The organism is Halodesulfovibrio sp. MK-HDV, from assembly GCF_009914765.1.
Classification (GTDB): domain Bacteria; phylum Desulfobacterota; class Desulfovibrionia; order Desulfovibrionales; family Desulfovibrionaceae; genus Halodesulfovibrio.
Genome location: NZ_WYDS01000005.1, coordinates 173015 through 224285 on the forward strand (window position 1 = coordinate 173015; position 51271 = coordinate 224285).

Annotated in this window: 40 protein-coding genes (1 of these 40 only partly in view); 23 read left to right on the forward strand and 17 right to left on the reverse strand. The window is 46.9% G+C overall.

Annotated elements, in window-relative coordinates:
• Window positions 1-409 carry the 3' end of an aspartate--tRNA ligase gene (gene aspS, locus MKHDV_RS05690; protein ID WP_160713161.1) on the forward strand. 1421 nt of this gene lie to the left of the window's left edge, so the window shows 409 of its 1830 coding nt (coding positions 1422-1830); its start codon lies off the left edge, out of view; its stop codon occupies window positions 407-409.
• Between the two features lie 196 nt (window positions 410-605).
• Here the strand turns inward: aspS and MKHDV_RS05695 are convergent, their stop codons facing one another.
• The 4 genes from MKHDV_RS05695 to MKHDV_RS05710 all read right to left on the reverse strand — a co-directional run bounded on the left by MKHDV_RS05695 (window position 606) and on the right by MKHDV_RS05710 (window position 5137).
• Entirely contained in the window at window positions 606-1097 is a 492-nt protein-coding gene (locus MKHDV_RS05695; protein WP_160713163.1) for a cytochrome P460 family protein, read from the reverse strand.
• Window positions 1098-1228: 131 nt separating this feature from the next.
• Complete coding sequence (locus tag MKHDV_RS05700) at window positions 1229-2419, reverse strand: MBL fold metallo-hydrolase (RefSeq protein WP_160713165.1); 1191 nt, start codon at window positions 2417-2419, stop codon at window positions 1229-1231.
• Window positions 2420-2980: 561 nt separating this feature from the next.
• The gene (gene eno / locus MKHDV_RS05705) at window positions 2981-4270 is read right to left on the reverse strand and encodes a phosphopyruvate hydratase (RefSeq protein ID WP_160713167.1); all 1290 of its coding nucleotides are present in this window, start codon (window positions 4268-4270) and stop codon (window positions 2981-2983) included.
• 78 nt (window positions 4271-4348) lie between these two features.
• Window positions 4349-5137 carry a type III pantothenate kinase gene (locus tag MKHDV_RS05710; protein ID WP_160713169.1) on the reverse strand — a complete coding sequence of 263 codons (789 nt, stop codon included), beginning with the start codon at window positions 5135-5137 and terminating at the stop codon, window positions 4349-4351.
• 438 nt (window positions 5138-5575) lie between these two features.
• Between MKHDV_RS05710 and MKHDV_RS05715 the strand changes: the two genes are divergently transcribed.
• Together MKHDV_RS05715 and MKHDV_RS05720 are read left to right on the forward strand one after the other, a co-directional pair.
• Window positions 5576-6637 carry a hypothetical protein gene (locus MKHDV_RS05715; RefSeq protein ID WP_160713171.1) on the forward strand — a complete coding sequence of 354 codons (1062 nt, stop codon included), beginning with the start codon at window positions 5576-5578 and terminating at the stop codon, window positions 6635-6637.
• 1 nt (window position 6638) lies between these two features.
• On the forward strand, window positions 6639-9272 hold the full coding sequence (locus MKHDV_RS05720; protein WP_160713173.1) for a cytochrome ubiquinol oxidase subunit I: 2634 nt from the start codon (window positions 6639-6641) through the stop codon (window positions 9270-9272).
• A gap of 445 nt (window positions 9273-9717) precedes the next feature.
• On the opposite strand, the gene MKHDV_RS05725 is transcribed toward MKHDV_RS05720, so the two are convergent.
• A complete protein-coding gene (locus MKHDV_RS05725) occupies window positions 9718-12693 on the reverse strand; it encodes a DEAD/DEAH box helicase (RefSeq protein ID WP_254060419.1) in 2976 nt (991 codons plus the stop codon).
• Window positions 12694-12911: 218 nt separating this feature from the next.
• Here MKHDV_RS05725 and MKHDV_RS05730 point away from each other — a divergent pair, with 218 nt between their 5' ends.
• Window positions 12912-14618, forward strand: a complete 1707-nt coding sequence (locus MKHDV_RS05730) for a Na+/H+ antiporter NhaC family protein (protein ID WP_160713175.1) — start codon at window positions 12912-12914, stop codon at window positions 14616-14618.
• A gap of 483 nt (window positions 14619-15101) precedes the next feature.
• Here MKHDV_RS05730 and MKHDV_RS05735 read toward each other — a convergent pair whose 3' ends face one another.
• Window positions 15102-16751 (reverse strand): AMP-binding protein, encoded by a 1650-nt coding sequence (locus tag MKHDV_RS05735; protein WP_160713177.1) that lies wholly within the window; start codon window positions 16749-16751, stop codon window positions 15102-15104.
• Between the two features lie 8 nt (window positions 16752-16759).
• A complete protein-coding gene (locus MKHDV_RS05740) occupies window positions 16760-17329 on the reverse strand; it encodes a cupin domain-containing protein (RefSeq protein ID WP_160713179.1) in 570 nt (189 codons plus the stop codon).
• A gap of 239 nt (window positions 17330-17568) precedes the next feature.
• Here MKHDV_RS05740 and hypF point away from each other — a divergent pair, with 239 nt between their 5' ends.
• The gene (gene hypF / locus MKHDV_RS05745; protein ID WP_160713181.1) at window positions 17569-19905 is read left to right on the forward strand and encodes a carbamoyltransferase HypF; all 2337 of its coding nucleotides are present in this window, start codon (window positions 17569-17571) and stop codon (window positions 19903-19905) included.
• A gap of 432 nt (window positions 19906-20337) precedes the next feature.
• Here hypF and cobT read toward each other — a convergent pair whose 3' ends face one another.
• Window positions 20338-21483 (reverse strand): nicotinate-nucleotide--dimethylbenzimidazole phosphoribosyltransferase, encoded by a 1146-nt coding sequence (gene cobT / locus MKHDV_RS05750; protein ID WP_160713183.1) that lies wholly within the window; start codon window positions 21481-21483, stop codon window positions 20338-20340.
• A 159-nt stretch (window positions 21484-21642) separates the two neighbouring features.
• Between cobT and MKHDV_RS05755 the strand changes: the two genes are divergently transcribed.
• From MKHDV_RS05755 to ilvD, 8 genes are all read left to right on the forward strand, one after another.
• Entirely contained in the window at window positions 21643-22998 is a 1356-nt protein-coding gene (locus tag MKHDV_RS05755; RefSeq protein WP_160713185.1) for a trypsin-like peptidase domain-containing protein, read from the forward strand.
• Between the two features lie 209 nt (window positions 22999-23207).
• A complete protein-coding gene (locus MKHDV_RS05760; protein WP_160713187.1) occupies window positions 23208-23396 on the forward strand; it encodes a ferredoxin in 189 nt (62 codons plus the stop codon).
• 374 nt (window positions 23397-23770) lie between these two features.
• Entirely contained in the window at window positions 23771-24442 is a 672-nt protein-coding gene (locus MKHDV_RS05765) for a YkgJ family cysteine cluster protein (RefSeq protein WP_160713189.1), read from the forward strand.
• Window positions 24442-24831, forward strand: coding sequence for a hypothetical protein (locus tag MKHDV_RS05770; protein WP_160713191.1), 390 nt, complete (start codon window positions 24442-24444; stop codon window positions 24829-24831). The genes MKHDV_RS05765 and MKHDV_RS05770 overlap by 1 nt, the downstream gene beginning before the upstream one ends.
• Window positions 24821-25453, forward strand: coding sequence for a tetratricopeptide repeat protein (locus MKHDV_RS05775; RefSeq protein ID WP_160713193.1), 633 nt, complete (start codon window positions 24821-24823; stop codon window positions 25451-25453). Before MKHDV_RS05770 ends, MKHDV_RS05775 begins: the two co-directional genes overlap by 11 nt.
• A gap of 427 nt (window positions 25454-25880) precedes the next feature.
• Window positions 25881-26588, forward strand: a complete 708-nt coding sequence (gene ftsE, locus MKHDV_RS05780; protein WP_160713195.1) for a cell division ATP-binding protein FtsE — start codon at window positions 25881-25883, stop codon at window positions 26586-26588.
• Window positions 26588-27460, forward strand: a complete 873-nt coding sequence (locus MKHDV_RS05785; protein WP_160713197.1) for an ABC transporter permease — start codon at window positions 26588-26590, stop codon at window positions 27458-27460. The genes ftsE and MKHDV_RS05785 overlap by 1 nt, the downstream gene beginning before the upstream one ends.
• Before the next feature lie 63 nt (window positions 27461-27523).
• On the forward strand, window positions 27524-29191 hold the full coding sequence (gene ilvD, locus MKHDV_RS05790; RefSeq protein WP_160713199.1) for a dihydroxy-acid dehydratase: 1668 nt from the start codon (window positions 27524-27526) through the stop codon (window positions 29189-29191).
• A gap of 781 nt (window positions 29192-29972) precedes the next feature.
• Here the strand turns inward: ilvD and MKHDV_RS05795 are convergent.
• The 3 genes from MKHDV_RS05795 to MKHDV_RS05805 form a co-directional block, all read right to left on the reverse strand.
• Complete coding sequence (locus MKHDV_RS05795) at window positions 29973-31259, reverse strand: TRAP transporter large permease (RefSeq protein ID WP_160713201.1); 1287 nt, start codon at window positions 31257-31259, stop codon at window positions 29973-29975.
• A complete protein-coding gene (locus tag MKHDV_RS05800) occupies window positions 31260-31817 on the reverse strand; it encodes a TRAP transporter small permease (protein WP_160713203.1) in 558 nt (185 codons plus the stop codon).
• A 359-nt stretch (window positions 31818-32176) separates the two neighbouring features.
• Window positions 32177-33154 (reverse strand): DctP family TRAP transporter solute-binding subunit, encoded by a 978-nt coding sequence (locus tag MKHDV_RS05805; protein ID WP_160713205.1) that lies wholly within the window; start codon window positions 33152-33154, stop codon window positions 32177-32179.
• Between the two features lie 419 nt (window positions 33155-33573).
• On the opposite strand from MKHDV_RS05805, the gene MKHDV_RS05810 reads away from it, so the two are divergent.
• Both MKHDV_RS05810 and MKHDV_RS05815 read left to right on the forward strand, forming a co-directional pair.
• Window positions 33574-34569: a MerR family transcriptional regulator gene (locus tag MKHDV_RS05810; RefSeq protein WP_160713207.1), complete on the forward strand. Its 996-nt coding sequence runs from the start codon at window positions 33574-33576 to the stop codon at window positions 34567-34569.
• A gap of 254 nt (window positions 34570-34823) precedes the next feature.
• The gene (locus tag MKHDV_RS05815) at window positions 34824-35252 is read left to right on the forward strand and encodes an MOSC domain-containing protein (protein ID WP_160713209.1); all 429 of its coding nucleotides are present in this window, start codon (window positions 34824-34826) and stop codon (window positions 35250-35252) included.
• A gap of 347 nt (window positions 35253-35599) precedes the next feature.
• On the opposite strand, the gene ahcY is transcribed toward MKHDV_RS05815, so the two are convergent.
• Window positions 35600-37039, reverse strand: a complete 1440-nt coding sequence (gene ahcY / locus MKHDV_RS05820; RefSeq protein ID WP_160713211.1) for an adenosylhomocysteinase — start codon at window positions 37037-37039, stop codon at window positions 35600-35602.
• A gap of 22 nt (window positions 37040-37061) precedes the next feature.
• Window positions 37062-37982: a metalloregulator ArsR/SmtB family transcription factor gene (locus MKHDV_RS05825; RefSeq protein WP_160713213.1), complete on the reverse strand. Its 921-nt coding sequence runs from the start codon at window positions 37980-37982 to the stop codon at window positions 37062-37064.
• Between the two features lie 502 nt (window positions 37983-38484).
• Between MKHDV_RS05825 and MKHDV_RS05830 the strand changes: the two genes are divergently transcribed.
• The 4 genes from MKHDV_RS05830 to MKHDV_RS05845 all read left to right on the forward strand — a co-directional run bounded on the left by MKHDV_RS05830 (window position 38485) and on the right by MKHDV_RS05845 (window position 41931).
• The gene (locus tag MKHDV_RS05830; RefSeq protein WP_160713215.1) at window positions 38485-39534 is read left to right on the forward strand and encodes an FUSC family protein; all 1050 of its coding nucleotides are present in this window, start codon (window positions 38485-38487) and stop codon (window positions 39532-39534) included.
• Window positions 39535-39914: 380 nt separating this feature from the next.
• Window positions 39915-40373: a DUF721 domain-containing protein gene (locus tag MKHDV_RS05835; RefSeq protein WP_160713217.1), complete on the forward strand. Its 459-nt coding sequence runs from the start codon at window positions 39915-39917 to the stop codon at window positions 40371-40373.
• Window positions 40374-40428: 55 nt separating this feature from the next.
• Window positions 40429-41316: a helix-turn-helix domain-containing protein gene (locus MKHDV_RS05840; protein WP_160713219.1), complete on the forward strand. Its 888-nt coding sequence runs from the start codon at window positions 40429-40431 to the stop codon at window positions 41314-41316.
• Between the two features lie 63 nt (window positions 41317-41379).
• A complete protein-coding gene (locus MKHDV_RS05845; protein ID WP_160713221.1) occupies window positions 41380-41931 on the forward strand; it encodes a YbhB/YbcL family Raf kinase inhibitor-like protein in 552 nt (183 codons plus the stop codon).
• A 269-nt stretch (window positions 41932-42200) separates the two neighbouring features.
• On the opposite strand, the gene MKHDV_RS05850 is transcribed toward MKHDV_RS05845, so the two are convergent.
• The 4 genes from MKHDV_RS05850 to dsrA all read right to left on the reverse strand — a co-directional run bounded on the left by MKHDV_RS05850 (window position 42201) and on the right by dsrA (window position 46573).
• A complete protein-coding gene (locus MKHDV_RS05850) occupies window positions 42201-43676 on the reverse strand; it encodes a cobyrinate a,c-diamide synthase (protein WP_160713223.1) in 1476 nt (491 codons plus the stop codon).
• Window positions 43677-43781: 105 nt separating this feature from the next.
• Window positions 43782-44018, reverse strand: a complete 237-nt coding sequence (locus MKHDV_RS05855; protein ID WP_160713225.1) for a dissimilatory sulfite reductase D family protein — start codon at window positions 44016-44018, stop codon at window positions 43782-43784.
• 77 nt (window positions 44019-44095) lie between these two features.
• Window positions 44096-45241, reverse strand: a complete 1146-nt coding sequence (gene dsrB / locus MKHDV_RS05860; RefSeq protein WP_160713227.1) for a dissimilatory-type sulfite reductase subunit beta — start codon at window positions 45239-45241, stop codon at window positions 44096-44098.
• 18 nt (window positions 45242-45259) lie between these two features.
• Window positions 45260-46573 carry a dissimilatory-type sulfite reductase subunit alpha gene (gene dsrA, locus MKHDV_RS05865; RefSeq protein ID WP_160713229.1) on the reverse strand — a complete coding sequence of 438 codons (1314 nt, stop codon included), beginning with the start codon at window positions 46571-46573 and terminating at the stop codon, window positions 45260-45262.
• 521 nt (window positions 46574-47094) lie between these two features.
• Between dsrA and MKHDV_RS05870 the strand changes: the two genes are divergently transcribed.
• The 4 genes from MKHDV_RS05870 to MKHDV_RS05885 all read left to right on the forward strand — a co-directional run bounded on the left by MKHDV_RS05870 (window position 47095) and on the right by MKHDV_RS05885 (window position 51175).
• A complete protein-coding gene (locus tag MKHDV_RS05870; protein WP_160713231.1) occupies window positions 47095-47352 on the forward strand; it encodes a hypothetical protein in 258 nt (85 codons plus the stop codon).
• Between the two features lie 363 nt (window positions 47353-47715).
• Window positions 47716-48540 (forward strand): hypothetical protein, encoded by an 825-nt coding sequence (locus MKHDV_RS05875; protein ID WP_160713233.1) that lies wholly within the window; start codon window positions 47716-47718, stop codon window positions 48538-48540.
• Window positions 48500-50323, forward strand: a complete 1824-nt coding sequence (locus MKHDV_RS05880) for a cache domain-containing protein (RefSeq protein WP_160713235.1) — start codon at window positions 48500-48502, stop codon at window positions 50321-50323. The genes MKHDV_RS05875 and MKHDV_RS05880 overlap by 41 nt, the downstream gene beginning before the upstream one ends.
• 111 nt (window positions 50324-50434) lie before the next feature.
• The gene (locus MKHDV_RS05885) at window positions 50435-51175 is read left to right on the forward strand and encodes a septal ring lytic transglycosylase RlpA family protein (RefSeq protein ID WP_160713237.1); all 741 of its coding nucleotides are present in this window, start codon (window positions 50435-50437) and stop codon (window positions 51173-51175) included.
• Window positions 51176-51271 lie beyond the last annotated feature (96 nt).

A 51271-nucleotide genomic window follows, 5' to 3' on the forward strand; every position in this document is an offset into this window, starting at 1 on the left:
CGAAGAGAACGTAATGGTAACAGACCCTGCTAACGCAAAAGCACGTGCGTACGACCTCGTACTTAACGGCTGTGAAGTAGGCGGCGGTTCTATCCGTATGCATAACCGTCAGCGTCAGGAAGAAATGTTCTCCGCGCTCGGTTTCTCCAAAGAAGAAGCAGAAGAGCAGTTCGGTTTCCTTATGGAAGCATTTGAGTACGGCGCTCCACCACACGGCGGCATCGCTTTTGGTCTTGATCGTCTCGTTATGATTCTGACCAACTCAGCGTCCATCCGCGACGTTATTGCTTTCCCTAAAACTCAGAAAGCTACTTGTGTGCTTACCAACGCACCATCTGCTGTTTCTAATAACCAGCTGCGTGACTTAAGCTTGCGTTTGCGTGAAGTTAAAACAGAAGCTGCTGAATAGCAGGACAGAGTTTGCCCGCGTTTAGCAGGCATACGATAGAAAAATAAAAAGGCAGGAGCGTAGTGATGCATCTACGCTTCTGCCTTTTTGTTTACTGTGTCGATCTACGCCACAGCAAACGAGGAGTTTGCACTGCCCCGATGGGGGGATGGAGCAGTTTCAACGGAATGAAGGAGAGAGGTGTTCGTTTGCGTAATCACCATTGGTGAATGAACGTATAGTCATCAAACGCCATGCTTACGTGACATTCAACACATCGTTTGATTTTACCTTCCTCAATAACGGTTCCGTCCGGCTCATACTCAACCCAAAACCAATTTCCAGCGGAAGGGGCGTAGTTTTTGCGTTTTTGCATGAGGTTTATGGTAAGGAGTGTTTTTCCGTCTTTATCGAAGTTTTCCATTATGACAATGGAACCTTCTTCTGCTTGGTAAACTGATTCTTCTGCAATTCTATTTGGATAAATTTGAACTCGAGGTCCGTGGGGTGGTGCGGCGTCCTTCATGCCGACTACATCGTCAAACTGGTCCCATTTTTTATAGGGATCAGTGATATTGATGTATTGCCAGATTTCCGCAGCACTAGTCATCGGAGGCAATGGACCTTTAGCAGGTTGCAACAATGTTGAACATGCGGTGAACAGGCACAAGAAGCAGATGAAGCAAGCAAAAATAATCCATTGTTTCATGACAAACCTCCGACGTCGTCGAATAATCTAAATGTGATATAGCTCATCCAGTATGCAATGTGTCTTATTACTTGTTGATTTTTGTCTTATATTTATTATATACTGCCCGATCCTTTTATAATGCGATTCGGTTAGAATGTTGCAGAAGCAAAATCGACCCCAAATTGCAGTGCTTTTGCGCGTTCATCAGTATCCATTCTCCAATGTACACGGAATCCTTCGTCCGTAGTCGTGAATCCTGCATCCACAAGCTGTGCAAGCATCTCTTTCGCTGCTTCACCGCTCCAGCCATACGATGTAAATGCACTTGCTTTTTTACCCATAAATTTGAGACCCCGAAATTCTTCCAGCAGCGCAGACAGGCTTGATAGCGGCCCTTTGTTAAATGTCGGCGATCCCATCAAGACAGCTTTAGAGCGAAAAACTTCTGTCAGTATGTCGTTCTTATCCGCTTTGGCAGCATGAAAGAGCTTAACCTGCGTAGCAGGGCTGTGTTGCAATATTCCGCGAGCAATAGTTTCTGCGATTACTTTTGTAGAGTTGTACATCGAGTCGTAGATGATAGTTATCTGATCTTCCTGATATGCATCACACCATTGCAGGTATTGTTCTATGATCTGTTCAGGATTTTTCCGCCACAGGATACCGTGGCTTGTTGCAATCAACTCAACAGGCAATGCCGTAGCAAGAAAGTCCACAATGCGATTTTTTATGATCGGGCTGAACGGGGTGAGGATATTTGCGAAGTATTTAATAGCTTCTTCATACAATGTGCATTGATCCGCCAAATCGTTAAATAACAATTCGTGCGCATAGTGCTGCCCAAACGCATCGTTAGAAAAGAGAATGTTCTTACCGGAAAGGTGCGTCATCATTGAGTCTGGCCAGTGCACCATAGGGATAGGCTGGAAGGTAAGGGTGTTTTTCCCGAGGCTCAGCGTGTCGCCAGCGCTAACAGGGCGGAAATTCCAGTCCTGATGATAGTGTCCCGGAAGCGACATGGTGGCTTGTTTGGTGCAATAAATAGGTGTGTCGGGGATAAGTTTCATTAAGGCCGGTAACGCGCCGCTATGGTCAGGTTCTGCGTGATTACAGATGATGTAATCTATCTTGTCTAAGTCGATCTCCAGCTGGAGGTTAGCGACAAATTCATCAGCATAAGGTTCCCACACTGTGTCCACTAACGCGGTCTTCTCATCTTCAATGAGGTACGCATTGTATGACGTCCCCTTATGCGTGGAATATTCTTTCCCGTGTGCAGTCCGGATTTCCCAGTCAATTTTGCCTACCCATGAAACACCATCAACTACTTTTTTACGCATGATCTCTCCTGCTTATATTCAATTGCAAGTGAGTGTAGCATGGTTGCAAACTGGGTTATTTGATATTTGCTGTTGATTGGGTTGAAGCTTTTTTCTGTCTCCGACAGATCTTCGATGTGCCTCCGGCGGGTCTCCGACGGGCAAGGGCGCTGCCCTGCACCCGCAAGGGGGACGCCCCCTTGACCGCGATTTTGTTGCGATGGTCATTTTACGAATAAAGTTTTCACGCGGCTTAATCCCACTGACTTGAACGATGTACGAGCATAGTTCAATTTACTAGAAAAATACCCCTTAGTGATTCGAGTAAGTGGCAATTAAGCCGCGTGAGAACGTAATAAACGGGCATGCATCGCATAATAAAAGTTTTAGGAAAGGGGTCTGGGGGAGAACCCTTTTCCAAAAGGGTTTCCCCCAGCCGCCGGAGGCAAAAAGTAATTATAAAAAAAGTCCCACTGATAAGCGCCGCCGGAGGCTCATCGAAGATCTGTTAGAAATAAGAATAAAAAAAAAGCCGGAACGCAATGCGTTCCGGCTTTGATGCTGTGCTGTTCGGAGCGAGGGTTAGTCGCCGAGGCCGAAGTGAGCTGCCATGAATGGACCGAAGAAGATGCCATCGTCGTCGAGGTCTTCTTCGATACGGAGGAGCTGGTTGTATTTAGCGAGACGGTCGGAGCGGGAGAGGGAGCCGGTTTTAATCTGACCAGCGTTAACTGCCACAGCGAGGTCTGCGATAAAGCTATCTTCAGTTTCACCGGAGCGGTGAGAAATAACTGTAGAGTAAGCAGCGCCTTTAGCCATTTCGATGGTGTCGAGGGTTTCGGTAAGAGTACCAATCTGGTTAAGTTTAATCAGAATGGAGTTAGCGCAACCTTCTTCGATACCTTCAGCAAGGATTTCAGGGTTGGTTACGAAAATGTCGTCACCAACGATCTGAGTGGAAGGAAGGCGATCTGTAAGAAGCTTCCAGCCTTCCCAATCCTGTTCTGCAAGGCCATCTTCAATGGAGATGAGCGGGTATTTTTCAGTAAATGCTGCGAGCCATTCAACCAATTCTTCAGAAGTAAGGGTTTTGTTCTCGCCAGCAAGAACGTACTTGCCGTCTTTGTAGAATTCAGAAGCAGCAGCGTCGATGGCAAGAGCAATTTCTTTACCAGGAACGTAGCCAGCAGCTTCGATAGCTTTCATGATGTAGTCAAAAGCTTCTGCATGGCTTTCGAGGTTAGGTGCAAAGCCACCTTCGTCACCAACGGAAGTAACGTGACCGTCGTTGGAGAGAAGTTTCTTCAGTGCGTGGAATACTTCTGCGCCCATGCGGAGTGCTTCTGCAAAAGTAGGAGCACCGATCGGCATGATCATGAATTCCTGAATATCAAGGTTGTTTGGTGCATGTTCGCCACCGTTGATGATGTTCATCATTGGTACTGGAAGCACTTTAGCGTTGATACCACCGAGGTACTGGTACAAAGGCTGGCCGAGGAAGCTAGCGGATGCACGTGCAACTGCGAGAGAAACACCGAGCATTGCGTTAGCGCCGAGGCGTTCTTTGTTTTCAGTGCCGTCGAGTTCGAGAAGGATGTTGTCGATGTTAACCTGACGGGTTGCGTCGAGGCCGATAATGCCTTCAGCAATTTCGCCCATTACGTTGTTAACAGCAGTCTCAACACCTTTGCCGAGGTAACGGTTCATGTCACCGTCACGCAGTTCAAGCGCTTCACGGGTACCGGTGGATGCGCCGGATGGAACTGCAGCACGGCCGGAGTGACCGGATTCGAGGGAAACTTCAACTTCGATGGTAGGATTGCCGCGGGAATCCAAAATCTCTCTTGCCCAAACGGAAACAATAGTACTCATTCTATAACTCCTTGTAGTCCGACCGATTTGGCCGTTCTTTTCTGACAAATAGTATAAAAACGATGGTGACTCGGCTCGTTACCGGATGCCACTTTCCAAATATAACAACCGCAGACCTTCCATGAGGAGGTCAGAGCGGACGTGATCAAAACATGATGTGACGCGTGCAATGTCTTTAGCGAAGCCGCCGGTTGCAACAACCTGCAAAGGGGCTTCAAGCGTATGTGACAGACGTTCGCATAGTCCCTCTGTCATTGCCGCAAAACCGAAAATAAAGCCGTGATTAATACTGGTGGATGTGCTGCGACCAAAAACAGGCATGTCGCTGTGCACTTCCAAGCTGATCTGTGGAAGTTTGGCAGTATTGCTGGCCAGCGCAGAGGCGGCAGACTTAACACCGGGACATATCAGACCGCCAAGATAGGCGTTGTCCTGCACGCAGTCAAAGGTAGTTGCAGTACCAAAATCTACAGAAACAATAGAGCGGGCATCAGGATACAGCTTGCGGGCAGCGTACGCACCCACGAGACGATCCGCGCCGACCTGTTCAGGTCGTGTGTACCGATTTTCCAAAGGAATGGGAATATCTTCCGGCGCAAGCAAGAGCCTTTGATTAAGGTAACGCTTGACGGCATTGCGGATAATAGGGTTCATATCCGGTACAACGGAGCTACCAATACATGCCGTAATTTCGTCGGGAGAAATAGACATGTGGGAGAGGACGTCTACGATGCGAAACCCGATAGAATCCGAAGTCTGGTGCGGGTCTGTGGGTAAGACATATGTTGTAGCGAGATCTTCTCTTTGTGTAATACCAATTTTAATATTGGTATTACCAATATCGAATAATAGAACAGTGTTAGTCATATTTCCTCTGGTTGAATCTCAACGCCTGAGCATGCAATCTAGAGCTTTTGAACATCTATTGGGTAAAATATAAAATATTTTTGCCATTTATAACACGCTCGCTACCGGCATTTTGTATTCAGATTCCATCCGAATACAGGCAATACATAGTAGTATACAGTGTGGTATCTACATATTATTAGAAACCGCGCAAAACACACACACGGAATAAAGAGCCGTGCGTTGTTTCGTTGGCAAAAGTGCTGTGTGGTTTTCAGGCCACCGCATTGCTGTTTATACATGGTCTTGCCATGCACTCTACTGCGCCAACGACTTGTGCTGTAGCGGCACGTACCCCCTTTGATAGAATAAAACAAGAGAACAAAAAAGAGAAAAAACAAATAAAGCTGCATGAAACAGTTTACAATGTTCCTGTAGCGCATTTTGTAAGGAGATTTAATGCAAGCTGCTGCTCTCATTCCTGCTCCAGATGCTCTTCCAATTGCTGCTGGTTGGCTGGAAGGACTTCTGATTATTACTTTCGCTTTGCACATTCTTCTAGTGAATACAGTTCTTGGTGGAGCTATTGTCTGCTCAGTACGTAGCGTTGTAAGCAAAAACAGCCTTTCTATCAAAAAAGTCTCCAAAGTATTGCCTTCGCTTTTCGCGCTTGCTGTAAACTTAGGAGTCGCTCCTCTCTTATTTGTTCAGATGTTGTACGGTCAATACATGTACACAAGCTCTATTTTGATGGGTGTGTACTGGCTAAGCGTCGTTTTTCTGGCGATCATCGCGTATTATGCACTCTATGTTTTTGCCGGACGGTACGGCGGACATTCTAAATTTTCCTTATCTATTTTTCTAAGCAGTGCTGCCATGCTGTGTATTGGGCTTGTGATGTCAAATAATATGACGCTCATGCTCCGTCCCGACGTGTGGTCTGCGTACTTCGCATCTCCGGACGGCACGATCCTTAATTTTGATGATCCGACTATGGGGTTGCGTTATCTGCATGTTGTGGTTGCTTCTATTGCCGTGGGCGGACTGGTGTTAGCCTTGGTTGCTCGTTATAAAATGGCACAAGAATCTCCAGAACTTGCTGTTCAAGAAGAACGGTTGGGGCTGAACATTTTCCTTTTTGCTTCTCTGGTACAGATACTCGTCGGTGTAACGTTGTATTTTGCCCTGCCTGCGCATGTACATGCGCTCTTTTCCGGCGGGTCTGAATTTTATACAGGTTCTCTGCTTATAGCGCTGGCATTTGTTGCCATGCTACTGTTTCAGGCTGCTGCCCGAAACTTGTATGGAACCATCACAGCACTCGTATTCACCGTGCTGGTTATGGCAGGCTTGAGGGCTCTTATCCGCAAAGCCATGCTTGATCCATACGGTGGAATAGCGGCTCTTCCTGTTCAGGCTGAGTATTCTCCGTTCCTGATGTTCATCATCTCTCTTACGTTCGGGCTTGTTGCCATTGCGTACATGATCAAACTTGCAATGCGTAGCAACGAGGAAGCATAGTATGGAATATCCAGTCTGGTGGCTCCCATCTTTTTCTGGCGGTTTTATGATCGCCTGCATGGCAGTTTTTCACGTTTTCATTGCGCATTTCGCTGTTGGCGGCGGTTTCTTTCTCGTACTGACAGAGCGCAAAGGGTATGCGGAAAATAACCCGAAGATTGTCGAGTACGTTAAACGCCATACAAAATTTTTCCTTCTGCTCACAATGGTAGCAGGTGGCATGACCGGTGTAGGCATATGGTTCACCATCGGATTGCTTTCGCCTGCCGCAACGTCTGTGCTGGTGCATAGGTTCGGTTTCGGCTGGGCAACGGAGTGGGTCTTTTTCCTTTGTGAAGTCGTTTCGCTGCTTATCTACCATTATCGTTTTGGAAAAATGTCCCGCCGGGATCATCAGATTATTGGTTGGTTTTACGCACTGTTCGCATTTCTGTCTTTGTTCGTAGTCAACGGCATCATCACAATGATGCTCACTCCGGGGAAGTGGCTCGAAACGCAATCGTTCTGGGATGGCTTCTGGAATCCAACGTTCTGGCCTTCTCTTTCATTACGTTTTGCTATCTGCCTTATGCTTGCAGGGCTTTTTGCCTTGGTGACTGCGTATCGTCTTAAAGATGAGGAAATACGCGAGCAGATGATTCGCTACGCCGTCCGGTTTGTAGCATTCCCGTTCGCACTTCTTTGCGCGAGTGCAGTCTGGTACATTATGGCGCTCCCAGAAGCGCAATTTACCATGATTCTGACTAAATCTGCACAGACTCCGCAGTTGGTAAAAGTCTTCTTGCCGCTCTCAGCCGCGCTGCTCGCCGGAGTTCTTACATTTGCCTACATAACACCGCAGTCTGTGCGTCCTGCGCTCCTCGCTGTGCTTCTTGTGGTAGGTCTCGGACAAATTGGTATCTTCGAGTGGATTCGTGAGGCAGGGCGTCGCCCGTACATTATTCACGGGTACATGTGGTCAAACTCTGTGCATGTTGATCTAACGGATGAAATTCGTGAAAACGGTATGCTGGCCTATGCAAAGTGGATTGATACCAAAGAAATAACCGACGAAAATTTACTTAAAGCTGGTGAAGAGCTCTATCGAGTTCAGTGTATGAGTTGTCATAGTCTAAATGGGCCAATGCTTGCGACAGAAACTGGTGCAGCAGGGCTAACACGCGAAGGCTTGATTGCTCAGTTTAACGGGCAAGGTAAGTTGCGTGAATTTATGCCTCCGTTTCTCGGTAACGACGCCGAGCGAAAGGCTGTTTCTGCATACATTGCCTTTATTCTGGGCAAACCTCTTGAAGAAGCAGCGGCCAAACTCCCGCATGAAGAAGACGTTGCCCTACCTGCGTTTAATCCAGAGGACGCAGAGTATGTTCTCGTGGCATGGGCAACAGAGGGTATGAACACCATATCCGATAACTATTCTAAATTTACCATGCAGATCCCCGGTTCAACCATTCGTGCGCAATTGTTCCTGCGCGACGACATTCCGGAAATAGTAACTGAAGACGTGACCCTGACGTACAGAATCGAGAAAGACTTTTCTACGCCATCCGAGCATGTAACATTCTGGAAGTATGCCAAGGAGCTTACAGGAAAGGATTTACCGCCGGACACAGGAACCTGCGAAACCAATCTTATAGGCACCTTTAAGGTCGATGAGGAAAACAGAGCATTCGTCGCCTGTTCTCTGCCAATATTCCCGTACTCAAATGATGGAACCGTGAACCCATACCCATTGTTAACAGTAGAAGCGCGGACTTCAGATGGCAAACTCCTTGCCGTCACCAAGGTCGCCGTGCCTATTTCAACAGAATGGGGTTGTCGTAATTGCCACGATGGAGCGTGGCGCGTAGCTGATACCGCAGGGATTTCCAATAAAACTGCGGACAACATTCTTGCAGCGCATGACAAAATTAATGGAACCAGCCTCGCAGAAAAAAGTGAACGAGGCACTCCGCCTAAGTGTCAATCTTGTCACGAGTCCACCCGCACAGGCGATGCCGGCAAAAAACAGATTCTCGGGTTCTCAGCAGCCATCCACGGTTGGCATGCAAACTATCTTGCAGAGCGTGACGATATTACATGCGAGAGCTGTCATCCAGCCGCACACAATACCGATACGCAGGGAATGCGCGGGTTACACGTTGATCGAGATATTACCTGCACAAACTGCCACGGAACAATCGAAGATCATGCGCTAGGGTTACTCAAAGCAGAAGATCAAAAAGGCAAGCCTCGGGCAAAGCTGCTCATGGCGAATCTTATTCCGCGAGCATCAGCGACTCTCGATGAAGTTCAGCCACGCGAAGCATGGCAAAATCAGCCCGATTGCAGCGCATGTCATACATTCTTTGAGTCACCGGACAGCGATGCATCTGCCGCCAACCAATGGACAGAGGACGCGCAAAGTCTTTTCAAAAACAGAAAAGACGATCTGGAAGCCGTTATGTGTCAAGCATGCCACGGCACAGCGCACGCTCTCTACCCAGCTGACAACGGATACGGCGAGTCGCGAAACAACATCGCGCCAATGCAGTACCAAAAGTTTGCAGCGCCGCTCGGTGCCGAGGACAATTGTGTGTGTCACACAATGGAAATGAGCATGTACGATTCTGCGCATCATCCGATTGTTGAAAAGTAGTAGAGTGGGAGAGTTGTTTTTTTGCCTCCGGCGGCTGGGCTGGAAACTGTTTCACTGTCTTTATCCGTAATCTCTCGTACCTCGAGAACGACTAAAGCTTGCAAGTTTCCCCCCAGACCCCCCTTCAAACTTTTTATTATGCGAAATGCGCACGTAGATTAATTTCTCACGCGGCTTAACTCCACTGACTTAAATAACAAAAGAAGGGCTGTCCTAAATAATTAGGACAGCCCTTTTCTATTTCGTGAAAGGTAGTGAAGCGTAAGCCGCGAGGCTACATAAGCGATAAGCCTACCTCGCAAATAAAAGTTTTTGGAGAGTCCAGAGAAGCCTTTTTTCAATAGCGGTAGCCGTTCTCGAAGAATGAGAGATTACGGATAGCGACAGTGTAACAGGTTCTTTGGCCGCCGGAGGCTCGTCGAAGACCCGCCAGAGGCAATACCTACTACCAAGCAATTGGTATGCGGACTTTTTGTTTCGCCTTGTTGGTAAAGAGCAGATACCCGTGTTCTTTGCCGTAGAGGTAGATGTCGCGAGTTATGCGAACATCGGCTTCGCAGTAGGTTGCGATTTCCTCGATTTTTCCTTCTTTCCACCATTTGAGTGCTTGAAGCCCGTCGGCAGACTTGGGTGCATTGAGCGTCGCTGACCCGAGGTTGTCGAGAGATACACGGTAGTTTAGTCGCTTGCGGATTTCGTCGAGTAAATCAAGCGTTGGCAAGGACTGTAGATTGTAGTCGGCGTAGGCTGAAAGTACTTTGTAATCGAACCGGATGATGTTGAATCCGATGATGCAGTCGTAGTCTTTAAGATGCTCGAGTAGCTCGGGCATGTCTTCTTCCATGTAATGGATAAATTTGTCTTCTTTGGAATCGTAGAGCACTGCGACGGATACTCGCATGAGCTCGGCACGGTTCCATCCGCCGACTTCTTGCGCTGAACGCTGCGTTTCGATGTCGAGTACAGCGTAGCGGGCGGGAGTTGTTATGTCGCGCGGTTCGGTTTGAGTTTTTGAATCCGAAGTTTGTGCTGGTGTTATGGTGTTTCCAGCTTCGGCTGTGAGCACTTTGGGCGCGATACGCGAGGGTGGTGCTAGTGGCTGGGGCAATGGCTCCACTTCAAAGATTTCGTCTGCTGGCGGGGTGAAGAATCCCTTTGCCATTTCTTCGAGGAGAAAAATGCTTCCAACTTTATCGATTGGTCGGTTACCAGAGCCACATTTGGGAGAATGCACACAGCTTGGACAACCGAGTTCACAGCCACAGTCGCGAACAGCAGCGAGAGTGCGTTCAAAAATTTCATGCGCCATGGTGAATGCGTGCCTTGTTAACCCTGCGCCGCCTTCCATTCCGTCGTAAACAAACACTGCTGGCTTGCCTACCTGCGCATGCATGGGGGTTGAAATGCCGCCGAGATCGTTGCGGTCTGTGAGTACGAGAATCGGTAAGATTCCGATCATTGCGTGCTCTAGCGCGTGGATTGATCCCATAAAATGTAGAAATTCGTTTTCAACATTACGTTGAACGCCAAGTGGTACTTCAAACCAGATGCCTTCTGTTTCAAATACCAGCGGTGGAAGCTCTAGCGGGGTAATGCCGAGAAGCTTGCCGCCTTGTACGCTTCGCTTTTCGAACCCGCTGATGATTTCCGTAACGCGCAGCTTGCCGAAGCATAAGCGGGTTCCCCAGACGAGCGTCTGGTCTATGACCTCTAAAATTTCTGTGCTCTTGTTGCAGCGGGTGCGTGTGTAATAGTTCACGCGACCTTTTTTCGCTTTGGCTGTACGGGTAGCAAAATCAAGCTCAGTTATCGACCAAGTTTGGCCTTTATGTAGATAGACTGCGCCGGGGTGTGTTTCTTTGAAGGCTTTTACTCCATCGACGCTGCCGATGATGGTGCCGTCTTCAGACTCAATATGAAAATTGTTTCCAGCGCCGCGGAGATCAACATGTCTATGCGGGCGCTTTTTTGCCGCAAAAATTGTTGTGCCTTCAGCATCCCGCAAAAGAAGACCGCACTGTTCTAATTCGTGCACGGCTGCTACGACTTCCGGTTCCCGCATCCATTCCTCAGAAGTTCGCAGAGTCAGTTCTGCTGCGGCACATTCGAGGTGGCGTCTTAGGATCACGGGGTTGTGCGGGTTCAAAACAGCACATTCCGGTGGACGTGAGAAAAATTCTTTAGGGTGCCGCATGAAGTATTGATCGAGCGCATCCTCGCCAGCCACAAGCATGACCGCAGATTCTTGATTCTTACGTCCAACTCGTCCACCACGCTGCATGGTCGACATAATGGAACCGGGGTAGCCCACTAGAATACACAAATCGAGCGCACCGATGTCGATTCCAAGTTCCAAGGCACTGGTGGAAATTACTGCGAGAAGTTCACCACTGGCCATTTTTTGTTCAACTTCCCGACGTTCTTCAGGCAGGAAACCCGCACGGTAGGCGGAAATTCTGTCTTTGAACGCACCGGACTTTTGTCCGGCCCACATGCTAATGAGTTCGGTCATCTTGCGCGATTGCGTGTACACAATCGTGCGCATATTGCGCATCAATGCGGATTTGAGCAAAGAAATGGCGGCTGAAGAAGGACTTTGATGCGGGTCCATAAACACGAAATGGCGTTTACCTTGCGGCGCACCGCTTTCAGTGATTACGGTAGGTGCAATGCCTGTAAGGTTTTCACATAGCTCCGCAGGGTTTCCCACAGTTGCCGAGCAGAAGATAAAGGTCGGGGTAATTCCGTATTGTTTACATACGCGGAGCAATCTGCGGAAAAGTTGCGCCATGTGAGAGCCCATAACGCCGCGATATGTGTGTACCTCATCCACAACAATAAATTGCAGGGAGGCCAGAAATTCAATCCACTGCTCGTGATGCGGCAGAATAGAAAGGTGCAGCATCTCCGGATTCGTCATGAGTACGGTAGGTGGCTTTGTGCGAATTTTTTTGCGGAAATGTGGCGTGGTGTCGCCATCATAAATAGCAGCTTCCGGTCGAGCCTCTTTAGGCCAATGCGCGGTCAGGGATTTAAATGTTTTTAACTGATCCTGCGCCAATGCCTTTAACGGAAAAAGATACAGCCCGCGCGCATCAGGATCTTGTAAAAATCGCTCAATGACAGGCAGATTGTATACCAGACTTTTGCCACTTGCTGTCGGTGTAGCTACGACAACGTGTCTACCCGCTCGGATATGATCTGTTGCGAGAGTTTGATGCGCGTAAAGATATTTTATGCCCTGCATTGCGAGCATATCTTTAATTGCCTGCGCCCACGGGCGGCGGTTTTCTGCGTATTCGGCATCAACATCAGGCAGCACTTTATGAAACACCACCTGATCACCAAGACGCTCTGATTTGCGCAACGCGTCAACGTATTCCGCGACTATATCCTTATCCTCTTGCATAAGTCCGACCATGCTGTGCACCCTCTGTAAAGTCAATCTGCAAACTGTGAAATGGCAGCAAAAAACAGTCAGACTATCTTTCATGATATTTGAAAGACAAAAAATAGCTGTAACAGTTTGGTTTTCCGCTTATTTTCTCTCTCCTTAAACATATAAGACAATGCTTGCAAAGCGAGGGTATTTCTTTTAGGAACTACGCAAAAGAGAGCAATAATCAGGAGAGAGTGATTATGAGATTAAGACATTTGTTGCTACTGCTTTCTGCAGTAGGAATTCTTTTTGTTACAGCGCCAGCATTTGCTGCTGACTCAAGCAAAGGCGCTGCTAACTCACAACTTTTTGGATTTTGGACATTGGTTCCGCCGCTGGTAGCAATCATCCTTGCATTTATCAGCCGTAACGTAGTGCTGTCCTTATTCCTCGGTGTATTTTCCGGCGCAATGATGCTTGAAACCAACGGCATGGACATTTACCACGGCCTGCTTGGTTCCTTCCAGCGTGTTTCCCTCGAAATTCTTGGCTCATTAGCTGATTCATGGAACGCTGGTATCGTACTCCAGTGTCTTGCAATCGGTGGTCTTATTGCGGTTGTATCCAAAATGGGTGGTACACTCGCAGTAGCAGAGGCGCTTGCTAAAAAAGCAAAAGGCCCTCGTAGTGCCCAGTTCTTCACATGGGTTATGGGTTTGGTTATCTTCTTTGATGACTACGCAAACTCACTGACCGTTGGCCCTATCATGCGTCCGGTTACTGACCGTATGCGCGTATCCCGCGAAAAGCTTGCATTCATCATTGATGCTACAGCAGCTCCAATCGCCGGTATCGCACTTATTTCTACTTGGGTTGCGTACGAAATTGGTCTTATCAAAGACGGTTTCGAACAGATTGGTATTCAGATGAACGCATACGGTGCTTTCGTTGAAACCATCCCATACCGCTTCTACAACATCTTTATTCTGTTCTTCGTACTCGCAGGCATTATGCTGCTCCGCGAATACGGTCCTATGTATAAAGCTGAAGTACGCGCACGTAAGCACGGAAAAGTGCTCGCTGATAACGCAAGCCCAATGGCTTCTGAAGAAACAACTCAGCTCGAACCGGGCTCACACGTTGTCCCTTCCATCTGGAATGCAATCATTCCAATCGGTACTCTTATTGTAGCTGCTTTCCTCGGATTCTACTTCAACGGTCTCAGCGCTCTTGATAACGCTGAACTGCTCGCAAAAATCGACGCTGCTCCATTTAGCTTCTTCGCTATTCGTGAATGCTTTGGTGCTTCCGATGCATCCGTTGTTCTGTTCCAGGCTGCACTGCTTGCCGGTATCGTGGCGATGACCATGGGTATCTGCAAAAAAGTGTTCAGCATTGAAGAAGCAATTACGACTTGGATTCTGGGTATCAAATCCATGACCATTACAGCTGTTATCCTGCTCCTCGCATGGTCCCTTTCAGGTATCATCAAAGAGCTCGGTACTGCTATGTGGCTCGTAAGCGTACTGTCTGACACATTGCCTGCATTCATGCTGCCGTCCATTATCTTCATTCTCGGTTCCATCATCTCCTTTGCGACAGGAACCTCTTACGGCACAATGGGTATTCTCATGCCGCTGGCTATTCCGCTGGCGTGGGCTATTAACCCTGATCAGGCGTACCTGCTCCTCAACATCAGTGCTGTTCTGACTGGTGCTATCTTCGGTGACCATTGTTCGCCTATTTCAGATACCACCATTCTGTCCTCCATGGGCTCCGCATGTGACCATATCGATCACGTTCGTACCCAGCTGACTTACGCAGTGTCCGTAGGTGCAATATCCATCCTCTTCGGCTTCCTGCCAGCAGGTCTCGGCCTCTCCCCGATGATTACTCTGCCAGTCGGCCTCATCGCTGTAGTTGGTATGCTTTTCCTCTTCGGTAAACGCCTGCCAGACGCTAGCTAGTAAGCTTGTTACCAGATATACTCAAAAAGCCCTCAGCTGTTGCTGAGGGCTTTTTTTATGCCTGTTTTTCATTGGTCTTTGGCGGGTCTTCGACGAGCCTCCGGCGGCCAGAGAACCCTTTTGTAAAAGGGCTTCTCTGGACTCTCCTAAAACTTTTATTAACGAGGCTAGCCTATTTTTTATTCAACCTCGCGGCTTATGCATCACTACCTTTCGGAAATGAAAGGGCTGCCTCTTTATGTGACTTAGCCCTTTTATAGGTTCAAGTCAGTGGAGTTAAGCCGCGAGAGAATATTACCAACTGGTCTTTTTCGCATAATAAAAGTTTTAGGAAGGGGGTCTGGGGGAGAACCCTTTTCCAAAAGGGTTTCCCCCAGCCGTCGGAGACAAAAAGAAAAAAGCGTCGCAGACACGCCGTAGGCAAACAGTAGAAACAAAAAAAGGGTGAAGCCAAAGCTTCACCCTTTTATTCGTAACTAGTTGTTATCGAACTTCGCCAAAATACTTTTGGTAATCTTCGCGAAGCTTAAATTTCTGAATCTTGCCTGAAGCGGTCATCGGATATTCGTCGATAGATGTGATGTAGCGTGGAACTTTGTGCCATGCGATTTTTCCGCGGCAGTAGTCGCGTACATCTTCTGGTGCGAGGTCGTAGCCTTCTTTGTTGATAATAAAGGCCGCAACTTCTTCGCCGTATTTGCGGCTTGGGATACCGACAACCTGAATGTCATGTACGCCATCCATGCCGTAAAGGAATTCTTCAATCTCGCGAGGGTAAATGTTTTCACCACCACGGATGATCATGTCCTTGATACGCCCTGTGATGACAACGTAGCCGTCTTCATCCATTACACCGAGATCGCCTGAATGCAGCCAGTTATCGTCATCGATTGCTGCTTCTGTTGCTTCCGGCATTGCGTAGTAGCCTTTCATGACGTTGTAGCCACGGCAGACAACTTCGCCCTGCGTTCCGCTTGGGCATTCTTCACCGGTTTCAGGATCAACAACACGTACTTCGATACCCGGCATTTTTTTACCGACACTCTGGGTACGACGTTCAAAGCTGTCATGCGGCAATGTTTGTGTCATTACCGGAGAACCTTCTGTGAGACCGTAACAGATAGTTACTTCTGTCATGTTCATATCTTCGATAACGCGCTTCATCAGAGGTTCAGGGCAGATTGAACCTGCCATGATGCCTGTGCGGAGCGAAGAGTAGTCGAACTTGGAGAACATTTTGTGCTCAAGCACTGCGAGGAACATTGTCGGCACGCCGTAAAGCGCTGTACAACGCTCCTGATCCACAGAAGCCATAATGTGTACTGGTGAAAAGTTTTCCAGAATTACAAGCGCTGCACCATGGTTTACGGCGGCGAGAACGCCAAGCACGCAACCAAAGCAGTGGAACAGCGGCACAGGCAGACATAGTCTGTCTTCGTGCGTAAATTTCTGGTTTTCACCAATCCAGTAGCCGTTAAGACCGATACCAACGTGTGTAAGCATTACCCCTTTAGGGAACCCTGTAGTACCGGAAGTGTACTGCATGTTCACTACATCGTATGGAGAAAGGGAATCCTGCCGTTCCTGATATTCGTCTTCGGATACCATAGCTTTCATCGCCATGATTTCTGGAATTGAGTACATGCCGCGGTGTTTTTCCACACCGAGGAACATAACGCGTTTCAGAGACGGAAGCTTGTCTATTTTAAGCTTGCCGCGAGACTGATTACGTAATTCCGGAATCATGTCGTAAATAGTCTGAACAAAATCATGATCGCGATAGCCGTCCATAATGAACAAGTTTTCGCATTCAGACTGAGATAGCAGGTATTCTAGTTCGCTTTTACGGTAGTTGGTATTCACGGTTAGTAGGATGGCACCAATTTTTGCTGTCGCAAACTGTAGTGCAACCCAATAGGGAACGTTTGTTGCCCAAACGGCAACTTTTTCGCCCCGCTGGACACCAAGAGCCAAAAGCCCTTGCGCCAGATCATCAACCACCTTGCCAAATTCTTTGTAAGACTGACGATAGTCACGGTCTACGTATACAACAGCATCGTTTTCTGGATACTTTGCAACGGTGTCATCAAGAATCTGACCAAGGGTCTTTTCGCGAAGTTCGAATGCTTGCATGGAATTTCCTAGTCAGGGTAGTAGATTACTGCGTAGATTTCAGCTTCTTCACCATCTGCCGCACCTACGTAATGCGGAACGATGGAGTTGAAATAGGCACTGTCGCCTGCTTCAAGAATGTGTTCTTCTTTGCCATAACGAATAAGCAACTTGCCGGAAGTAACGACGATAAATTCTTCACCCTGATGGGAAGAAATTTTACGGTCTTCTTCAGTTTCCGGAGTAATATGAATGAAGAACGGCTCCATATTACGGTCAGTTTTGCCTTTGCCCAAAGAGTGGAACAGGAAACTTGGGCTCTTGTCGCCAGCTTTTTGCATAGTAAGATCTGTTTCACGACAGGCTTTACGTACAATAAGTGGATCAACAGAAATTTCATCGTCCATGAATGTGCCGAGGCGAACGCCGAGAGCACGAGCAATTTTCTGTAACGGTGCGATGGAAGGGTATAAATCTTCTTCTTCCAATGCTGTTACGAATAATTCAGTCAAATCAGCCTGTTCAGCAAGCTCCGCACGGCTCAAGCCGCGCTCTTCCCTAAACTTGCGAATGCGATTTCCTAATTTTTCAGTCGCCATAGTTTCTCCATACTACAAAATTGTTCAAATAAGAGTTACAGGTATCCGACGTTACAAGAATATTCAAGTGTTCAAAGCCCATGAATACTGTTTATATGCATGTTTCATGCTGCTGGTGTGGTACTATCGTAAATTATTGTAGCGAGTTATTCTTAGCGTGTATTTTAGCAAAATTGTAATCATGATATTTGCTTACCCCCTTCCCTTTTCTCTCCCTTGTATTTGCGGTATGGTTTTGTATGACTCATCGTGTACGCCGCAAGCGCTATATTATTACTGGTCAGGTTCAGGGTGTTGGGTTTCGTCCGTTCGTGTATCGAATTGCCTTGGGTAACAAGGTTACTGGCACTGTAAGTAATACTTCTGATGGAGTGTTTATTGAGGTGCAGGGGGATGAAGAAACACTAGCTGGTTTCGCATTCGACTTGGTAGACAAACTGCCGCCACTGGCGGAGGTTACCTCTAAAACAGAGGATGAACTTCCGGTTGTAGACGGCGAAGCAAATTTTACAATTTTGGCAAGCGAAGGTAAAAAGGGCAACCGTGTCCTTATTAGTGCCGACGTTGCCACCTGCGACGATTGCCTGCGTGACATGTCTGATCCGGACAACCGCAGGTATGAATATCCCTTTACCAACTGTACCAACTGCGGGCCGCGTTACACTATCACAAAATCTATCCCTTATGATAGAGCCAAGACGTCCATGTCTTGTTTCCCATTGTGTCCTGACTGCAAAACGGAATACGAAGATCCGCTGGACAGACGCTTCCATGCGCAGCCTAATGCCTGTGATGTTTGCGGCCCTTATGTGTGGCTGACAAAACCTGATGGTGTTGAACAATGCCGCGGCACAGAGGCTATCAAACAGACTGCTGAAGCCTTGGCAAAAGGCGAAATTGCTGCTGTTAAAGGGCTAGGCGGTTTTCATCTCGTTTGTATGGCAACAGGCAAACAGGGGCAGCAGGGAATTGAAACTTTGCGCTCTCGTAAAAATCGCTGGGGCAAACCGCTTGCTGTTATGGCAAAGGATATTGAAACAGCCCGCGCTATAGCAGACCTCACAGAGGAAGAAGAAAAGCTGTTGCTCACAAAAGAGCGTCCGATTGTTCTCTGCAAACAACGCAGCGATTCCACGCTTGCAGAAGTTCTTAATCCCGGGACGCAGTACGTAGGCATCATGCTTCCGTACACGCCACTTCACCATATTCTTTTCAAATACTTTGCTCAGCAGACAACAGAGTTGCCTGTTCTCGTCATGACATCCGGTAACATGAGCAGCGAGCCAATCGCACTCGGCAACCGTGAAGCGCTCAAGCGTCTGCATGCTCTTGCGGACGTATTCTTACTGCATAATCGAGATATTCTCGTACGTGTTGATGACTCCGTTGTTCGTGTTCAAAAGGATACAGACAAACCACAATTTTTCCGACGAGCCAGAGGTTTTGCCCCGCGCCCAGTATTTATGGCAGATAAAGCGCCGTCCGTTCTTGGCGTAGGCCCTGAACTGAAAAATACGCTCTGTTACACTCGCGGTAATGAAGCATTCGTGTCGCAGCACATTGGCGACATGCAGAATCTAGAAGTTTATTCGTTCTACGAAGAGATAGCCGAATTTCTGCCGCAAACCCTTGAGGTCACCGTCGAGGCAGTCATTCACGACCTGCATCCCGATTACATGACAACTCGCTTTGCCCGCGAGTACGGCAAGTCACATAACATCCCCGTGCTCGGGCTTCAGCACCACGCAGCGCACATCTATAGTGTACTGGCAGAAAATAAATTTATCGGAACCGCCCTAGGGCTTGCGTTAGACGGTACCGGCTATGGTGAAGACGGAACCATATGGGGCGGCGAGCTTCTAAGCGTTAACAACCAGTCATTAGAGCATAACAGGCTCGGCAGATTGTCGCATATTCCGCTTCCCGGTGGTGAAACAGCCATCCACGAACCTTGGCGTATTGCACAAGGAATTCTCTGGAACGCCGGAATTACAGCCATTGACAAAGAATGGACATGGCAAAAGCAGTTCGGCCAACAGTCCCAATTCTTACCGCAGCTACTAGAGCGCAACATTAATACGCCGCTCACGTCCTCCTGTGGACGTTTATTCGATGCAGTTTCCGCCATGCTCGGCATCTGTCATGTCGTAACCTACGAAGGCGAAGCAGCGATTCTTCTAGAGGACGCGCAAGACCTCACAGTGAAAGAAGCCTACGAGTGTCCGCTCATAACGCATGATGACCTCATTGAATTAGACAGCATATCTTTGTTCCTTCAATGTTACCAAGACTGGCAGCAGGGCATAGAAACAGGCATCATGGCCAGAAAATTTCATCTTGGACTCGTTCAAGGTTGTGCACAGCTTGTAGCACACACAGCAAGCGCCACCGGAATCGACACCATAGCTCTTTCGGGCGGAGTCATGCAAAGTTTTACCATAGGCACTGAGTTGCCTAAAGCGCTTGTCGCGCTAGGGCTTACCGTTATTCAGCATACTCAGTTGCCGCCAAACGACGGGTGCATATCACTCGGACAAGCCGCCTACGGCAGGCAATGGCTACTTAACCAGCGTTAGTGCGTTAACGATTTGTGATAGTTGTCTCCGACGGCTCGTTTCACTATCTTTATCCGTAATCTCTCATTCTTCGAGAACGGCTAAAGTTCCGAGGGGCAAGGGCGCTGCCCTGCACCCGCAAGGGGGACGCCCCCTTGACCGCGATTTTATTGCGAGCAACTTTTACAAACTGCGCTTTCACGCGGCTTAAACCCACTGACTTGAACAAAAAAAGGGCTGTCCTACATAAATAGGACAGCTCTTCTCATTTTCGAAAGGTAGTGATGCATAAGCCGCGAGGTTACGTAAAAAATAAGCTTATCTCGCAGATAAAAGTCTTTGGAGAGTCCAGAGAAGCCTTTCTACAGAAAGGTTCTTTGGCCGCCGGAGGCTCGTCGAAGACCTGCCAGAGGCAAAAAAAGAAGCCCATGCCAATGCGTCGAAGGCAATCTCCTATAAATTATCAGGCGGCTCTACATCAGCGTCACTGTACGTGGTCATTTGATTGTAGGTGTTGCAGGCACAGCGCATGAGGAACAGCGCGAGGGGCACACCGCTGCCTTCGCCGAGCCGTAGGCCGAGATCATGAAGCGGATCGATATCTAGCTTGGCGAGAATTTTTTTGTGCCCTGCTTCGGCTGATGCGTGAGAGAAAAATGCGTAGTCTTTGATTGTCGGGCAAAGCTTCCATGCTGCTGTGTATGCTGCTGTTGCTATGAACCCGTCGAGGAGTACGAGCTGATTGTTCGCAGCTCCACCGAGGATGAGCCCTGCGAGGGCGGCAATTTCGTAACCACCGAGAGTTGCGAGGATGTCTACTGTATCGCCAGATTCTATTGTGGCTGAATGTAGAGAGAGCGCGCGTTCGATGACACGAGTTTTGCGTGTGACGCCTTCGGGATCAAGACCGCCGCCGGCACCTGTGATGTCTTGCGGGTGAAGATTCAGGTAGGCACAGTAAAGGGCTGTCGACGGGGTGGTGTTTGATACACCCATTTCGCCGGTACCAATGGCAGGACAACCTTCTGCGAGTGCCTTGTTTGCTAATGTGGCACCGATGAGCAGCGCTCGTAGACACATTTCACGGTTCATCGCTGGTGCTTTTGCGATATTTTGTGTGCCTTGGGCAATTTTGCATTGGATGAGTGACGGGTGGTTTGGGTAATCGCCACCTTTTGAGGCGAGGTCGACTACACAGAGCTCGGCACCGGCAGTGTTTGCCAGTACGTTTATGCCTGCACCGCCGTCACAGAAATTTTGTACCATCTGGCGCGTTACGTCTTGGGTGAAGGCTGAGACGCCTTCTTCATTTACGCCGTGGTCACCGGCTATGGCGTATATGCGTAACGGATCAGCGGCGATGCCCAGTGTCTTGTTTTGAATGCAGCACATGCGAACGGCGAGTTCTTCTAATTTGCCAAGGCTGCCTATGGGCTTTGTGAGATGATCAAGACGGTGGTTTGCTGCTGGACGCAGCGTGTCAGAAACCGGCTTGATTTTTTGGAGAAGATCACGCAGCAAAGCTTCATTTTCTGCGGTGTTTTCGTAGGTAGAAACAGGTTCAACCTTGAAAGTGTGATCCGATAAAGACGATGTCATGAAATCTCCTGAAATAATGGCAATATTATAAGCCGGAATAGTCTGTTGTGGTGACTTTATGCATGATGGCTATGGCTTTTTTACTCAGACGTACTTACAGTCTGTGTTACCTGAACGCCAGTTTATTATTAACCACCAAGAACGGGATAAAGGTATCTGATGCGCCGAATCTTCGCAATCCTCCTTATAATCATGCTTAGTTCAAGTGTAGCATTTGCTCAGAATAATTACACAAAGTTGAAAACTGAAGGCAGTGTTCGTATCACGCCTGTGGTGTCGGCTGTACAAAGAGCCGCTCCTGCTGTTGTAAGTATCAGCACAGACAGGATTGTTGAACGCGCTGTAAATCCTTTTGCAAATTTATTGCCTCGTAATCCGCTGTTTGATGAATTTTTTCAGCGGGGGCAGGGGCGTCGGAAAGTAAAAGAACAAACTCTTGGTTCCGGCGTGATTATTGATTCAAAAAAAGCGATTGTATTAACCAACGCACACGTTATCCAGGGCGCAGCACAGATTAATGTTACGTTGCTTGATGGCCGTATGTTTACTGCCACCTTGATCGGCTCTGATCCGGACTTCGACCTTGCTGTTTTAAAGCTCGATAAGGCTTCTGACTTGCCTGCATTACCAATGGGGCAGTCTGATGACTTGATGCCCGGCGAAACGGTAATTGCCATCGGCAACCCGCTTGGATTTAGCCATACCGTGACGACCGGCGTTGTTTCTGCGTTGGATCGTTCTATTAAAACGGATAACGCTACCATTACGGATCTTATTCAGATTGATGCTGCAATTAATCCGGGAAACAGCGGCGGCCCGTTAATTAACCTTGCTGGAGAGCTGGTGGGGGTTAATACAGCAATGTTGCGTCAGGCTGCAAATATTGGATTCTCTATCCCTATAGATAAGGCGCGCAGAGCAGTTACAGAGTTGCTGGAAACGGGGCACATTGTTCCTGTGTGGCTTGGGCTTTCCGGTCAAAATTTGGATGAGAACACTGCTGCGTGGTTACGTTTGTCATCCACAAAGGGGCTGCTTGTAACATCGGTTTTTGATGGAACTCCTGCTGCTGATGCTGGAATTAAATCTGGCGACACAATAATTGAAGTAAATGACAAGTTGGTGACAGACCACAGGCACTATGTGCAGTTACTGAAGAATATGACGAAGGGCGAAGCCGTAAATCTCACGTATATGCGTGATGGTGAGCCTGTGATAATTGAATTGCGAACTGCGCCATATTCCGAAGCGTTTGCTGCAAGACAATTGCGTGGACGTTGGGGACTTTCTTTGCGAAAGGGACAAACATATTTAGTTATTGAATCAATTCGCAAGGGTAGCCCTGCTGCAAAGCTTGGATTACAGGCGGGAGACCTGCTTGTGAACATTAGCGGGAAAAAAATTACGAGTATGAAAGCGCTATATCAGGTGTTCTTTACTCACAGGTTGGATTCATCACTCATTCTTTTTGTAGCGAGGGATGGTAAAGGCTACCGTGTGCGTATGGATATATAGAGCTATAATTACTGGAAATGTTAAATGGTGTGCGATATTTACGTAAAAAAAACTGCAAAGAGTGAAGATAATGTTTTTCAGGTCTTGACACTGAAGACAGGACAGGGCTAATTGCAGGTTTCGATGAGATTAACGCACCAAACCTAGTCGCTAGGTGTTGATGCTTTTATTACGGTTCATCTGAACCAAATCAAACCTGGAGGATTACCATGGGTTATAATGTAACTGTTGATACAGAAAAATGTACTGGCGACGCAGAATGCGTAGACGTATGTCCAGTTGAAGTTTTTGAAATGCAGGACGGCAAAGCAGCTCCAGCTAACGCTGACGAATGTCTTGGCTGTGAATCCTGTGTTGAAGTTTGTGAAGCAGACGCTATCGTTGTTGAAGAAATGTAATTCAACACGTGCGTTTTTTCGCATGCTTTGATTTTTGAACCGGACAGTGGGCAATCTCGCTGTCCGGTTTCATATATGGGTAGGCTAATCTCCCCGTATATTAGCTGTAAATTGTTCAGTGATCTTTTAGAGCAAAAAATTACTTCCTGCTGTAACTGTTGGTATTCAACGCATCGCCGCAAATTTTTTTATTCTCCTGCTGTTCTTCCCTTGCCAGTTGTACATTTCGTTACTAATGATTTGTAGCAGACAGGTGCAAGGTTGCGAGTGCCTGTTTCAATATCACTTAGAAATTTATTGCTCCAATCATTGATGTATAAAAAGCTACCAAATCGGGACACTTAGCAAGTCTACGGGGGGTAGGGAGTTTTCTGATGAAGCTGGATTTTTCTGAATTTTTTGCACAATACGAGGCACTTGTAGCCGAAGTAGACACTGTTTTTAATCGTGTAGCCGACATGCACGGCGACTGTATTAGCTGTGATTCCGGTTGCAGCGACTGTTGTCACGCGTTGTTTGACATAAGCCTGATCGAAGCGCTGTACATAAATCACAAATTTCTCGAACAGTATCCGTTTGGTGAACTGCGCTCCAACATCGTTGAAGCTGCTAGCGCCGCGGATCGTTTGATCTACAAACGTAAGCGCCAATTGTACCGCGATTCCATGAATGGTGTTGAACCTCGTGAATTACTCGAAGCGATGGCTAAAGAGCGTATTCGTTGTCCACTGTTGAACAGTGAAGACAAATGTACAATGTACGACGCTCGTCCTATTACATGTCGTTTATACGGTATTCCTACCAATATCGGCGGCAAAGCGCATACTTGCGGACTTTCAAAATTTGAAGCCGGCAAACCGTACCCTACTGTATCTTTAGATACTATTCAGGACCGTCTTGCAAAAATCAGCCTTGAGCTGTGCAAAGCGATTAAGTCCAACTACACCGAATTGCCGGGCGTATTTGTTCCTGTGTCAATGGCGCTGATTACTAATTACGACGAAGATTTTCTTGGTCTTAAAGAACCTAAGAAAAAGGACAAGTAATGAGTATTTCTGCGAGCATGTACCGCACTGGTGCAGAGCACGAATTGACACCGGAAGAGGAAGAACAAAAGCGGTTCATGTACGAAAAGATGGCGCCTCGTCGTCGTAAGTTTATTGACCGTATCGGATATGATAATTGGGATCCATTTCCAAAACCGAACGATCCTATGGATTTGCGTATGGATATTTCCAAGCGCACCACTCAGCAGCTCGTTCGCGAGTTTCTCCAGTCTCATAGAGGCAATTATTCCAATGACTACGGTCGCGGTTCATTAGAAACAGCCGTCGGCATTGTCAATAAGGATGAGAAGTACCGCGGCATTTTCGACTTCTGCGTTTGGTATTACAACCTCTTGATTGAAGAAGGGCATATAGATCATGACGAATAAAGAATTCGCAAGTATCGAAGAATACGTTGTATTTTTACGTAAAGAGATTGATGAGAACCCGGAATGTGCTAACCACCACTACAACCTCGGTGTAGCACTTCTTTCAGCTCGTGACTGGAGCGGTGCAGAGGCTGCATTCCTTGAATGTGTTCGTAACTCAAGCCGTTTTGCCGAAGCATACATCCAGCTTGGTGGTATCTGCATGCAGCGTAACGACCTTGAAGGTTGTATGCAGTACAACAAAGAAGCTGCACAGTGCCGTGCTAAATTTCCAGTGCCTTGGGCAAACATGGCATTTGTTCACATTCAGCAGGGTGACGCTGAAGAAGCAATTAAATGTGCTACAAAAGCACTTAAATGGGATGCTGACTTTGTTCAGGCTCAGGTTACCATTGCTTCTGCGCATTACATGCTTGGCGAACTCGATGAGAGTGAAAAAATTTCCAAAAAAACAATCGCTAGCTACCCTGCGTTTGCACCTGCGTACAACAACCTCGCTCTCGTAGCTCTTGAGCGTGAAGATTTCGCTGTTGCTATTGAAAACGTAGATAAAGCTGTTGAACTCGGCTTTGAAGTTGACCCTAACTTCCTCGCTGAACTTGCTCCGCATCGCGAAGCATAAGCAACAATAAAGTCTCGGTACTTTTGTGACCACAGACTTCTAGTTGCAGCAAAGCCCGCTTGTTTATCATGCCGTGGCATTGCGCGTTATTTGAAAAGTAAAAGGCTGTCCTTTATATAAAGGACAGCCTTTTTTTATGGTTCAGCATAGTTAGAAATCAAAAAAACGAAGTAATCTGGAAAAAAATAATTATATTTCTGGTCGTAGTAACAACTATATGAATAGATACGACTGGTTGGCGAGAACTACGTATTGTCAGGCATTGCGCTGTAATTTATTTTATGTTCCGCATCGCTCTAGCAGGTTGTCATTCCTTGAAAAGAACGCGACTAGTGCGTATCCTGCTCTGTCCGCGTGTTAATTTTGTTGATTTTTACATAATTGTATACAACAAATATCCATCAGCTTTTTACAAGGCAGGAGTGCTTTGCTTAACGTTACAAACTTATCGCATAATTTCGGACCGTACTGGGCGTTGAAAAACTGCTCCTTTTCATTGAAAAAGGGTGAGTTTCTTTTTCTCACTGGCTCATCCGGTGCAGGCAAAACTACGCTTTTGCGTTTGTTGTATGCCTCGCTCCCGGTTATGCGCGGTAACGTAAATGTTGCGGGGTATAATTTAAAATCGTTACCTCCGCGACAGATTCCCAACTTGCGCCGACAGGTGAGTGTTGTTTTTCAGGATTTTAAAATTCTGCCGTACCGCACCGTTTTTCAAAATGTAGCTATGGCGCTCGAAGTTCGAGGGTTTAATAAAGTTCATATTGATAGACGAGTACGCGCTGTTGTGCGCGGATTAGGGCTCGAACCACGCATTAACATGCTGTGCGGAGAGCTTTCCGGTGGCGAGCAGCAACGGGTTGCTGTTGCCCGCTCTGTTGTGGTTAACCCTAAGATTCTTCTTGCTGATGAACCGACAGGGAACCTCGATGAAGAGCTGGCAGCACGTATGATGGGTATTTTTAAACAATTCCACATGCACGGAACAACCGTTGTTGTTGCAACACACAACAATGATCTTGTGCGAATGCATCCTGAAGCGCGACAACTCCGGTTGGAGCATGGTAAAATTGCTGCCGCAAACTGGCGCGGGGCAGAGATCTTTTCTGATAGTATTGCGGAGGAACACTTCTAATGCGTGTATTCTTCAAGCTTATTAGACAAGGTGTTCGTGATATAGCCCTGCACCCTTGGGCGCAGTTAATGACGCTGCTTGCCGTTACGTTCATCACCTTTCTTGCCGGACTCATGCTGCTTGGCGTGGGCAATCTGGATAACGAGTTACGGGTGACACGTGGTGAAATTGCCTTCCAGATGTATTGGAAAGAAGGTGCTTCGCCTAAACGGGTTCAAACAGCGTGGAAATCGCTCCACAAGATGGACGGTGTGACAAAGGTACTTACCTACACGCCGAAAGAAGCGTTGAAAGATTTGAGTTCCACGTTCCCGAAAGGAAGCGCAGGGGTGTTGCTGGCAGATAATAGTCCGTTGCCGTACACGGCAGTGATTAAGTTTGCGCATCGCTCTGGTGATTTGACCGGATGGAAAGATACAACACTAGCCGCGTTGCAGCGTCTACCGGATGTTGAAACGGTTCGTTCCAGCAGTCTGAAAGACGAGGTAAGCCGCGCATGGCAAAAGATTTCCGGCACGGTAACAGTTCCGGTGTTGGTCTTTTTAGTGCTTATTCTTTCCATAGCGGTAGGGAACACCATGAAGCTTTCGCTCATCAGTAGACAAGATGAAATTGAAATACTCAAACTGGTGGGCGCCAAAAACTGGTATATTCGTACTCCGCTGTTAGTTGGCGGCGCACTGCTTGGCAGTGTTGGCGGTATGCTTGGTATTATGGGCTTATATGCAGCATGGTGGAATTTGAAAGATACGTTTAACTTTGCGCCACTCCACTGGGAACTCCACTTCTTGCCTGTAGATCAAGCATTATTACTGGTAGTTATACCGATGTGTGTCGGTTGTATCAGTAGCTGGGTTGCTGTACGTAACTAATGCTGTGCACTGTTGCAGCAGCAAATATTTCGACTGACCAGAAACACTACAGGAAGCTTAACTATGCGTAGTAAAAAAATGACAGGTGGCCTTGAAAAAGCGCCGCATCGCTCCTTACTGTATGCTCTCGGGCTTACACGCGAAGAAATTTCCCGCCCGTTAGTGGGTGTTGTTAACGCAGCCAACGAGGTGGTTCCCGGTCATATTCATCTGGATACCATCGCAAATGCTGTAAAAGCCGGTGTCCGTGCTGCTGGCGGTACTCCTATGGAGTTCCCAGCCATCGCAGTATGTGACGGCCTAGCAATGAACCACGAAGGTATGCGCTTCTCGCTGCCAAGTCGTGAACTCATCGCTGATTCTATTGAAATCATGGCAACTGCTCACCCGTTTGATGCCCTTGTGTTTATTCCTAACTGTGACAAATCCGTTCCGGGTATGCTCATGGCAATGCTGCGCATGAACGTTCCCTCCGTGCTTATAAGCGGTGGTCCAATGGCAGCAGGCACAACCAAAGGCGGCGGTGGTGCTGATCTCATTAACGTATTTGAAGGCGTTGGTAAGGTTAAGCTTGGTAAGATGACAGAAGAAGAGTTGGAAGACCTTTCCGAGACAGCATGTCCGGGTTGTGGTTCCTGTGCCGGTATGTTCACCGCAAACTCAATGAACTGTCTCTCAGAAACCATCGGCCTTGCTTTGCCGGGTAACGGAACAACTCCAGCAACATCTGCTGCGCGTATTCGTCTCGCAAAAACTGCCGGTTTCAAAGTTATGGAACTGCTCGAAAAGAACATTTGCCCTCGCGATATTGTGACAGAAGCATCCGTTTCCAACGCAATCACCGCAGACATGGCGCTTGGTTGTTCCACTAACACCGTGCTGCATTTGCCAGCCGTGTTCGGTGAAGCGAACCTCGAAATCTCACTCGAGCTCTTCGATAAGATCAGCAAAAAAACACCGAACCTCTGCAAGCTTTCTCCAGCAGGCGATCAGTACATTCAAGATCTCCACAGAGCCGGTGGTATCCCAGCTGTTCTTGCTGAACTGCGTAAAAAAGATGCACTCAATCTCGACGTAATGACCGTCACAGGCAAAACTCTTGGTGAAAACCTTACAGAGATGAATGCTACCAACTGTGATCCAACCGTCATTCGTCCAATTGAAGATCCATATTCCCAAGAAGGGGGTATCGCAATTCTTTACGGTTCCCTCGCTCCTGAAGGTGCCGTGGTTAAGCAGTCCGCAGTAGCACCGGAGATGATGGTACGCACCGCAAACGCGCGCGTATTCAACTCTGAAGAAGATGCTTTTGAAGCCATCATGGGACAGAAAATTAATAAGAATGATGCAATCATTATCCGCTACGAAGGCCCTAAAGGCGGTCCTGGTATGCGCGAAATGTTGTCACCAACAGCAGCAATTGCCGGTATCGGACTTGGTTCCGACGTTGCGCTTATCACCGATGGTCGTTTCTCTGGCGGAACACGCGGTGCCGCAATCGGGCACGTTTCCCCAGAAGCAGCAGACGGCGGTCTCATCGCATTCGTAAATGAAGGCGACAAAATCGAGATCAATATTCCAGAGCGCAAACTCAATCTGCTCGTAGACGAAGCAACAATCGAAGAGCGCAAAAAAGGCTGGAAGCCGCTGGAAAAAGAAGTAACTTCGCCGTTGCTCAAGCGTTACAGCCGCATGGTTAAAAGTGCTTCTTCCGGTGCTGTATACAAATAAAAGTTTTGGGGTTGTAGTTTTAAGGGATTTTTATATTGCCTCCGGCGGCGCTTATCAGCGGGATGTCTCCGACGGCTTAAGAACCCTTTTGGAAAAGGGCTTCTTAAGAATCTCCTAAAACTTTTATCTGCGAGGTAAGTTTATTGCTTATTTAACCTTGCGGCTTACGCCTCACTACCTTTTGCGAAATTGAGAAGGGCTGTCCTATATATGTAGGACAGCCCTTTTTTGTTCAGGTCAGTGGGGTGAATCCATGTGGCACTGTGGTTTAAGAACGTTGATCATAATAAAATTTACGTTAAAGGGGATATGTTCCCCCTTAACAAGATTCATTGACTCTCTAAAAAACTTTTACCTGCGAGGTAGGTTTATTGCTTATGTAGCCTTGCGGCTTATGCCTCACTACCTTTTGCGAAATTGAGAAGGGCTGTCCTATGCATGTAGGACAGCCCTTTTTTGTTCGAGTCAGTGGGGTGAAGCCGCGTGAAAGTGTAACTTAAGAAAGTTGATCGCAATAAAATCGCGGTCAAGGGGGCGTCCGCCCTTGCGGGTGCAGGGTAGAGCCCTTGTCCCTCGGAACTTTTGCCGTTCTCGAAGAATGAGAGATTACGGATAAAGATAGTGAAACGAGCCGTCGGAGACTAAAAAGCATCGTAAAGTTACCAGAATCTATTTATAGATGTTCGTAAAATGTTCCTAAAAATGTGCATAACTTTTGAAAATTGTGAACAAGTTAGCAACATATTAAGAACATGCTGTTGATAACTCTCTTAACTTGCTTTTATTTAAAGAATAAATTTGGAAGATAGGTTGTTAATGGAGCCCAGAAAGTAATGAGGAGAAGATCAAGGAGCAGAACAACGAGGAAAGGAACAATTGCTTTGGCGAGTGTTCCTATTCGAGTGTGTGCTATGGAGCAGGCAACGATTGTGCATACCCCGAGTGGCGGCGTGAGCATGCCGATGGCAAGGTTCACTACTACTATTGCGCCAAGCTGAACGGGGTCGATACCGAGGGTGGGAAGCATGGGTACTAGGACTGGCACAAAGAGAATGAGCGCAGCGGTTGTTTCTAAAATTGTTCCTGCTATCAAGAGCAGCAGGTTGATGAGTAGGAGGAGAATTATCCGGTTGTCTGTGAGGGACAGAATTGAAGACGCAATTGAGGCTGGGATATCTTGAATTGCCATGTACCATGAGAAGATGGATGCGGCACAGATTATGAACATCACAACGCTTGAAGTAATGCTGGCGGATATGAACAGGTTTGGAAGAGCTTTAATGCAGAGTTCTTTGTGGATGAACATGCCGACGAAGAGAGCGTAGACAACAGCCACTGCGGCGGATTCTGTTGCTGTGAAGACGCCACCGAGTATGCCGCCGATTATGATGAATGGCGCCCCGAGTGCCCAGATTGCAGATGTTAATGCTTTGCCAGCGAGGGCTAGGGAGAAGGTACGCTTTGTTGTGGAATCGGTTGTTTCCGTTCGTTTTGCATTCCAGACACAAACCCCGATGAGACTGAGCCCCATGAGGATGCCGGGGAGAATACCTGCGGCAAAAAGTTTTCCGATGGATGCGCCTGTGAGTACCCCGAAAATGATCATAGGGATGGACGGTGGAATGATAACACCGATGGAACCTGCGGCGGCTTGGACTGCACCGGAGAATGCAGGCGTGTAACCTCGTCGTACCATCGACGGAATAAGGATTGCGCCAACAGCTGCCGTATCTGCTGCGGCAGAGCCGGAAATTCCAGCAAAGAACATGGCGGATACAACGGAAACAGCTGCAAGTCCGCCGGACAGATGCCCGACAAGCGCATCTGCGAAGTTAACGATTCGTTTGGAAATGCCACCTGCGCCCATCAGCTGTCCGGCAATCATAAAAAGCGGCACAGCCATAAGTGGAAAAGAATCGGCTCCGGCGTATAGGCGCTGGGTGATGAGGATCATGTTCATATTACCGTCAATGACGAAGGCAATAACCGCGCTTAATCCTACGGCGACAGCAATTGGTACATTAAGACAAAAGAGAAGTATGAGTACGGCAAAGAGGAGGAGAGTCATTTATTCATTCTCCTCTTCTGGTGAGATTGCACAGCCAGAATGCACAGTTTGAGAGAGGCTGTCTGGATGTGGCTTAAATTCTAAAATTTCAAAAAAACAGGACAGGGAATGAATAAGCATGATTGTTCCGCTGATGGGAATAGCAAGGAACGGGATCATGCGTGAGATGCCGAGAGTTGCAGTTGTTTGGAATCTGAGGAACATTGCAAACTGGAACCCGTACCACATCATAACAAAGAAAAAGATTGAGCTGAGAACTTGCACGAGCAGTGCAGCATTTCTGCGTCCATTTTCTGTAAGATTACGCACCATAAAATCTAATCCAATATGCGCGTGTGCTTTTAGCGCAACAGCTGCACCAAAAAATGTGAGCTGGATAAGCAGCACCCGCCCTAACTCTTCTGACCAGAACAGGGAGTTGTTAAGAACATAACGGAAGAAAACTTGCGAGGCTGTGACAACAGCCATGGCAATACCGCATGTGCATAAAAGCCAGCGGCAGGCGGTATCAAGGCCGTTACTTACAGCGGTAACAACAGAGGCAATGCTGCGGAGCATAAAGGGTGTCCATTTTATAATTGTGAGTAATAGGTCATTTTCTCCTTTTTTGCGCGTTATGCGCAAGGGAGAATTAATGAAATAAAGGGCCGTACAAATGCACGGCCCGAATAGATAGAGACAAACCTGCACATTGCGGCGCACCCCGAGGGCACTTGTTCCCGAACGGCTCGAAAGCTCGCCATCGGTTGACAGGCGTTACTGCGAAAAAGCCAAACTCTCACATACGTCGATGTATGCTTCGATCTTGACTTTTTCTTGCGTCGTTACACTCTCTTTATCCGTAAAGCTCGAAGACTTGCTAACGGCTAAAGGTTGCACTGCACAGATTTGTCTCAATCTATTTCAGAAATTAATTCTTACTTAGTGGCGTCGAGAAGTTTATCTAACAGGGCACGTGTTTTTGGCTCTTTGTACATGTCCATGTTTTTCATAGGCTTCACCATCTCGCGGAAAGATTTCATGTCAGGGTGTTCGTCAATGATCATCCCTTTTTCTTTGAGAGTGGCAAGGTACTCTGCTTCTTTTTCGCGGTTTACTTTGCGCTGGTAGATTGCGGCATCACGCATGGCAGTTTCGAACATTGTCTGCGTTTCTTTTGGTAATGCTTCGAACCACTGAAGATTAGCAATGTCGATGTGAACTGAGTAGACATGTCCGGTTAGGGCGAGATACTTCTGCACTTCGTACAATTTGTATTCGTTAAATACCCACAATGGATTTTCCTGACCATCAATGGTTCCCTGCTGTAACTCGGAGTAAATAGGCCAGCCCATCGGTGTCGGGTTTGCATCAAGAGTGCGCCATAATTCTTTATGGAATGTTGACTGCATTACACGCAGCTTCAGCCCTTTCACGTCTTTAGCTGAATGAATTGCGCCGCGGTTATTGGAAAGATTACGAAAGCCATTTTCGGAGAATTGTAATCCTTTGAAACCGGCTTGCGCTAATGAATCGAGTGCTTCCTTGCCGACTGGGCCGTCAAGAACGCGGTCTGCTGTTTCGGAATCTTTAAACAGAAACGGGAATGCTATCGCTTTGATTTCTGGAACAAAGGTATCGAAAGGTCCAAGGGTAACAATTGCCATTTGAATTGCACCAAGCTGAACCTGTTGCAAAATTTCTGTTTCTTTTCCCAGTGAGCCGGAGTGGTACAGCTTAACTGTGTACTCATCGCTTGAACGTTTTTTGATCAGCTCTGCAAATTTTTCAGCCGCTACGTACTGTGCTGAACCGGGCTTCGTAACAACCGCAAGCTGTACTTGTGTTGCAGCCATTGCAGGAACTGCAAAACAGATTGCCGCGAGGACGAAAACAAAAAATTTTGTGAATTTCATGAGGTCTCCCAGTAACTTTTTGATATATAGAACAGCGTGCGTTGCCTGTTCGAAATTGTACCATATAGTACGTATTGAAACCAATACGGAACCGTTTTTGAGTAGACAGACGTTGTTATTTTGCAAAGAAAATGACAAAAAGCTGCGTAACGGTAGCTCGTTATTTATTGTAACAGAGGGGAATGTCAACAGCCCTTTTTTTTATGTGTAGTTTTACGATAATAAATGCACGAAGTTACAGTAAACACTGTGTTCTCTGGATGTGTAGTGCGCAATATCTGTGCTGCTCGCTACCATGTAGACAAGGCTGCTACACGTTGAGTAAAGAATAGCTCCTGTTGTAGGTGGGGAGTTGCACTCTTTTTGTAAATAATTTATCGATTAGGGTACCGTTATACTACTGAAGTTGCGAGGAAAACATGAGCCAGATGCCTTTGACTCACAAGAGAATTGCCCGAATTTTGGGCGTCTCAGAGACAACTGTAAAAAGTTACAGACGTAAATTTCCAGATTGCATTCCTGTAGCGAGCAAGGGAAAGCCGATTCAGTTCACAGATGAGGCTCTTGAGGTATGTCGCGCAATACGCGACTTATTTAGCGCAGGGCTTTCAATCGAAGAAACGCACCAGCGTCTTGCTGAGCTTTTTGAATTTATTGTTCCGCCGGTTTTTGAAGAACCGGAAGAAGACAATGAAGTTGTAGAAGTCGTTTTGCCTGACGATTACAAGCAGGCAATGAGCAGCCTTGCGACAAGCATGGTGAATCTTTCCTTAAAACAGGAACAGATGCTTAAAAAAATGAGCTCCATTGAGTCGCGTTTGCAGCAACTTGGGCTTGCAGATGTACGCACATCGGGCACAACATCATCTGATCCAGTACTTGCAGAACTTCGTGTATTAACGGAACGCACTGAAGCCTTATGGGATGCTATTTCCTGTAGCGTTTCTGCTGACTCCACTACTCATTCAGATTATACAGAACCCTCTCCAAAGCTTGAGAGTCAGGTTCAGAAAGCAAAAGTGCACAGGCTTGTTCCATTGCGTGAAGCAATTTCTCATGATCCGCCGCGCAAGATACTTGCAATGCCGCTTCTTATTCAGGAACGGGAAGGTGAGTATACTCCACTGCATGGTCGAGGTAATAGTCGTATTACTCTTAATGATTTGCGCGCTTCCTTGATGACACATTTTGTCGAGGACGACTGCTACACAATTCATTGGTCTGAAAATAATTCCGGCTGGCAACTCGATTTGTTGCAGGAAAGGGCGCATGTGCCGCATAATATTTGTCTTACCATGGCACAAACTTCTACGTTGCGTGGTTCTGTTATGGTCATTAAAGATATGACCACTAACGGGCATGAAATTACCCCCGGCGCGTTGCAAGATTTTATTTCGGATGTTTATTCTCGCTAGCAGACTGCTCTGAATAAAAAATACTGATTTTACGTGAAGGCTAACTTGTTTTGCAAGTTGGCCTTTTTTTGTTTTCAAAAGCTCATCTCTTTTTATTTTTTCTAAATATCCAATAAATTAACATGACTACAGTTTGTTGTGCCAAGATGTACTCTAGAATTGAATGGTGGTAGTACAGTGATAACTTAGCGTATTCTAGTTATAATGTGCGGTATGCATTATTCCATTCTGATTAAGAATAACGGGGTATTGAGATGGGACAAGTTTTAGCTATTTGTGTGAGTAAGAAAAAAGGCGAGCAAAAGAAGCCTGTAGATTCTGCTGTGCTCATTGAAGAGCATGGCATTGAAGGCGATGCGCATGCAGGAAGTGGCAGGCAGGTTAGTTTGCTTGCTGTTGAGAGCGTGGATAAGATGCGCCACAAGCTTCCGACGCTGAAGGCTGGCGATTTTGCAGAAAATCTGCTTGTGAGCGGATTTCCGATTACTTTTTTACGTGTCGGGTTGCAGTTTACAATCGGCTCTACATTGCTAGAACTGACCCAGATCGGGAAAAAATGTCATTCAAAATGCGAAATTCATAAAGCCGTCGGTTTCTGTGTAATGCCGACTGAGGGGATTTTTGCACGAGTCCTCAAGGGCGGTGAGATTAAAACGGGCGATGAAATAACTCTTCTACCATAACAAAACTTTATGACTCATAAGCTATTGCAAGGCTGTTCTTTTTTCAAGGAACAGCCTTTTTTATTACATAAAAGGTCGTGGGGTATAAGCCGCGAGGCTATGCAAGCAACAGGCTAACCTCGCGAATAAAAGTCTTTGGAGATTCCTAAGAACCTTTCTACAGAGCCTTAGCCGTTCTCGAGAATGAGAGAATACGGATACGGACAGTGAAACAAGGTTCTTAGGCCGCCGGAGGCAAGCCCCACAGGGAAACCAGATGAAAACGATATAGAACCTCCAAGGCCTCGTTTTAAGGCAAAAAAAAGCCGCAGTAACTGCGGCTTTTTAATTCTATGTTCAGTACCGGCTTAGTAGCGGTAGTGATCTGCTTTGAAAGGACCGTTCTGGTCGATACCGAGGTATTCAGCCTGAGCTTCAGTAAGCTTGGTGAGTTTAGCATCAAGACGATCGAGGTGGAGGCGTGCAACTTCTTCATCGAGGTGTTTAGGAAGAGTGTAAACTTTGTTCTCGAGGGAGTCGTTAGCAGCAAGCTCGAGCTGAGCAAGAGCCTGGTTGGTGAAGGAGTTGGACATAACGAAAGAAGGGTGACCTGTTGCGCAACCGAGGTTAACGAGACGACCTTCTGCGAGCACGATGATGGTGCGACCGGACTGGAGAGTCCATTTGTCTACCTGAGGCTTGATGTTGAGAACGGTACAACCGTTATCGCCTTCGAGGTATGCCATTTCGATTTCGTTATCGAAGTGACCGATGTTACAAACGATAGCTTCGTCTTTCATCATTTCCATGTGAGCGCCGGTGATAACGTTGAAGTTACCGGTAGTGGTCACAAAAATGTCTGCTGAACCAACCATGTCTTCGAGTGTGACTACGTCGTAGCCTTCCATTGCAGCCTGAAGCGCACAAATTGGATCAATTTCAGTAATAGCAACGCGAGCACCAAAGCCGCGCATGGACTGAGCACAACCTTTACCAACGTCGCCGTAACCGAGAACAACTACGGATTTACCAGCGATCATTACGTCGGTAGCACGTTTGATACCGTCTGCAAGAGATTCGCGGCAACCGTAGAGGTTGTCAAATTTGGACTTGGTAACAGAGTCGTTAACGTTGATTGCAGGGAAGAGAAGAGCGTTTTCTTTTTCCATCTGGTAGAGACGGTGAACGCCAGTGGTGGTTTCTTCAGAAACACCTTTGATTTTTTTAGCAATGCGAGTCCATTTTCCAGGGTTTTCCTGAAGGGACAGAGCGATGCGATCCATTACAATCTGGAATTCTTTGTTGTCGTATGCTTTTTTAACGATGGAATCGTCTTTTTCAGCTTCAACACCTTTGTGGATGAGCATAGTCGCGTCGCCACCGTCATCAACGATGAGGTCAGGACCGGAACCGTCAGGCCATGTAAGTGCCTGCTCGGTGCACCACCAGTATTCTTCAAGAGATTCGCCTTTCCATGCGAAAACTTTTGCCATACCGGAATCAACGATTGCTGCTGCTGCGTGATCCTGAGTGGAGAAAATGTTGCAGGAAGCCCAACGGATGTCTGCACCAAGAGCGTGCAGGGTTTTGATAAGCATAGCGGTCTGGATTGTCATGTGCAGGGAGCCCATAACTTTGAGACCTGTAAGAGGCTTCTCGGTGCCGTATTTTCTGATGGTCTGCATGAGACCCGGCATTTCACGTTCGGAAATCTGCATTTCTTTGTGACCGAAGTCAGCAAGAGACATGTCAGCAACTTTATTTTCAAGGCTCAGATCAAGCTTGATAGCGCGGTTTGCGTCAGTCATTTCTCAATTTCTCCTAAGAAATTTATTGTGTATTTTCAGCTACAATAAGATGAATTGTCAGTCCGTTGCGCACAGGGTGTAGCGAGCTTTGACGTAATGCAAAGCCTGCCTCTGTGAGCTTCAGCGCTAAATTTGTCATGTCAAAACCAAGCCAGCGGTCACCGTAGTCTGCACGCATTTTTTCGTTGTCGTGCTTATCAAAGTCGGCAAGCACAAGCAGGCCGCCTTTGCGGAGAACGCGTCGGATTTCTTTCAGGGATTTTCCCGGGTGGGAAAGGTGATGCAACACCATGTTGATGGTGGCGAAATCTGCTTCGCCATCACGTAATGGAAGATGTTCAAGATCGCCGATCCGTAAAGAAATACGGTCTTCGTCTTCAACCAGTCTGCGTTTTGCAAGCTCCAGCATACGTGGGGAACCATCTACGCCAATAATGTTCAGCGAGCGCTCAAGCATACGCTCAAGCAGGGTTCCTGTTCCGCAGCCTAAGTCCACAGCTACTTTGCAGCGTGGCATACGTTCGAGAATAGCACCCGGTAGGTCGAAATCACCGATAACTTCGCGGTTGAGCTGATCCCAGTCTTCGGCGATGGCATTAAAGAACTGCTTCGTTTTACGAACACGTTCTTCAATAATGGTCGCAGCCATTTCCATGTCGGAATCAAGAGTCTCATCTTCGTCAATAAACGCTGCAACAGCGTCAATAAACTCTCTTCCTTCGCCTTCTGGTGGTGCACTGTAAAAAACCCACAATCCATCGCGACGAGAGGTCAAAAGGCCTGCGCCTGTGAGGATTTTAAGATGGCGTGATACGCGGGACTGCCCCATTTCCAGAATGGTAACAAGCTCGTTTACGCTAAGCTCGTACCTGTTGAGAACGTGCAGTAATCTCAGGCGGGTTTCATCTGCCAGCGCCTTGAATACAGGAAGGATGGTCGACATATTATATTCCTATGCTATTTTCGGCTGTCTTGATTGAGTTGCATCAAGAAAACTTGATACAGCTTTATCTAAGGTTTGAGATACAGTCAAGTAAATCAACCGTGAATAACAATTAGTGCAATTCTCGCAAAAGCATTGGGGGAAAACAGTTTCCGACTTTCATAATTGCGCTACTCATGGATACTTCGCACTATGAAAAGAGCAGTTTCATGATTGAGTGGTAATAAATAAGATATACTGAATTTTAGATACTGGTGAAGAAAGTTATAAGGCGTAACTGTTGATGGGTAGAGACTTTTATTGAATACGGTGGTCTTATTTTATTGATAATTCAGATTTTTATGGAACTTGTTCAGGACAAAATTCTTGCATGTGTTCTCTGCTTGCTATACTGCTTGCCCGAAGTACACAGGCATAAAAAATATTACGGATAACTTAGCTTGCAGATAGATTTTGCTGCGAGAAATCCGCACAGACTGCCTGCTCAACAGGAGCGTTTTCAATGTTGTTTCCAGGTTCGCGCCAGCGAACAGAATTTATCAAGTATGGTGTAAAAACCGCACTTGCTGCACTTCTTTCTTATGTTCTAGCATCACTTACTGACCCGGACTTGGGTTTCTGGGCTGTTATTAGCGCTGTTATTGTTATGCAGCGTAACGTTGCCGCGTCTATGCAGATGTGCGGGTACCGTCTTGTGGGTACTGCCATCGGTGCGACAATGGGCATGACAGCTCTATATCTTGTTCCGCCTACAGATCATGGTCGCCTTGCAGGATTCCTCGTAACAGTAGGGCTTTGCGCATATCTTAAGCGTTATACAAACCGCTTTTCTATGGCTGCTATCACCGTCACCATCGTTATGCTCGCTCCGCAAGCCTCTGGTGACTACATCCAATATGCCCTCTTTCGCGTAGCAGAAATTAGCATCGGTGTGTGTTCAACATTCATCGTTGCGCTTCTTATCTGGCCACACCATGCAAGCGAAGAACTTAAAGAGCGCTTGCAGGAACAGTTCACGCGCTGTGCAGATAAATTCGAACTCATCATAGACTCATTCATGGCTCTCAAGTGTGATACCTGTAAAGGCATGCTTATCGATCTTGAAGACGAAATTCACTACAATAGAGAATTGTTTCGTGGTTACCTGCGTCATGAGCGGTTATTTGTTGATGACGATTCAGCCATGCTCGATATTAAAATTGAGACTCTCGTGCAAAGTGTAGAGCACTTGCGTGCCATGCTGCATGTTGTGCACGAACTCCGAGACAGTGATTACTGCATCATTATGGAAGCTGAAATTCGTAAAGTGGTGAAAGAATCGCAGGATGTAATGCGTGCGATCGGGCGAAATGTTATTCCTGACAACCGCAAGTTGCAGCAAGCTTTGTTCAGTGCAGATAAGCGGCTGGAACATCTGCGTGAAGAAGGGATGATTCAGCGTATCACTATGCGCGACATGATGCAGATTGTAAGCTTTTACCACAGTGCCCAACAGCTTGGTGAAGATTTGATTATCTCTATTAAGAAGCAGAATAAGTACAAACGCGTTTAGTTTTTAGCTTGTGTTTTGTTTGCCTCCGGCGGGCAGGCTCTGCCTTGCATCCGCAAGGGGGAGGCCCCCTTGACCGCCATTATGGGGGAGTCTTTTTTGTTTGTTCTTTAGTATGATAATACGTGGTTACGAACAAATTTAGATAAAGAAATCAGGTGTACTAGCTTTATTGAGAAGCGAGAGTATACTGATAGTCGTGATTTTAGCTTGGAACTGTTGACCATTGTTTACGGTCAACAACTCACCTGTACGTCAACGCAGTCGAGAGGGCGTCCCTCTCGCGGGGATGCAAGGGGCTGGCCCCTTGCCCGTCGGAGACAAAAGAATTCAAGCACCGCAGTCTGCCGGAGGCATTAGCCTTCCACAAGTTGAGAGGAATTATGGAACATAGCGCAAGCAAAATGCTTAAGAAGCTTCTGTATGAGAAGGGCGGAGACCGCAACATGCCACTTGTGCCATTATGGCAGAATTGGGACATGGTTATGGGCGAGGAGCTGGCAGAGCTTGGTCGTCCTTTGGGTCATAAAAACCGTACGATTATTATTGGTGCTGAAGATAATATGGCTCAGTACGAACTTTCTGCGCAAACATATGATGTTCTTGAGCGGGTGAATGCATTTCTTGGAAAAGATATGTTTGATACTGTGCAGGTCGAGTTGATGCGGGGGCGAGAGGCTCTTGATGATATTACTATGCCGACGTTTGAAAAAGCACTGGTAAAAATTCCACCACGGCCTGATGATCTTGGAGATCTAGAACATATCCTTGATCCTGAATCACCTGTGACTAAGTGTTACAAAAAATATGTTGCGATGTATGACGGGAAAAAATATGAGTAAGGATGTGGGGCATCGCACTTTTCGATCTTAAAAAATTTCCTTGCAGAGTGGTACTATGCCTATAGATACAATTGCTCAAAAAATTTTGCAGATAATCGGCAGCCCTCCTGCAGAAGGGCATAATTCCATTTTCCCACTCAGTACGGTTTATTCCACCACGCAACACACTATGCGGTCTGTAATAGCCCCTCAAACTATCGCCCTACTTGTCCTGCAAGGTACTAAGATTCTTACATTGCAAGCAGAGTCTATTCGTCTTCATGTTGGTGATATGTTTATGATTCCTCCGCAGATAGAATTTACAGTGGAGAACATTCCTGAAGCTGATACAGGGCAGTATCTTGCTCTATGTTTGACCTTTGATGAGAAAATGCTGGCGCGCGTCGGTGCGTTGAAAAATAACGAAAGTAATCTTTCTCCTCAACGAGCTAGTATGTTTCGTTTTCTCATGACTTCGGATCTGGACGCAGCAATAGAAACCGTTCTTAACTCCATTGCTAATTACCCGCAAAATCACCACCTGCGCTCTTTGTATCAAGAAGCGGTTTTGACCATCATAGGAGAGGAGACCTCCTGTGTGCCTTATTTATGGGAGCAAGCACAAAGTTGGCAGGCTCGCTGTGCCTTCCTCTTCAGTATGGATCCTGGATATAGATGGACAATCACAGAGGTCGCGGAACGTCTTGGTGTTGGTGAAAGGAGTCTTCGACGTCACTTGCAGGCAGAGGACATTGGTTTTCGAGAACTTTTGCAAGCGACACGGCTTAATGCTGCTTTGAACAGGCTGCAATTAGGCACAGAAAACGTGGGAGAAGTTGCTTATCGTTGCGGTTATGAATCCGCTTCACGTTTTGCCGGACTTTTCAAACAGCGCTTTGGCATTACCCCTAGTGAATTATTACGGGCTTATGCCGTTTCCGAATACTCTTTGACCGAATCATGATAGTTGCCTATCCGTGCGCATGCTACCTTTATTGAAACACCACTTTTATCTTTTGGAGGTTTCATGCGATATCTATTAGCTTGTTTTGTTATAACAGCTCTTTTGTTCTCTACCGCGAATGCTGCAGATTTCACTCTGACAAGTCCGGATGTACAAAATGGAGAGCGTCTTTCAATCAAACAGGTTTTTAACGGTTTTGGTTGTACGGGGGATAATGTATCTCCGTCCCTTGAGTGGAAGAATGTTCCAGCCGAAACCAAAAGCTTTGCTGTTACACTGTATGATCCGGATGCACCGACCGGAAGCGGTTGGTGGCATTGGGTCGTGTTTAACATTCCGGCATCAATCCAGTCTTTACCTGCTAATTTTGGGACGGATCAGTCTCCTTTGCTTCCTGCCACTACTATTCAGTCTAGAACGGACTTCGGGACAAAAGGATTTGGTGGCGCGTGTCCTCCTCAGGGAGATAAGCCTCATCGATACCAATTTACCGTTTACGCATTGGATGTAGACCGTCTTGATCTTCCATCGGGGGCTCCCGCTGCGATGGTAGGATTTTATTTGCACCAGCACACTATTGCCAAGGCGCAAATCATAGCAACTTACAGTAGGTAGTATCGTTGTATACGAGCGGGGAGGTTAGCCTCCCTGCATTGTAGTGCAGCAACATCTTTTTGAAATTCAACAAGTGTGGATTTTAAGCAAGCAAGAGTTATGAACGCGCAGTGGTAGTCTGACATTCGTTGTCTCGGAGACTGAGGGAGCGGAAGATTTGCTATACGTAGGGGATGGCTTTCAATGCACAGCTAGAGAAGGGTAAAGAGAAAGGTCTTACAGGGAACATTGTGCAAGTTTGTTGGGACAATTCGTTCACACGGTCACAGCTACTTAGCGATAGAAACCGGATTCCCTGTTTTGAATTCCTTCGCCGCCCGAACAAAGTTCACTGCCCAGTGCGGTTCGCCTAGTGCGAACAGGTGGGTGTAGGATGCAAAAACATTCTTGTAGATAAGCCCGTCTAAGCGCTCACCCATTCCGAATCCTTTCGACATACGGAAGCCGAATGTTGGCTGTCCATTATCCACAATACATTTTGAATAATGAAATTCGTGCCCGCGGACTACAGAACCCAGTGGATGATACGGGTTTGGTTCAATAACTTCTGCATCAATATATCCAAGCCCTTGAGGGCGCTTGCACAGCTGAGTTTGAACAGGAAGCACGCCAGTCATAGGTGATGTTGCTGAATCCTGAATAAGGGCTTTGCATAGATACATAAATCCGCCGCATTCGGCGTAGATTGGCATTTCATTTTCTGCGAGCGCACGTACGTGTTCGCAGATTTTTTTATTGGCAGTGATGGACTCGTGCATGGTTTCAGGGAAACCGCCGCCTAGATAGAGTGCATCAATTTCCGGCCAGTCTTTATCGGATGTAATGGATAAGCGGATGAGTTGTGCGCCTGCGTGTTGCAGGGCTTGCAGGTTTTCATCGTAATAGAACCACAAGGCGTCGTCATGCACGTACCCGATGCGAGGCGTAATGGTTGGATCAACTTCCGGACAATTCGGCATTGTGGTTGTGCATGGACTGTCTACTTTAGAGGTCGCATTTGCACCTGTAGAGACCTTTTCTACCACGTCCCACACGTTGGGCTGTTCAGGAAGTTTTGGGGCGCTAGAAGCTATCTCCCACATTTTTTCTACATCAAGATGCTCTTCGATGATATTCGCAACTTGCTCCAATGCGGAGTTTGTTCCTTCGTACTCTGCGTTTGAAATAAGTCCCATGTGCCGTTCTGGAATAGGGTTGTTCTTAATCTTTGGTAAGCAGCCGAGCACAGGCACGTCTGTGTAGTGCTCAATTGTCTGGCGCAGAATAGAACGATGGCGGTCTGTTGCTGTGCGGTTAAGAACCACACCTGCGATGTGAACACCTTCTTCAAAGTTGAGCATACCTGTGAGGATTGCAGCAGCTGTACGGGTCATTTTGGTACAGTCCATTGCAAGAATAACGGGGGTGTTGATTATGCGGGCAAGTTCTGCTGTGGAGCAGGTTCCCGTCACATCTTTACCGTCAAACAGACCACGGTTCCCTTCGATAAGCGCACCATCATATCCTGTCGCTGTGGTGGCAAACAGGGCGTTGAGGGTCGCATTGTCCAGAAGGTACGGGTCGAGATTGGTACAAGGGTTTTGTGCAGCAAGCGCCAGCCATTTGGCATCAATGTAATCAGGCCCTTTTTTGAAAGGCTTGATACATAGTCCTTTACGGCTCCACGCTCTTGTAGTGCCAAGACTTGTGATGGTTTTGCCTGTACCGCCGCTGAGTCCGGCAATAATGAGTCGTGGAAGTGTCATATGATGCCTTGCTACACAAAGTGTCGAGTTGTGAAATGGGTCTACCAAATAGAAAGAGCGTATGGACAAAAGCCCATACGCCTTACGCTCTGTAGAACAAAGAACTTAATCTTCGTGCTCAGCACTAGCCTGTTTGCCAGCACCTTTGAGACCGTACATGGTAGTGGAACCTGAGGACCAGTATTCCATTACTTCAGTTTTAACGAGCTCTGAGAGGATCTTTTTTACAGCACGAGGTTTCATATCCGGAAAGAGCGGAAGGAAATCGTTGAAGTAAAATTTAGATTTGTTCTTAGATTTGGACTCAATGAAGTCAACAATAATTTTAGTTGATTCTTCCATGGGAAGCCCCTTTAGCGTTTAAGCGTTAAACCGGACGAGGGAAACCCTCGTCCGGCGTAATTTCGAAGTAACTTTGCTTAGAACTTGAACTGGGTAGTCTGACGCCAGGTGTAGTAAGCGTGGTCACGGAAGTCATCAATGAGATGCTCGGTGAACTCGAAGCCGGTAAGTTCGAAGAACTTTTCCCAACCAATGCGTTCAATCCAATCGCCAAGACGCTCATATTTCATAGCGTTGTCAGCGTAGATATCGATGATGAGTTTTACTTTCTCAGTAAGTGTAGGCCAGCGAGGCATTTCGTTAGGAATGTACGCTACAACAACTTTAGAGAATTTAGGCTGGGAGATACGGTTAGAAACCTTACCACCAACCATGATTACAACGCCGTCACCTTCGCCATCGGAGATAGGAAGAGCAGGACACATAGTGTAGCAGTTACCACAGTACATGCAACGCTCATTCTTAATAGCGATGGTGTTAACTTTCTTACCGTCGAGTTCGATCTTAGTAGGGCGAACAGCAGCGGTAGGACAAGAAGCAACTGCGAGAGGAATCTCACAAAGCTGATCAGTCCACTCGTGGTCGATCATTGGTGGCTTGCGGTGGATACCAACAAGGCCAATGTCGGAGCAGTGTACCGCACCACACATGTTGATACAACATGCGAGGGAGATACGAACTGGTGCAGGCAGACGGTGATTCTGGAAGTCAGAGAAAACTGAATCCATAACAGCTTTAACTGGGCCAGAAGCGTCAGTTGCAGGAGTGTGGCAGTGAACCCAACCCTGAGTGTGAACGATGTTGGTAATACCAGCACCGGTGCCACCGATAGGGAATTTGTGGGAACCACCATCGAATTTACGAGAAGAAAGATCTTCTTTAAGAGCAGCGAGTTTTTCTTCGCTGTCAGTCATAAATTCAACGTTGTTACGAGTAGTAAAGCGGAGGTGGCCGTCACAATGTTTGTCAGCAATTTCGCAAATTTCGCGAATATGAGTAACAGACATAAGACGAGCAGCACCTACACGAACGGTAAATACTTTATCGCCGGATTCGCCAACGTGAACCAATACACCAGGCTCGAGGATTTCGTGGTAAGCCCACTTGCCCTTGTTTGCCTTGATTACTGGAGGAAGGAATTCTGTGAATTCGCGTGGGCCAATATCAGTGATACGGCCTTCCATTGGTTTCGCTGGATTGTAACCGGAAGAGATGAATGCCATGTTATTGTGCTCCTCTTCTTAGCGCTGGTGGCGCTTGCGGTATGCGTTGATGTCACGGTCCCAACCACCAGGTACGTCTTCTTCTTTGAAGAAGATGTATGGGTTGTGACGAGGCTCCTGAACGTTGTGAGCAGTCGGGGTCTGACCAGTAACTTCGAGAAGTTTCTGGAGAGAGAGACGACGCATGGTTTCACCAAGGCGCTCACGGTTCTTACCTTCTTCCATCCACCAATCCCAAATGTTTTCAATAACTTCTTTGATTTCTTCGAAATCTCCGGAAGCTTCAATGAATGGGATAATGAGGGAGGACATCTGTGCACCGTCGAGAATAGGAGCTTTCGCACCACAAAGGATGGAAGCGCCACGTTCGTCACCGATACGCAGAGCACGAGGCATAGTGTTGATGCAATGCATACAACGAACACATTCGGAACGATCGATAGCGAGTTTGCCGCCTTCCCACTTCATTGCTGCAGAAGGACAACGGTTGATAACTTCAGCTTCGATGTCGAATGCGCCCCAATCTTTACCGGAGTGTGCGCCTGCGTTTGGCTTGAATTCGCCAGCAACGTAAGCAGCAACAGCTTCCTGATCGATTTTGATGCTATCTTTCCAAGTACCAACAACTGAGAAGTCGGAGCGAGCCATAGCAGCTACACAACCGTTAGGACAGCCGTCAAACTTGAATTTGAACTTGTATGGGAATGCTGGACGGTGAAGTTCGTCCTGGTATTCCATGGTCAAGTTGTAAGAAGCAGCCTGGGTATCGTAACATGCGTATTCACAACGGGACTCGCCGAGGCAAGCTGCTGGGGTACGCAGGTTAGAACCGGAGCCACCAAGGTCGTTATTCAGATTGTGAGTAACTTCCCAGAAGACTTCTTCAAGCTGTGGTGTTGTTGTACCAAGAAGTACGATATCACCAGTTGCACCATGCATGTTGGTAAGACCAGAGCCACGGAGGTCCCAGATGTCACAGAGCTGACGAAGGAAATCAGTGGTGTAGTATTTACCAGCAGGCTGGTTCAAACGTACGGTGTGGAAATGAGCAACGCCAGGGAACTGCTCAGGCTGGTCACAGTAACGACCAATAACGCCGCCGCCGTAACCGAATACGCCTACGATGCCGCCGTGTTTCCAGTGAGTTTCACCGTCGTTGTAAGAAAGTTCCAGAACACCGAGGAGATCGTCAGGACAATCTACAGGGATCTGGTAATCAAGGCCTTTAGGGTTAGCAGCACGCGTTGCTGCTTCCTGCTTAATGTCGGAGACAAAACTTGGCCAAGGGCCAGTTTCGAGCTGATCCAACATCGGAGTTGCGTGTTTCGCCATTACCTTACCTCCACAAAAAAGTTGGTATGTGTTTTTACACCAGACACTTCCATCCCACCGCAGGCGATCTGATAGCGGTCAAGATGGACGCACCTTATAGGGAGTAAATCTGGTCTAAGATTTCGTTCCTGAAAAAGGGCGTGATTTTTTGGACAAAGTTATCTCTTGCTAGAAAGAACGCCTCGATTTGTCAAGTGTATTTGATAAGTTTGTGTATAGCATTTTCTATTTGTAAGTTGCAGAAAAACAACGCAAACCCCGCGTTATATGCTGACAATTTAAGTTTGCAGTAGGGTAGTAACATAACGAACTTTCATCAAAAGAAAGTGCATATTTCCGCAAGTGCTTTTTTTCACAATTTTAGGGTGCGGAAAAATGTCAGCAAGATTAAGATGTAATAAGATGTAAAATCTTTTTCTCAGAAAAAAATGGATGGGAACTTGGAAAAAACGCAGTCGCGCAGACTTGACCTCGCTGCATAAATGAGGTCAAAGCCACACAAGAACTATGTGAGGTTTGTTATGAAAGATCAGCTCGGACACTACTACTATCCGGCACCGAATGATAAGAAAACCCGTGTATATGTGCGTCGCAACGCAGATGACATTGAATTTCGCATTTGGCGTGCAGATAATGAGCAAGTATGGGATCAGCACGGTTGGGTGCCATTTGAAGCCATCAAACAGGCTGCAGAAATGTATAAAGGAATGGGGCGCGATGCCGACCCGATGCTTTTTTATGATATCTCTGTAGCGAAAGTTTTGCTCAGCGAAAACTAGTAGCCATTTTTGGCTGTACAAAAGATATTGTATTTTTTGTACAACTAGCGGCAGCCCTGAATTCTCAGGAGCTGCCGTTATTTTTTTGTCCAAAAAACGTCAGTATAAAATGTTCATATATAATGTTACTAACGTAATCGAAAGAGTGTTTTTGCGCTCCGTCCTGTTCAGAATCGATGGTGGAGTCACTGTACCAGCAAAAAAAAATTGCGTAGAATTCGTATTCGTTGAATAATCAACGAGTTCTAATGGTTGGTTCAGTCGTCCTCCTTGCTTTGCGCAATGGGGACTTTGTTTAGTGCCGGTTTTGCCTTTTTTGTAAAATCGTGTACTGTGACCGATGCAACACGAGATGAGGTGATCATGTCCCGCCGATGGATAGAAGCCAATAGAGAAGAGTTTGCACGCGATATCATGCGTGATTTCTGCATGGTATCAAGCATTCTGGAAGAACAGTTTGCACGTTTTTCAGACTCCGGTGCGGTTTCGTTTACACAAGTGCGTGATCTGCTGGGCAGTACCATGAACAAGGGACTGCTTTGGCGTTTAAAAGACACCGCTCATCATTTGCTCAGAACAGACGTGCAGGCTCCTGTGGTAGCGAAGGCTCTGGACTGGGCTATCAGTTATGTGTTTCACGAATGTATCAAGCTAAAAGAAGATGCCTACCAGCAACAGCACTATGCTCCTATGTTTAAAGCATTGGAGAAGCCTGCTGCGGAAAATGGCATTCAGGACATTGTCGAACCTTTTTCACAGCTCCTCGGGGAAACTCGCGAGAGTATGTCTCGCGAAATTGCCCGTATTTCTTTTTTGCTTTCACGCTGCAAAACACTCTTTTGCATCTACTGCGCTCACAACAAGCAAAATTTATTGCTTTCCAGGTTGTTATATTCACGTAACGAGCTGGTCAGGGGCGTATTCGGTAACGACTATGACACTCTAATCTCTTCTATTTATGGAACGGTGCCAGAAGAAATGTATATTCTGGCAGCAGAAGGGCTTTTGGAAGGAGGACGCCTTGATGAGGCGTTAGAGGCAGCAATAGAAGCAGCGCAGATAAATCCTGCGTGTACCAAAGCTGCTACAGTGCGCCAAAATATTGAAGAATTGTTAAAAGACTCGTCTCCAAGGAGGGTAAAGAACAGTGACCTTGTTTCATCTAAACCGCGCGACATCGAAGCTTAAACTCGAGAACCTTGAACAAGGTGAGTATTTCCGTGATCTGTATCCTTACAAGCAGATTAGCCGTATCGCGTTTGATGATGTTTTTGTGGCACCGCGTCCTGCGGAACCTATGTTCATCACCGATACCACTTTTCGGGATGGCCAACAGGCAAGACCTCCGTACACGGTAAAGCAAATTGAAACTATTTTTGACATGCTGCATAGACTTGGTGGTAGAAGCGGATTAATCCGTGCCTCCGAGTTCTTCATGTATTCAGACAAAGACAAACGTGCCATCGATGCCTGCCGATCAAGGGGCTACAAATATCCGGAAATTACCGGATGGATTCGTGCCCATAAAAACGACTTGAAGATAGCTAAAAGTATGGAATTTAGAGAAGTAGGTATGCTTACCTCCGTCTCTGATTACCATATTTACTTAAAGCTGGGACTTGATCGTGAACAGGCAATGCGCAACTACCTTGATGTAGTCGAACAGGCTCTTGCCTGGGGTATTTCTCCTCGCTGTCATTTTGAGGACATTACCCGCGCTGATATTTATGGATTCTGCCTGCCATTTGCAGAAAAACTGATGGATCTTTCCCGTCAGAGCGGCCTGCCGGTTAAAATTCGTATGTGCGACACCATGGGCTACGGTGTTCCGTATACGGGAGCAACTCTCCCGCGTTCGGTTCCTCGTATTGTCCGCGCTTTTACGGATGAAGTCGGCGTGCCAAGTGAATGGTTGGAATGGCACGGACATAACGATTTTCATAAAACATTGGTTAACGCTGTAACAGCATGGCTGCATGGCTGTGGTGGCGCTAACGGAACCTTACTCGGATTTGGTGAACGTACCGGTAACTCGCCTATTGAGGCGCTTATTATTGAATACATATCCCTTACCGGTCACGACGAAGCTGCTGATACCCGAGTAATCAGTGAAATTAGTGAATACTTCGAAAGCGAGCTTGAGTACAAAGTGGCGGATAACTATCCGTTTGTTGGACGCGATTTCAACGCCACAAGTGCAGGTATCCACGTGGACGGGCTTGCTAAAAACGAAGAAATTTACAACGTATTTGACACGACTCGTCTTCTTAACCGCCCTGTGCCGATTATCATTACAGATAAATCCGGTAGAGCCGGTGTTGCGTACTGGATTAACCAGACACTTAAACTTTCAGGCGATAGTGAAGTTTCAAAACGTCACCCTGCTGTTGGTAAAGTGTACAGCCGTATTATGGAAGCGTATGAAAAAGGTCGCTCCACTTCTGTTTCTAACAAAGAAATGGAACGCCTTGTACGTCGATACATGCCGGAAATGTTCCGTACTGATTTTGATAACTTGAAAGAAGTTGCACATAATCTTGCGGCTAAGCTTATTTCCAAGCTTTCCGAAGATTGCCGGGTTATTCTCACAAAAGAGAACTACGGCTGCCTTACAGATTTTGTGCGCGACTATCCTTTCATTCAGTATCTCTATCTTACTGACAAAGAAGGTGGCTTGATCGCATCAGAAATTACTGATCTGCGATTTAAGGAACAGTACGAAGTTCTTGAAATCGGTTACGATTTCTCATCCAGAGAGTGGTTCAAGCAGCCGGTTCAAACTGGCAAGCTGCATATTACCAACCTGTACACATCTCATTTTACAGGACAGCTGATATTAACGGTATCCGCTCCTGTAACAGACAGTGATGATAACATTACTGGTGTGATCGGTGCTGATATTATGCTCGAGCAGCTCTTACAGCGTGAATGCGAACTGGAAGAGGACAAGAAGCCCGAAGAATTTTGTTAGATAACGTAAAGACGATAGAAGAACGCATGTTGCCTCTTGCGGCATGCGTTCTTTTAATATTATAGCCAGTGAATATTCTATTTTAGTTGCATTATATTCTAGGAGTATTCATTGCGAATTCTTGTTTTATCACTCTGTATTGCATGTATTATTTCGCTTGTCGGGTGTGGGAAGACACACATTTCTTCACCCAAGAAATATTCAGCCCCTACCAAAGTAAAAGCGAAGCATAAGACTTCCGGTTCATATACTGTATGGGGTAAGCGCTACACAAAATTGGCATCATCCAAGGGCTTTATTGAGTACGGAAAAGCTTCTTGGTACGGTAAAAAATTCCACGGTAGAAAAACTGCAAACGGTGAGCGGTACGATATGTACGGTATGACAGCCGCGCATAAAAATTTACCGTTTGGAACCATCCTACGCGTAACAAACATGAAGAATAAGCGATCTGTTGTTGTACGAGTTAACGACAGGGGCCCTTTTGTTGAAGGCCGCGTTGTTGATTTGACCCATTCCGCAGCAAAGAAGCTTGGCATGCTTGGACCCGGTGTTGTTTCAGTAAAGATTGAAGCCATTGGTGGCCCAGAGCATAAAAAGTATGCATCCACATCGAAAGAGCAAAGTGGATCGTTTTATATTCAGGTTGGTTCCTTCGGGGATAAGTTCAACGCCCAGACACTTCGGCAGAAGATTGTCCGTAATGGGCGTTCCTGCCGATTGTTTCAGGATGTAAGTTCCAGTATCTGGAAAGTGCATGTCGGTCCCTACTTTACTTATACGGCTGCGGAGCGGGCCAAAAAAACGCTCACGAATGAATTTTCTGGTGCCTTTATTTTTGCAAGAAAATAGGCACAAAAAAACCCGCTTTACGCGGGTTTTTTTGTAAGATGTACAGGCACACAGTGCAGGTGCAGGGTGTGCCTGACTATCCGTGCCGAGAACTAA

Coding starts and splice junctions, on each gene's coding strand:
- MKHDV_RS05755 (WP_160713185.1), top strand. CDS start 21,643: ATGCGCCGAATCTTCGCAATCCTCCTTATAATCATGCTTAGTTCAAGT.
- ilvD (WP_160713199.1), top strand. CDS start 27,524: ATGCGTAGTAAAAAAATGACAGGTGGCCTTGAAAAAGCGCCGCATCGC.
- hypF (WP_160713181.1), top strand. CDS start 17,569: ATGACTCATCGTGTACGCCGCAAGCGCTATATTATTACTGGTCAGGTT.
- MKHDV_RS05710 (WP_160713169.1), bottom strand. CDS start 5,137: ATGACTAACACTGTTCTATTATTCGATATTGGTAATACCAATATTAAA.
- MKHDV_RS05715 (WP_160713171.1), top strand. CDS start 5,576: ATGCAAGCTGCTGCTCTCATTCCTGCTCCAGATGCTCTTCCAATTGCT.
- MKHDV_RS05875 (WP_160713233.1), top strand. CDS start 47,716: ATGTCCCGCCGATGGATAGAAGCCAATAGAGAAGAGTTTGCACGCGAT.
- MKHDV_RS05855 (WP_160713225.1), bottom strand. CDS start 44,018: ATGGAAGAATCAACTAAAATTATTGTTGACTTCATTGAGTCCAAATCT.
- MKHDV_RS05725 (WP_254060419.1), bottom strand. CDS start 12,693: ATGGTCGGACTTATGCAAGAGGATAAGGATATAGTCGCGGAATACGTT.
- MKHDV_RS05695 (WP_160713163.1), bottom strand. CDS start 1,097: ATGAAACAATGGATTATTTTTGCTTGCTTCATCTGCTTCTTGTGCCTG.
- cobT (WP_160713183.1), bottom strand. CDS start 21,483: ATGACATCGTCTTTATCGGATCACACTTTCAAGGTTGAACCTGTTTCT.
- MKHDV_RS05800 (WP_160713203.1), bottom strand. CDS start 31,817: ATGCTCCGCAGCATTGCCTCTGTTGTTACCGCTGTAAGTAACGGCCTT.
- MKHDV_RS05835 (WP_160713217.1), top strand. CDS start 39,915: ATGGAACATAGCGCAAGCAAAATGCTTAAGAAGCTTCTGTATGAGAAG.
- MKHDV_RS05795 (WP_160713201.1), bottom strand. CDS start 31,259: ATGACTCTCCTCCTCTTTGCCGTACTCATACTTCTCTTTTGTCTTAAT.
- MKHDV_RS05785 (WP_160713197.1), top strand. CDS start 26,588: ATGCGTGTATTCTTCAAGCTTATTAGACAAGGTGTTCGTGATATAGCC.
- MKHDV_RS05805 (WP_160713205.1), bottom strand. CDS start 33,154: ATGAAATTCACAAAATTTTTTGTTTTCGTCCTCGCGGCAATCTGTTTT.
- MKHDV_RS05870 (WP_160713231.1), top strand. CDS start 47,095: ATGAAAGATCAGCTCGGACACTACTACTATCCGGCACCGAATGATAAG.
- MKHDV_RS05740 (WP_160713179.1), bottom strand. CDS start 17,329: ATGGCGACTGAAAAATTAGGAAATCGCATTCGCAAGTTTAGGGAAGAG.
- dsrB (WP_160713227.1), bottom strand. CDS start 45,241: ATGGCATTCATCTCTTCCGGTTACAATCCAGCGAAACCAATGGAAGGC.
- MKHDV_RS05850 (WP_160713223.1), bottom strand. CDS start 43,676: ATGACACTTCCACGACTCATTATTGCCGGACTCAGCGGCGGTACAGGC.
- MKHDV_RS05770 (WP_160713191.1), top strand. CDS start 24,442: ATGAGTATTTCTGCGAGCATGTACCGCACTGGTGCAGAGCACGAATTG.
- MKHDV_RS05720 (WP_160713173.1), top strand. CDS start 6,639: ATGGAATATCCAGTCTGGTGGCTCCCATCTTTTTCTGGCGGTTTTATG.
- MKHDV_RS05760 (WP_160713187.1), top strand. CDS start 23,208: ATGGGTTATAATGTAACTGTTGATACAGAAAAATGTACTGGCGACGCA.
- MKHDV_RS05735 (WP_160713177.1), bottom strand. CDS start 16,751: ATGCAAGCATTCGAACTTCGCGAAAAGACCCTTGGTCAGATTCTTGAT.
- MKHDV_RS05810 (WP_160713207.1), top strand. CDS start 33,574: ATGAGCCAGATGCCTTTGACTCACAAGAGAATTGCCCGAATTTTGGGC.
- ahcY (WP_160713211.1), bottom strand. CDS start 37,039: ATGACTGACGCAAACCGCGCTATCAAGCTTGATCTGAGCCTTGAAAAT.
- MKHDV_RS05730 (WP_160713175.1), top strand. CDS start 12,912: ATGAGATTAAGACATTTGTTGCTACTGCTTTCTGCAGTAGGAATTCTT.
- MKHDV_RS05840 (WP_160713219.1), top strand. CDS start 40,429: ATGCCTATAGATACAATTGCTCAAAAAATTTTGCAGATAATCGGCAGC.
- MKHDV_RS05815 (WP_160713209.1), top strand. CDS start 34,824: ATGGGACAAGTTTTAGCTATTTGTGTGAGTAAGAAAAAAGGCGAGCAA.
- eno (WP_160713167.1), bottom strand. CDS start 4,270: ATGAGTACTATTGTTTCCGTTTGGGCAAGAGAGATTTTGGATTCCCGC.
- MKHDV_RS05845 (WP_160713221.1), top strand. CDS start 41,380: ATGCGATATCTATTAGCTTGTTTTGTTATAACAGCTCTTTTGTTCTCT.
- MKHDV_RS05775 (WP_160713193.1), top strand. CDS start 24,821: ATGACGAATAAAGAATTCGCAAGTATCGAAGAATACGTTGTATTTTTA.
- MKHDV_RS05830 (WP_160713215.1), top strand. CDS start 38,485: ATGTTGTTTCCAGGTTCGCGCCAGCGAACAGAATTTATCAAGTATGGT.
- dsrA (WP_160713229.1), bottom strand. CDS start 46,573: ATGGCGAAACACGCAACTCCGATGTTGGATCAGCTCGAAACTGGCCCT.
- MKHDV_RS05825 (WP_160713213.1), bottom strand. CDS start 37,982: ATGTCGACCATCCTTCCTGTATTCAAGGCGCTGGCAGATGAAACCCGC.
- MKHDV_RS05700 (WP_160713165.1), bottom strand. CDS start 2,419: ATGCGTAAAAAAGTAGTTGATGGTGTTTCATGGGTAGGCAAAATTGAC.
- MKHDV_RS05765 (WP_160713189.1), top strand. CDS start 23,771: ATGAAGCTGGATTTTTCTGAATTTTTTGCACAATACGAGGCACTTGTA.